The sequence below is a fragment of the Microbacterium sp. CIAB417 genome (genome assembly GCF_022788845.1).
This window is the reverse complement of sequence record NZ_JAHZUT010000005.1, coordinates 1-55,761: the sequence shown is the minus strand read 5'-3', so window position 1 is coordinate 55,761 and position 55,761 is coordinate 1. Positions and strand designations below refer to the sequence as shown.

The following is a 55,761-nucleotide window of genomic DNA, read 5'->3' as shown; positions in this document are numbered from 1 at the left end:
ACCTGCCCGAGGTGTCCGGCGTTGCCCGTGGCACCGGGGATGTACGCGCCGTTCACGACGAACCCTCCGCCGACCCCTGTCGACACGACGATCGAGAGCGACGCCCGCGCGTCGCGGGTCGCTCCGAGCCAGGATTCGGCGAGCGCCAGCGCCCCGCCGTCGTGACCGAACACCGTGGAAACGTCGCGTCCCAGGAGGCGGGATGCCGTGTTCTTCACGGCCGCGGCGAGACCGTAGCCGCGCACCTGCGGCATGTTCACGGGGAGGATCTGCCCGGCGTTGCGGTCGATCGGGCCGGCGCTGCCGATGCCGGCTCCGACGAGCTCCGCGCCGTCGGGGAGGCGGGAGATCGCGTGGGCGATCACCGTTGCGATCGCGTCGTCGAGCGACGCGGGCGTCGCATCGCGGCCCGTCGCGCGGCGGCTGCGGCTTCCCCGCACGAGGGCGCCGTCGTCGGCGACGAGCGCGGCCTCCATCTTCGTGCCGCCGACGTCGACGGCCAGCGCGTACCGGGTCACTGCGGGTCGAGTCCGAGGTCGTCGAGATCGAACGCGGCGCGCCACTCGAGGCCCGCCTCCTCGATCGCGGCCTGCGCACCGGTCTTGCGGTCGACGATCACGGCGACGGCGACGACCTCCGCGCCCTCCCGGCGCAGCGCCTCCACAGCCTTGAGCGCGGACTGTCCGGTGGTGGAGGTGTCCTCCAGGACGACGACGCGCTTGCCCGAGACATCCGCGCCCTCGATCTGACGACCGCGGCCGTGGTCCTTGGGCTCCTTGCGCACGACGAAGGCGTCCAGGGGGCGGTCCGTCGCGACGGACGCGTGCATGACGGAGTTCGCGATCGGGTCGGCGCCGAGCGTCAGTCCGCCCACGGCCGTCACGTCGAGGTCCGCGATGAGGTCCAGCATGATGCGTCCGATGGCGGGAGCGGCACGGTGGTCGAGGGTCAGCTTGCGCATGTCGACGTAGTACGTCGCCTTCTTGCCGCTGGAGAGGGTGAAGTCGCCGTGGAACACCGCCTCATCCGTGATGAGGGCGAGCAGGGACTGGCGGTCTGCATCGAGGGTCACGGCATCCAGTGTAGGGCGCGGCCCCTGGCCGTGACCGCCCGGGTCGCCTATCGTGACGGAGGAAGCGAAGGATGCCGGAGGCCCCATGTTCTCGTTCGATCCCTATGCCGAACTGGCCGAGCTGCGCCCGGTCGCGCCGCTGGAGCTGACCAGCCCCGATTTCACCGCCGGCGGCCCCCTGCCGCTGTTCGCGTGGTCCGCGGCCCGCGGCGGCGAGGACCGCGCTCCCGCGCTGGAGTGGTCGCAGCCGCCGGCCGGCGCGCGCAGCATCGCGATCAGCTGCTTCGATCCGGATGCCCCGACCGGCTCGGGCTTCTGGCACTGGGCGGCGTTCGACCTGCCTGCGGACACGACGTCGCTCCCTGCGGGGGACGGCACCGCCGCCTCCCTCCCCGGCACGGCGCGCGTCCTGCCCAACGAGCAGCGCAGCGAGCGCTACATCGGTGCGGCGCCGCCGCCCGGAACGGGCGTGCACCGCTACTTCTTCGTCGTGGACGCCCTGGATGTGCCGACACTCGACATCGCCGACGGATCGACGCCGGCGGTCCTCGGCTTCAACCGCCACTTCCACACCCTCGCCCGCGGCATCCTGATCGGCACCGCCGACCCCGCCGAGCGCTGAGGGCTACTCCGACAGGGAGTGCCCGAGCACCGAGAGCGTCGCGGCCTGCGCGGCGGTGGCGCTGTCTCCGCGCCTGCGGACGAGGAGGCCGACGACCGACTCCGTGACGAGCATCAGCGCGGCTCGGGAGGTGTGCAGCAGCTCGTCGCGGAACGAGTCGTTGATCGGCGCGACGACGAGGGCGACGTCCGCGATCTCCGCGACCGGCGAACGGGGGAACGACGTGATGGCGAGGACACGAGCCCCGCTCTCCCGTGCGGCCGTCATGACGTCGATCGAGGCGCGGTTCACGCCCGATCCCGACACGACGAGGCAGGCCGAGCCGGGCCCCAGCAGGGAAGCGGTGATCTGCTGTCCGAGCGTGTCCGCGACGTATTCGGCCGGCCGACCCGCCGAGGTCAGGCGCATCGCGAGATCCGCGCCCACCGGAGCCGACAGCCCATTCGCCGCGACGAGCAGCCGCGTCGACGCGTCCAGCTCGTCCACGAACGCCGTCAGGTCCTCCTCGGTGATCGCGGACACGGTCTGCGCGAGCCGCGCCGAGAACCGGTCCACGGCTCCCCGCAGCGCCCCGAGCATCGTGGCGTCCGCTGTGTCGTCCGGCGCCGGCGCGACGGTCGCCCGCTCCCTGGCGAGCGCGACGCGCAGCTGCGGGTATCCGTCGTAGCCGAGCGTCTGCGCCGTCCGGATCACGGTGGCGCGTCCCACCCCGACCGCGTCCGCGATCTCCTGGGCGGTCCGCTCGACCGCGAGGTCGACATCCGTGGCGATCGCCTCCGCGACGCGCCGCTCACTGGGCTGCATCGACGGTGCGAGCATCGCGATGCGCGTCGTCGGGGGTGCGTCAGCGGGTCCCGGCCACATGGATGCGCTCCTGTCTCGTCGCGGTCGCCCTCGCTCGGGGGCCGCGCATGATGCGTCGGCGGATCGCGCCCGAGACCGCATCCATGAGCATCGTCGCGAGAACCACCACGATGAGCAGCATCCCGACCGTATCCCACTCCCGGAAGTTCGTGTAGTTCGCGAGCATGCTGCCGATGCCGCCCGCACCCACGAGGCCGAGGACGGCCGAGGTGCGGATGTTGATCTCGAAGCGGTACAGGGCGAACGACAGCAGGCTGGGCGCGGCCGCGGGCCAGAGCGCCCAGCGGGTCACCTCGGCGGTGCTGCCGCCCGCGGCGCGGACGGCCTCGGACGCCCCCTCCTGGACCGACTCCACCGTCTCGTACACCCACTTGGCCTGGGTGCCGATTCCCGCGATCGCGAGCGCCAGCGCACCGGTGAACGGCGTGAGCCCGGTGACGGTGAGCAGCAGCAGGGCGATGATCACCTCGGGAACCGCGCGGATCACCGCGAAGACCCCGCGCAGCGGCAGGCGCAGCCAGACCGGCCCGACGTTGCGCGCCGCGAGCATGCCGAGCGGAATGGACACGATCACGCATCCGATCGCCCCGATCCACGCCATGGAGATCGAGCGCCAGGTCTCGAACAGCGCCTGCGGAAGCATGTCCCAGTTCGGGTCGGCGAACATGAGCACGAGGTAGTGCCAGATCTGTCCCGGGAGCGCCCCCAGATCTCCCCACGGGATCGGGAGGCCGGCGGCCGCCACCAGCACGACGGCTCCGACGAGGACGGCGACGACCGTGGGGACGAGGCGGGAGGGATGGCGCGGGAGATCGAGTCCGATGCTGCGCGCCGTGGTCGCGATGGTCATACCAGCCGCCTCCGCAGGAAGTTGGAGAAGATCTCGATGAGCACGACGACGACGAGGATCTCCAGGACGATCACAGCGACGTCGTCGTAGGCGTAGAAGGCCCGCCGTTCGTCGAGAAGGCGACCGATGCCACCGGCGCCGACGATGCCGAGGATCGCCGAGATGCGCACGTTGAGCTCGAGCGTGTACAGCCACTGGTTGGCGAAGAGCGGCCAGGTCTGCGGCAGCACGCCTCTGCGGTTGATCTGCGTCTGAGAGCCGCCGGCGGCCCGCCCGGCCTCGATGACGGGCAGGTCCGTCGAATCGATCGCCTCGGAGACGAGTTTGACGATGATGCCGAGGTCGAACAGGAACAGGGTGATGAGACCCGGGAGGGCGCCGACGCCGACCATCGCGACGAGCACCGTGGCGTACACGAGATCCGGAACGGAGCGCACCACGTTGATGATCGTGCGCACCAGCACACGCGTCGGAGTGTTCGGGTTCGTCGGCGAGGCCGCCCACAGCGTCAGCGGAACCGAGATCACCGCGGCCAGGGCGGCGCCGACCACGGCCATCTGCAGCGTCTCGAGCATGGGCCCGATCGTGCGCGGCAGGAACGAGAAGTCCGGCTGGAGGAACTGCGCCAGCAGCCCCGAGCCGTTGCTCCAATTGCGGATGAGCGCGCCGAGGTCCAGGTCGATCCCGCCGATCGCCGGGATGCAGGTGGCGACCGTGAACGCCGCGAAAGCCAGGGCGACGAGCGTCGTCCGCAGCCGGGAGGTGGGCTTCGGGGGAACGGCGAGCGGCCGCGATGCGTTCGTCATGCGCCGAGCACGTCCCGCGGCTGGATGGGGCGGCCGTAGATCTGCTCGAAGTCGTGGTCCGTGGCGGCCGCGGCCGGACCGTCGTAGACGACCTCGCCGGCGCGCAGCCCGATCATGCGGGTCGTGTACTGCCGCGCGAGATCCATCAGGTGGATGTTGACGAGCACCGTGAGATGCTCCTCGACGTTGACGCGCCGGAGATCGTGCATGACCGCATGGGCCGTCGGCGGGTCGAGGCTCGCGACCGGCTCGTCGGCGAGCATGACGCTGGGCTGCTGGGTGAGGGCGCGCGCGATCGCCACGCGCTGCTTCTGCCCGCCGGAGAGCTGCCCGGCGCGGTTCCAGACCTTCTCGAGCATGCCGACCGAGTCGAGGGCGCGCAGCGCGAGCTCACGGTCCTGGATCGTGGTCAGCCCGAGCAGCGTCCGCCAGGTCGGGGTGTGCGCGAACCGCCCGACGAGGACGTTGCGGTACACGTTCGCGCGATCGGCCAGGTTGAACCCCTGGAAGATCATGCCGATGTGACCGCGCATCTCGCGCAGGGTCCGGCCGCGCATGCCCGTGACGGTGTGCGGGCCGACGGTCACGGTGCCCGTGGTCGCCGGCACGAGGCCGTTGATCGTCCGGATGAGCGTCGACTTGCCCGAGCCGGACAGCCCGACGATCGAGACCATCTCGCCTGCGGGGATGTCGAGGGAGACCCCGCTGAGGGCGCGGGTGCCGTTGGGATAGGTGACCGAGACGTCGTCGAGACGGATCGACCACGACGCGGAGGCCGGGAGCAGGGCCCCGGCCTCAGCGCGCTGCGGATCAGTGTGCATGCACCGGATCTCTCAGGTGAGAAGGGTCAGTTGGAGAATTCGGCGAGGATCTCGCCGTAGCGGGTGATCTCGTCCTCGGCGGTCTCGCTCGTCCAGTCGGAGAGGCCCACGAGGTCGAACATGACGGATGCCGCGGCATCCGAGGACTCGGCGTAGCCGTCCAGGAGCTCGGTGAGCTCGGCGACGAGGTCGTCGGGAAGCGTCGAGGTGACCGCGACACCGCCGTTGGGGATCATCTCGGTGTAGGCGAAGGCGACGACCTTGTCCGCGATGTCGGGGGCCTCTTCGGTCACCGTCGTGCGGGCGTCCCAGTACGCGAAGCTGACCTCGGCGTCACCGTTGTAGACGGCGAGGACCGCGTTGTTGTTCCCCTCGACGGGGACCTGCGTGATGCCGGCATCCGTGTCGACGCCCTGATCGCGCATCGCGACGACCGGATACTGGTAGCCGGCCGGGGACGTGGCGGCCTGGAGGGCCACCTTCGTGCCGTCCGAGATCTCCGCGAGCGCCTCGATGCCGGCGGGTCCGGATCCGGTCGCCTCCGCTGCGGCCTCCTCGATGCCGTTGCAGTAGGACAGTTCGATGCCACTGGCGGCGTACGTCGACAGGACGGGTTCGTCCTCGCAGTACTTGTCGGGGTTGTTCGTGTAGGCCACGGAGGCGTAAGAGGTCGCGCCGAAGCGGACGTCGCGCAGGATCAGCTCGGCGTCGTAGCGCTCGGTCGCGTTGTAGAGGGATCCGGCGTCGGTGATGATCACCTGCGCCTGGTCGGTGCCCAGCGCCTCGACCGTCGCCGCGTAGTCGGAGGCGACGACGCCCTTGACCTCGATGCCGAGGTTGTCGGACAGATAGGTGGTGAGCGGATCCAGCGCCTGAGCGAGGTCTTCACCCTCGACCGACGGGACCAGCGACAGGGTGATGGACGACGGCCACTCGGCCGCCTCGTCCGCCGTGCCGTCGGCCGAACTGCTGCTGCAGCCGGCGAGGGTGAGAACGGCGACTGCGGCGATGCCCGTCGTGAGCAGGGACTTACGCATGGGGGTCGTGCCTTTCGGTGTGGGTGGTGCGTGCGGGGGTGGCGGATGCCGCGTGAGCGGCCCAGGCTTCGATGTCGCTGTAGAGGTCGGCGAGAGTGCGCGCGCGGAACGTGACGGCGGCGGGGGAGCGTTCGGCGGTCGCGCCGACGAGAGCCGTCTCGGCACCGAGCGCGGCGGCCGGAGCGAGATCGAACTCGAAGATGTCGCCGACCGACAGGACCGGCCCGTCGGCGATCGCCGCGCGGAGGATGGGGGTGAGGCCTGCGGGCTTGCCGACCGTGAAGTGCAGGTCGTCGAAGAGGTCGGCAACGCCCCAGCCTTCGAGCACCGGTCGGATGCCGGCACCGGGCGCGTTCGTCGCCAGGACGATGCGGGCATGACGGTGGACGCGGGCCAGGAAGTCGGCGAGCCCGGCCGGAGGCGCTATCGCCGCGTGCTCGGAGCCGAGCAGGGCGCGCGAGGACTGATAGGCCGACTCGAGGGTCTCCGCCGTGACGCCCTGGGCGCCGGCGAGCGAGCTGATCACGTCGTATCCGTCGCGGGCGTCGCCCTCGCCGCGCTCGAAGGCGGCCAGCGCGAGCATCGCGCGGTCCGCGAAGGCGTCATCGTCGGCGGCGCTCGCCACGGCGCGGGCGAAGGCCTCGAGCGGACCGGCGCCCAGCGCGATGGTTCCGTCGAAGTCGAGGATGAGGGTGGCAGTCACGGGTCTCCTGATCTGATCGCATCGCCGCTGCGGACGATGCGTCCATACTTGCATCGGTTTGTGGACGATACGACCATCCTGCGTGAACATCGCGTGAACTCCGGCATCGCCGCTCCGTCCGGCGCCGTGTGCTGAGCGCCGCGGGCTGCCGCTACGCTCGTCGACGTGATCGACCGCCTGGATGCCGCAGCCGCCGCGCACGATGCTCCCGCCGTGCTCTCGATGTTCGACTGGCTGGGTCCCGCGATCGATGCGGATGCCGCGGCGGGACGCTTCTCGCGCTGGGGACGCTCGACCGTCGTGGACGAGAACGTCGGCGCACCCGTCCTGCCGCGCGCGTTCTTCGAGGCGCTGCACGAGCGTGCGCGACAGGACGCGCGCTGGCCGGTCGGCAACGCCGGCGTGCTGCATGTCTACGGCTATCTGCTCTCCACCACGCCCACGCCGTACGGACTGAAGCGCGAGCGCTGGCTCGACGGCGCGCTCGCGCGGGCCTGCGGACTGGCTCCGGACGCGTTCGTCCCCTGGGCCGATGACCGCACGCTGCTCGCGCGGGTGACCGACGCGGCCGAGACGCTGTTCACGCAGTCACCCGTGCGGAGTCAGCCGCTCGGCGACGCGGTGGCGGTCGTCGCGATCGCGGATCGGCATCCGATGCCCTCCGCGCTGGCCTACGCGCTGGAGCATCCCGCGGACGGCCGACGCCTCATCACGATGTTCCCCGTCACCGACCCCGCAGCCCTCCTCGTCGAGTTCGACGCTTCCCCTCCCCGCCCCCGCTGGAACGCCGTCCCCTGACCCGCACTCCCGTCCCCGACCCCGCGCAGTCGTCACCGTAGCCCAAGTTGCCCCTCCCTTCCTTCCCCATGTCTTCCCCCTTCCCGCCGCAGTCGTCGGCGTAGCCGACGCTGCCCACCCCGCCCCTTCCCCGTGTCTTCCCCCTTTCCTGGCGCAGCCGTCGGCGAAGCCGACGCTGCCCACGCCCCGTCTCCTCCCCCGGTGCAGTCGTCGGCGTAGCCGACGCTGCCTCTCCTCCCTCTCTTCCCTCGTTGTTGCAGGTGGCCTTCCCTCGTTGTTGCAGGTGGCCTTCCCTCCTCGGGAGGGCGGAGGGATGCTCGGGTCGAGAGCATCGGGAGGGCCCCGGCGAAGCCGGGAGGGACCCTCCGCGAACGACCCGAGCATCCCGCAGCCCGCCGCCACCCCGCGATGCCGCAGGCGAGCCCCTCGCCCCCTCGGCCCGCCCCCAGCACCCCCGCTGTCCGACCCGCCCCGTAGGCTTGACCCATGCGCTTGGCCACCTGGAACATCAACTCCATTCGCACGCGAATCACCCGCGCCGTCGAGTTCGCCGTCCGGGAGGACATCGACGTCCTCGCCCTGCAGGAGATCAAGTGCAAGCCCGAGCAGTTCCCGTACGCGCCGTTCGAGGAGGCGGGCTACCAGGTCGAGGTTCACGGCTTCAATCAGTGGAACGGCGTCGCGATCGCGAGCCGTCTTCCGATGTCCGATGTGCGCACGTCGTTCGCCGGTCAGCCCGGATTCGCGAAGGGGCACGAGGGACCGGATGCCCCGCTGGAGGCTCGCGCGCTGGGCGTGATGGTCGACGGTGTGCGGGTGTGGAGTCTGTACGTGCCGAACGGTCGCAGTCTGAACGACCCCCACTACCTGTACAAGTTGCACTGGCTGGAGCAGCTCAAGAACGCCACCGCCGCAGAGCTCTCCGCGAACCCGGGCCTCCCGCTCGCCCTCGTCGGAGATTTCAACATCATCCCCTTCGACGCCGACAACGGTGACCCCGCGATCGTCGAGGGCGTCTCGACGCACGTGTCTCCCCCGGAGCGTCGGGCGTTCTTCGCCCTGACCGAGGCTGGCGTGACCGACGTCGTGCGCCCCCTCATCCCCGAGGGGTACACCTACTGGGACTACCAGCGCCTGAAGTTCCCGCGCAACGAGGGCATCCGCATCGACTTCGTCCTCGGTTCTCCCGCGCTGGCCGACGCCGTGACCGGAGCGGCGATCCACCGCAACGAGCGCAAGGGCGAGCAGCCCAGTGACCACGTTCCCGTCGTGGTCGACCTCGATTTCGGGTCGGGCGCGGAGGACGACGATCTGCCGATGATCTTCGCGTGAGCGACGTGGCGATCCGGCTCATCGCGACCGATCTCGACGGCACGCTGCTGACCGGGGACGGCGCCGTCTCGGCCCGGACGCGCGCCGCTCTCGATACCGCGCGCGCTGCCGGCATCCGGACCGTCCCTGTGACGGCGCGCCAGCCGATCGGGTTGCGCCAGATCGCGGCCGGGGCGGGTTTCGACGACTGGGCGCTGTGCGGCAACGGCGCCTACGGCGTGCACCTCACGACCGGTGAGCAGCTGTTCGCGCAGGAGATCCCCGCTGCCGTGCAGCAGGAGCTGGCCGAGGCCCTGGGCGCGGTCATCCCCGACCTCGTGTTCGCGAGCGTGCGCGACGGCGGGGAGGGTTTCATCGCGCAGGACGGCTATGCCGCGCTCGCGCAGCTCAGCGACCACAAGCGCGATCCGGCCACGATGGGCGGGGTCCCGCTGGCCGATGTGCTCGCGGCTCCCAGCCTGAAGCTCGTGATCCGGCATCCGTCCGTCCCCATCCCGGAGATCTTCGCGGCGCTGCAGGCCCTCGGGCTGAGCGGGTTCGAGGCGACTCTGTCGGGTGCTCCGTTCGTCGAGGTCATGGCCGAGGGCGTGACGAAGGCGACGGGTGTCGCTCAGCTGTGCGCCCGCCTGGACATCGACAGCTCGGAGGTGATCGCCTTCGGCGACGCGCTCAACGACCTGGAGCTCCTGCGCTGGGCGGGCCGCGGCGTCGCGATGCCTCACGCCGAGCCCGCGGTTCGGGATGCCGCGGACGAGGTCGCCCCGGCATCCAACGACGCCGACGGCGTCGCGCAGGTGATCGACCGGCTGCTCGCCTGAGCCTCACCGCGCGCGTGCTCAGCGCCGGGAGAACACGCTCCGTCGGGTGAGGAATCCGCCGAGGACCAGAAGACCCAGAGCGACCGCGACCAGAATCGTCGGTGCCGCTGCGCCGGTCGCCGCGAGCGCCGCGCCGGCCTCGGCGTCGCCGCTCTCACCGTTCGGTGCCGCGCCGCCCTGGAGGGGAATCACGGTCAGCGCTACGCTCGCCTCGAACGCGGACGAGGCGCCGATCGCGACGACGTGATGCGCTCCCGCAGGGACGTTCGTCGGGATGGTGACAGAGCCGGCGATGCGTCCCGCGGCGTCCGCAGTGAGCTGACCGAGCGGCATCGGGGTCGAGTGCAACTCCAGCCGCACGGTCTCGCCGGGCTGGAAGTTCTCGCCGGTCACGTCGATGACCTCGCCTGGGCGCGCCGAGGTGACGGACACCTGGAGGCGCGGCGTGACAGCCGGCGGTTCGCAGTCCGTCGCGAGCGTGATGTCCACCCCTTCGACGACCTCGCCGGCGGCGAGGTCGATGGTGTCGGCATCCGGTCCTTCTCCGGCCACCGCATTCCGACCGACAGACTCACTGTGCCGATCACGCGGCAACGTGTGAGCTGAATGTAGCGGCGAGCAGTCGGCCGTGGGAAGAGGCAGATCTCGGACTATTCCCCCATCGTCCCGGTGCGCACCTCGCCCGGCACCGGCGCGTAGCGCAGCAGCAGCGTCCCGCCGTCGCCGGACTCGGCGTGCAGCAGTCTCAGGTTCGCCGGCGCTGCTCCGTCGGGGAACACCTTCTTGCCCTGACCGAGCACCACCGGGTACACCCACAGCTGCAGTTCGTCGTACAGCCTCTCGGCGAGCAGGGTCTGCACGAGGTCGACACTGCCGATCACGTGCACGTCCCGATGCCACTCGCGCAGCTCCGCGATCTCGGCGGCGAGGTCGTCCCCGATGCGCGTGCTCCCGGGCCAGTCCAGCCGGATTCCGGCATCCCGCGACGCGACGTACTTCGGCACCCGGTCGAAGAGCTGCCCGATCCATCCCTCCTCGCCCGTGGTGTGCTGCGGCCAGTAGCCGGCGAAGATGTCGTAGGTGCGCCGGCCGAGCAGCAGCGCGTCGAGCGTGCGCATGCCCTCCTCGACACCGCGCCCGACGGCCTCGCTCGGCAGCGGCGCCTGCCAGCCGCCGAACGGGAAGCCGTCGGAGGGGTCCTCCTCCGGCCCGCCGGGTGCCTGGGCGACGCCGTCCAGGGTGGTGAACAGATCGATGATGATGCGTCCGGTCATGATGCGCTCCTCTGCGAATCGGACATGACGAGCGGTGCGATGTGGAAGGTCGCGGCGAACGCGTCCAGAGCGCTCTCGTCGCCGCGCACCACGGCGACGATATCCTGCGCGAGGGCTTCGGCCGGGGTCACGTCTCCGGCGATCAGCCGACGGATGCCCGGCCCGGCCACGATGACGGCCTCCGGATCTCCCTCCGGAAGGCGCCCGCCGACGGGAGGGGCAGGCGGGGCGAGACGACTCACGGACAGCTCGCCGCCGGTGACGACGACCCGCAGGGCGACGTCGCCGACGTGCAGCTCGAAATCGGTGTCGACGGCGGTCTCCGGCTGGAACGACGTGCGCAGCGCCATCGTCAGCGAATCCCCCGTGACGACGTCGCCGGGCTCGGGGTCTCCCATGGCCTGGAAACCCCAGCGCCCGAGGGCGAGCAGGATCGGCTCGAGCGAGCGCCCGTAGGCCGTCAGCTCGTAGACGAGCCCGCAGTTCATCAGCGGCACGCGCCGCACGACGCCGCCCTCCTGCAGCTCTTTGAGCCTCGTGGAGAGGATGTTGGTCGGGATGCGCGGCAGGCCCTGCTTGAGATCGGTGTACCGACGGGGGCCGACGAGCAGATCGCGGACGATGAGCAGAGCCCACCTCTCCCCGATCAGCTCGACGGCCGTCGTCACACCGCAGTACTGGCCGTAGCTTCGTGCCGCCATGTCAGGCCGGCTCGGCGCCCTGTCCCGCCATGTACGCCTCGGGCCCCTGCTCGGCGGCCTCTTCGCTCATGTACAGGAACTCGAGGATGTTGCCGTCCGGGTCCTCGAGATCGCGCGAGTACATGAAGCCGTAGTCCTGGGCCTCGCGCGGCTCGGTCCCCCCGGCAGCGAGACCGGCGGTGAGCACTCCGTCGACGGCCTCGCGGGAGTCGCGGCTGAGTGCGACGAGCGCCTGAGCGGCACTCTTCGGATCGACGACCTGCTTGTCGGTGAACGTGCCGAAGTACTCGCGCGTGAGCACCATGAAGTACACGTCGTCGCTCCACACGATGCAGGCGGCGTTCTCGTCGGTGAACAGCGGATTGATGTCGCATCCGAGGGCCGTGTAGAACGCCTTGCTGCGCTCGAGGTCGGTGGTGGGCAGGTTGACGAAGATCTTCGTGGACATGCTGACTCCCTTGTCTGATGAGGTCGTCCGATGCGGACGAGACCGATACTTGCAAAAAACAACTGAGCTTGTCAATAGCAAGCACGCGCGCATCCGTCCCAGGGCGGATGCCGCGGCATCCGCCCTTGCGTACCGTGGAGGCATGCCCGCTCCCACCCGTCCTCTGACCTCGCAGCAGCGCAGGTCCGACCTCGTCATGGCCGCGGTCGTCTTCGTCGCCGGCATCATCAGCGCCGTGCTGTCGTCGATCTCCGAGATCTACGGCGACGACCAGGCGCCGCTCGGCTACGCGGTCCTGTACCTCTTCGTGATCGCCGCGCCCCTGGCCGTCCGCCGCGTCTGGCCCGCGCCCGTCGCCGTCATCGTGTCGATCGCCTACTTCTTCGCCGTCACGTTCCGCATCCCCGAGCTGTACGCCGGGAACGTCGCGATGTTCATCGCGCTCTACACGGTCGGCGCCTGGATGGCGAACCGCCGAGCGGCGCTCGTCGTACGTGCGGCGATCATCGCCGGCATGTTCCTCTGGCTCCTCATCACGATGTACCGCGACGCGATCGACACGGCACGCGAGGAGGAGGTCATCGCCGGCGCCATGTCGCCGTACGTCGCGTTCATGATGCTGCAGATCCTCCTGAACGTGCTCTACTTCGCCGGCGCGTACTACTTCGGGGAGCGCGCGTGGAACGCGGCCAGGCAGCGCGCGACGCTTGAGCAGCGTACGGCCGACCTCGAACGCGAGCGAGAGGTGACCGCGGCGCAGGCCGTCGCGCTCGACCGGGTGCGCATCGCGCGCGAGCTGCACGACGTCGTCGCCCACCACGTGTCCGTCATGGGTGTGCAGGCGGGAGCGGCGCGCACCGTGATCGATGCCGACCCCGTACAGGCGAAGCTGATGCTCGCCGGCATCGAGGAATCGGCGCGCGAGGCGATCAGCGAGCTGCGCAACCTGCTCGAGACGCTGCGCTCCTCGGACGAGGACGCCGCGGACACCGCCTCCACCGTGGAGCTGTCCGACATCGCCGACCTCGTCGCGGCCACGACGGACGCCGGTGTGCCCGCCGTCTACGAGGTCGTCGGGGATCCGCGGCCGGTGCCGTCCGTCGTGGCGGTCAACCTCTACCGCATCGCTCAGGAGTCGCTGACGAACGTGCGCCGCCACGCCGGCCCCGGCGCGCGCGCCGACGTGCGGCTGCGATACGACGACACCGCGGTCGAGCTGGAGGTCGTCAACACCGGCCATCGCGTGCTGACGATGCGCGGCGGTCTCGGGCAGCTCGGGATGCGCGAACGCGCGGCCGCATCAGGTGGGACCATCGAGTCCGGGCCGCGGGAGCGCGGCGGATGGCGGGTCCGGGTCACCGTTCCGCTCGTCCCGGCGGCGGCCGGAGCGGTCGTATGAGCGCCTCGATCCGCGTCCTCCTCGTCGACGATCACGCCCTGCTGCGCGCCGGCTTCCGGACCATCCTGGACGCGCAGCCCGACATCACGGTCGTGGGCGAAGCGGCGACCGGCACGGAGGCGGTGGCCGCGGCATCCGCCCTGCGTCCGGACGTGATCTGCATGGACGTGCAGATGCCGGACATGGACGGCATCGAGGCGACGCGCCTCATCGTGGCCGACCCGGGCGTGCAGGCCGCCATCGCGATCGTCACGACGTTCGATCGCGACGACTACCTCTTCGCCGCCCTGGATGCCGGAGCCGGCGGGTTCCTTCTGAAGAACGCGGGTCCCGAGGATCTCGTCGCGGCCGTACGGGCCCTCGCCGCCGGCGACGGGATGCTCGCCCCGGAGGTCACCCGCCGCGTGCTGGCGCGATTCGCCGCCGAGTGCACGGATGCCGCGCCTCCGGTCGCGGGCATCACGCCGGCCGAACCGTTCACCGACCGCGAGGCCGAGGTGCTCGCGCTCATGGCCGATGCCCTGAGCAATGCCGAGATCGGCGCGCGCCTGTACATCGGCGAAGCGACGGTGAAGACGCACGTGTCGCGCATCCTGCAGAAGCTCGGCGCGCGCGACCGCGTGCAGGCCGTCGTGCTGGCGCTGCGCGGAGGGCTGGCGTAGAGCGCACGCACGATGGACGCCCGCGATAGCCTCGCATCCATGACCGATCCCGCCGCGCCGATCTCGCGTCCGATCACGGCCGGGATCGTGACGGCTCTCGTCGGCTTCACGAGTTCGTTCGCGGTCGTGCTCACCGGCCTCTCCGCCGTCGGCGCCTCCACCGCCCAGGCGGCGAGCGGACTGCTGGCGCTGAGCATCACGATGGGACTGGCCTGCATCGTCCTGGCATGGCGGTATCGGATGCCGATCACCTCCGCCTGGTCGACCCCGGGTGCCGCGCTGCTGGCCGCCACGGGCGCCGTCGAAGGAGGCTGGCCTGCCGCGGTCGGCGCCTTCCTCGTCGTCGCGGTCCTCATCCTCGTCGCGGGGCTCTGGCCGGGATTCGGGCGGCTGATCGCACGGATCCCGTCATCCATCGCCCAGGCGATGCTGGCCGGCGTCCTGCTGTCCCTGTGCCTGGCGCCGATCACGGGGATCGCCGAGAATCCGTGGGGCGTCCTGCCCGTCGTGCTGACCTGGCTCGTGTGCGCGCGGTGCGCTTCGCGCTGGGCCGTGCCGCTGGCCTTCGCGGCGGCGGCGATCGTCGTCGCGGTCGACCTGTTCCGCACCGGCGCGTCGGTCGATCCGGCGCTGCTGATCCCGAGTCTCGAGCTCACCGCCCCGACCTTCACGGTCGGCGGACTGATCGGGGTCGCGCTTCCGCTGTTCGTCGTGACGATGGCGTCGCAGAACGTGCCCGGCGTCGCGATCATGCGCAGCTACGGCTACGAGGTCCCCTGGCGACCGGCGATGTTCGTCACCGGCATCGGCACCGCGCTCGGTGCTCCCGCCGGCGGCCATGCCATCAACCTCGCGGCGATCAGCGCGGCTCTGGCCGCAGCTCCGGAAGCCGATCCTGACCCTCGCCGACGCTGGGTCGCGGGAGTCTCGACGGGCGGCGCCTACCTCGTCCTGGGCGCGTGCTCGGCCGCCTTCGCCGCGCTGGTGCTGCTGGCCCCGGCGGCCGTGATCCCCGCGGTGGCCGGGCTCGCGCTGTTCGCCGCGTTCGGCTCGGCCGTGCAGCAGGCGGTCGCCGAGCCGGCGGAGCGGATGCCCGCGGTGGTGACGTTCCTCATCGCCGCGTCCGGACTGTCGCTCGCCGGGATCAGCGCGGCGTTCTGGGCGCTGATCGCCGGCCTCGTGGTGCGCCTCGTGCTCACGTACCGCCGTCGCACCTCGGCCTGAGCCGGGATTCCGCCGCGCAGCGGACCGGGGTCCGCCGCAGGGGGGATGCCGTGGCATCCCGACGGTTCGTAACGTGGTCGCATGCGAACCGGAACCCTGCAGCTGACAGGCATCACCAAGAGCTACGGCACCCGCCGCGTGCTCGACGACATCACCTTCCCCGTGGCCGGCGGACATCTCACCGGTTTCGTGGGAGGAAACGGCGCCGGCAAGACCACCACGATGCGGATCATCCTGGGCCTGCTCGCCTCGGACGGCGGCTCGGTCACACTCGGCGGGGCCGAGCTGACTCCCGAGATCCGCCGCAACTTCGGCTACATGCCCGAGGAACGCGGGCTCTACCCGAAGATGAAGGTGCTCGAGCAGGTCGCGTACTTCGCGCGTCTGCACGGCTTCTCCAAGACGGATGCCGTGGACCGCTCCACCGCGCTGCTGGAGGAGCTCGGGCTCGGCGAGCGCCTGGGCGACAACATCGAGGCGCTGTCGCTCGGCAACCAGCAGCGGGCGCAGATCGCGGCATCCCTCGTGCACGACCCGGACGTGCTCATCCTCGACGAGCCCTTCTCGGGGCTGGACCCGCTGGCGGTCGACACGGTGGCCGGCGTGCTGCACGAGCGCGCCGCGCGCGGCGTCTCGGTGCTGTTCTCCTCTCACCAGCTCGACGTCGTCGAGCGCCTCTGCGACGACCTCGTCATCATCGCCGGAGGCGTGATCCGCGCGTCGGGTGCGCGCGACGAGCTTCGCCGTCAGCATTCCGCGCCACGATGGGAACTGGAGACCTCCGGGGACACCGGATGGCTGCGGGGCGAGCCGGGCGTGACGGTCATCGACTTCGACGGCGGCAGCGCGGTGTTCGACGTCGACGATCCGGAGACGGCTCAGCGCGTGCTGCGGCGTGCGCTCGACGGCGGCGCCGTCCACCGCTTCGCGCCCCAGCAGCCCACGCTCGCGCAGATCTTCAAGGAAGTCATCCAGCCGGCGCCTGCCGCCGACGAGCTCGAGGAGGCCGTCCGATGACCACCACCGACATCCGCCGTTCGACGGACGGACACCCCTCCCTGTCGCCCGCGCAGGGCATCTGGCTCGTCGCGGAGCGCGAGCTGTCCACGCGCCTGCGCAGCAAGGCGTTCCTCATCTCCACCGGCATCCTGCTCCTGGTCGCCCTCGCCGGGGTGATCTGGATGGGGATCGCGTCGAACTCGACGAGCTCGACCCCCATCGCCGCGACGAGCGAGGCGGCGGCGATGCTCCCCGACGGCCATACGTTCGAGGTCACCGAGATCGACGGACGCGAGGCCGCGACAGCACTCGTCGAGGACGGCGAGGTGGATGCCGCCGTCATCGCGGACTCGAGTGCGCCGACCGGCGTGGTGATCATCGCGAACCAGTCGCCGCCGGACGCCCTCGTGGCCGCGTTCTCGCTCGCGCCGACCGTCGAGCTGCTGGACCCGGACGCGCCCAGCTTCGGCATGCGCTACGCCCTGGGGATGATCTTCGGGATCGTGTTCATGATGGCCGCGCTGAGCTTCGGCTCGCCCATCGCGACCAGCGTCGTGGAGGAGAAGCAGACCCGCATCATCGAGATCCTGCTGTCGGCGATCCCGGCACGGGTGCTGCTGGCGGGGAAGGTCATCGGCAACACGCTGCTCGCGATCACGCAGATCCTGCTGCTGGTCGTGGCGGCCGCGGTGGGGCTGATCGTGACAGGGCAGACCGAGCTGCTGCAGGGCTTCGGCGCGCCGCTGATCTGGTTCGCGGTGTTCTTCCTGTTCGGCTTCGTGCTGATCGCGACGATGTTCGCGGCGGCGGGATCCCTCGTGTCGCGGCAGGAGGACGTGGGCTCGGTCTACACGCCCATGATGCTGCTGGTGATGGCGCCGTTCTACCTCGTGCTGTTCCTGGGCGAGAACCAGACAGTGATGACGATCCTGTCGTACGTGCCGTTCTCGGCGCCCGTGGCGATGCCGATCCGCCTCTTCTTCGGCGAGGCCGCCTGGTGGGAGCCGCTCGTCGCGCTCGCCCTGCTCGTCGCCACGTGCGCGGTCGTCACCCTGCTGTCGGCGAAGATCTACGAGAACTCGCTGCTGAAGATGGGCGCCAGGGTCAAGCTGGGCGAGGCGCTGCGCGTCTGAGACGTCAACGCCAGCGAAAGGGCGGATGTCGTGCCGGTCGGCAGGGCATCCGCCCTTTCGTCACGGTTGTGTAACAGCGGCTCCCGGGTGTTGCGTCCGCGAATCGTCGCTGTTTCACTCCTATTACAACTTTCAGTGATTACTGAAAGTTCATTGACGCCTGAATCGGAATCCTCCTAGCGTTCTGGGAACAAGACCGCGAACCCCGTGGTCCCACCGCCGCCGCACGCTCAGGGATCTCCCTCTGGTGTGGCTCAAGGAGGAGTTATGCACAGCAAGGCTCGACTGGCCGCCGTGACAGCGGTGGCCGCTCTGACACTCACGGGATGCGCAGCGACGACACCCGACACGACCGAGGAGGACCCGATCCGCTTCGCGGTCGAGGAACCCGATTCGATGGTCCCCGGCAACCAGTTCGGCTCCTACGCGATCCTCGAGGCCCTGTTCGCGCCCCTGACGGCGATCGACGACGACGGTGAGATCTCCTACGTCGCTGCGGAGTCCGTGGAGTCCGCGGACGCGAAGACCTGGACCATCACGCTCCGCGACGGCTGGACCTTCCACGACGGCGAGCCGGTGACCGCGCAGGACTACGTCGACACATGGAACCACGCCGCTTACGGCCCCAATGCGTGGGTGAACGGCGCCCAGTTGGCGAATGTCGTCGGCTACAGCGACCTCAATCCCGCAGACGGCGAACCGACGGCGACCGAGATGAGCGGTCTCACGGTGGTCGATGAGCTCACTTTCACGGTCCAGCTCGTCGCCCCCGACCGCCAGTACCCGCTCCAGCTCACGATCGGTCAGACCGGCCTCTATCCCCTTCCCGCGGACACGTTGACGGATCTCGAAGCATGGGAGGCCGACCCCGTGGGCAACGGTCCGTTCCGCCTCGTCGACGGCTGGTCGGAGACAGAACCCATCGAAGCGGTGGCGTACGACGACTACGCCGGGGCGGATCCGACCATCGACGCGGTCACGTTCGTGCCGTACCTCGACACCGCGACGGCCTACACCGATGCCCTGGCCGGCGAGATCGACATCGTCGCCATCGCCGGTTCGCAGGTGGTTCAGGCGCGCAACGACTTCGGCGATCACGTCCACGAACTCGACGCTCCGGGCGTCGATTTCCTCGGCTTCGACCTGACGGACCCGCGCTTCTCCGACATCCGCGTGCGCCAGGCGATCTCGATGGCGATCGACCGGGAGGCCATCAACGACGCCGTGTTCGGCGGCTCACAGATCCCCGCGACCTCGCTCACGTCGCCCACGATGCCCGGCGACCCCGCCGGTGTCTGCGGCGACTACTGCGAATTCGATCCGGAGGCCGCACAGGAACTGCTCGCCGAAGCGGGCGGTCTCGACGGCGAACTGCAGGTGCACTTCATCGCCAACTGGGGCCAGGAGGACCTGTTCGAGGCGATCGCGAACCAGTTGCGTCAGAACCTCGGGATCGAGAGCGTCGTCGCCACGCCGTCCGCCGATTTCGCCGCCTTCACCGACATGGTCGCGAACGGTCAGGCTGCGGGTCCGTTCCGCGCACGGTGGGGGGCACTGTATCCGAGCCAGCAGAACACGCTGACTGCCGTGTTCACCGCGACGGGTGAGGGCAACTTCGGAGCGGGCGGCTACAGCAGTCCCGACGTCGACGAGCTGCTCCGTGCGGCCAACGCGGCGGAGACGCTCGAGGACTCCTACGCGGGTTACGCGGCCGTGCAGGAGCGCATCCTCGAGGACTTCCCGACCGTTCCGCTGTTCGGCAACCGCTACATCTACGTGACCTCGGACCGCATCGCGGAGCTGCACACCAACGCCGGCGCCGTGGACGTCGCCGAGATCGTCGTCACGCCCTGATCGGAGAACGCCCCGTGCTCGACCCCGCACCCGCCCTCGGCACGGTGGAGGACATCCTCCGCCGTGCCGGTGCGGTCCCCCGCTTCGAACGCATCCCGTCCGTCGATGAGCTCAACCACCGCCTCGAAGACCTGCGCCGCGCACACCCCGACCTCATCGCCGTCGAACGCATCGGCACGACCCGCCTCGGCGAGCCGATCCCGATGTACCACGTGGGCGAGGGCAGCCGCTCCGCGCTGATCGTCGGCGGCGTCCACCCGAACGAGCCGATCGGTTCACTCACGATCCTGCACCTGATGGACGAGCTGATCTCCGATCAGGCGTTCCGGGTGGGCTCCGACACGTGCTGGCACATCGTGCCCTGTGCGGATCCGGACGGGATGCGGCTCAACGAGGGCTGGTTCGCTCAGCCGCACGACCGCGAGCGATACGCCAGGGAGTTCTTCCGTCCGGCACCGGACGAGCAGGTCGAGTGGACCTTCCCGTTCGCATACAAAGCCGCGTACTTCGACGCGATGATGCCGGAGACCCAGGCCCTGGCACGCGCGATAGACGAGACCCGGCCCGACCTGTATGTGCCGCTGCACAACTCGGAAGGCGGCGGCGCGTACTTCTACCTGTCGCGACCTCTTCCGCAGCTGTACCCCCTGTTGCACGAGGTCACCGCGTCGCAGGGCGTGCCGCTGCACACGGGCGAGGCCGAGGGTCCGCATTTCACCGCGCTCGACGTCGCGATCTACGAGATGGGGACGCTCCAGGACGCCTACGACTGGACGGAGGAGCACGGGCTCGACCCCTATCCGCCCGGTTCGGCCGGAGATGCGTCGACGTCCTACGCCCGTCGCTACGGCACGCTCTCCCTCATCGCCGAACTGCCCCAGTTCAGTGATCCTCGGGCCGATGACACCCAGCCCACCGGCACATCCCACCGCGACGCACTGCGCCTGTGCGGCGAGCGGCTGGTCCACGCCGGAAGCACTCTGGTCTCGCTGATCGAGCGGGTCGAGCCGCATCTGCGCATCGACTCCCCGCTCCTGCGAGCCGCCCGCGCTTTCGCCCCGATGGCGCTCTCGAGCGGCCAGAGCGACCTCGCCCGTGCGGAGGTCGAACCCGATCGGCCAGCCACAGTCGCCGAACTCTCCAGCCTCGACGGCGGCGTCGATCTGCACCGCCTGCGGTGGGGAGGCATGCTGCTGCGCGCTCTCCAGGCCGAGGTCGACGCGGGCGTCGCCGCACTCGAGGTGCGACGCACCGCGGACGAACTGCGGGTCCTCTTCGACGAATGGCTCCGCGAGGCGCAGGCGCGCCTGGACGGGCGGACCTTGCCGCTCGGTCGCATCGTCGGGGTCCAGTACGGCGCGATCCTGGCCGCCCATGCTCAGCTGGAGCACCGCTGATGAGACTCGTCTGGGGGATCGCGCAGCGACTGGTCGGCTTCGTGATCGTCTTCCTCGGTGTCACGTTCATCATCTACTTCGCCGTCTTCAGTCTTCCCGGCGACCCGATCCGCGCGCTGGCCGGCGATCGGCAGCTCCCGCAGTCCGTGATCGACGCCATCAACGCCAAGTATCTGCTCGACCAGCCGCTGTGGACCCAGTACACCAACTATCTCGGCAACCTGCTCACCGGTGACCTCGGCCTGGACCTGACCGGGCGCGCCGTGTCGGACAAGCTCGCGGCGCGATGGCCCGTCACCATCACGCTCGCCCTGACCGCGTGGACCCTTCAGGTGATCCTCGGTCTCGCGGTCGGCATGACTTCCGCGCTCAAGCGCGGAACGGTGATCGACAAGGGTCTTCTGGTGCTGACGATCGGGCTCAGCTGCATTCCGGTCTTCGTCCTCGGGATCACCGCTCAGCTGCTGTTCGGTGTGCGCCTGGGATGGCTGCCCGTCGCCGGCATCCGCGACGGCTGGCCGCTGTCGTACCTGCTGCCCTCACTCGTCATCGCCGCGATCGGGCTCGCATCGGTGTCGCGCCTCGTCCGGGGTTCGATGATCGAGAATCTCGAGGCCGACTACGTGCGCACCGCCCGAGCCAAGGGGATCGGCGAGGGAAGGGTGGTCGGGTTGCACGTGATGCGCAATTCGCTCATTCCGACGGCGACGTTCCTAGCCACCGATCTGGGATTCCTGCTCGGAGGAACCGTGGTGATCGAGGGCATCTTCAACCTTCCCGGCGTGGGAAACCTCCTCTTCACCGCCATCCGCGACCATGAGGCGGCGATGGTGGTCGGCATCTCCACGGCACTCATTCTGATCTTCCTGATCACCTCGCTCCTCGTGGACGGCCTCCACGCGGCACTCGACCCGAGGATCCGCCGTGCCTGAGAGCATCCGCCCCCAGACCGCGAAGATCCCCGCCCCGAAGACCGCGAGGATCGCGGTGCCCCCGACCCGCGAGTCGCCGTGGCGGACGCTGCTGCGCCGACCACTCTTCTGGCTCGCCGCGCCGATCCTGCTGATCGTGCTGGCCTTTGCGCTCGCACCTGCTCCGTTCGCGGCGATCTTCGGCAACGGCGATCCTCGCGCCTGCGATCTCGCGGACAGCGCGGTGGCGTGGGCGCCAGGCCACCCGTTCGGCTTCGACCTCCAGGGATGCGACATCTGGGCCGGCGCGGTCTACGGTGCGCAGAGCTCGATCGCCGTCGGATTCCTCGCCACGGCGATCTCCCTGGCGATCGCTCTGGCGTTGGGAACGGTCGCCGGCATGGGAGGGTCGATCGCCGACTGGACGGTGTCCCGGCTCACAGAGGTCTTCCTCGGCTTTCCCTTCCTCCTCGCGGCGATCGTCGTGCTGAACATGCTCGGCACGCGCAACGTGCTGACGGTCGGCATCGTTCTGGGGATCTTCGGCTGGCCGATGATGGCGCGGCTCATGCGCAGTTCCGTGCGCTCCGTGGCCCGCGCCGACCACGTCCTCGCCGCACGGACGATGGGCCTCGGGCCCACGCGGGTGATCACTCGCTATGTGCTCCCGAATGCGGTTCAGCCGGTGCTCCTCATGGCCACCCTCACCGTCGGCGGAGTGATCGTGGCCGAGAGCACCCTGACCTATCTCGGCATCGGGCTGTCATCCCCGGCGATCTCCTGGGGACTGCAGATCGCGGCAGGGTCTCGCGTCTTCCAGACCTCCCCGCATGTCCTGGTGCTTCCCAGCGTCCTGCTGGCGCTCACGGTGCTGGCGATCGTCGCCCTCGGCGAGGAACTGCGCAGCGTCTTCGACCCCCGGGAGCGACGATGAGGACCCGCGGGAGCGACGACCAGGGTGGGATGCTGATCATGAACAGGCCCGAAGGGATGGACGCATGAGCGACGACACCGATCAGTCCGACACCGTGGACGAGCGCGAGCAGTACCGACGCGAGTTCGCCGAGGAGATCAGCCTCATCTGGGAGATGACCGGAACATCTCGTATGGACGGGCGCGTGCTCGGCTATCTCATGATCATGGACCGGCCGTACATCTCCTCCGCGGACCTGGCCAAGGCGCTCAGCGCCAGCACGGGTGCCGTGTCCATGGCGACACGGCGGTTGATCGACACCAATTACATCCGCCGTCACTCGGTTCCCGGCGACCGGAGCCACTACTTCAAGGCCGAGGAGGATCCGTGGGGCTCGTTCCTCGCCAACGAGCGCCGCTACTTCGACCGCCATATCCGATCGATCGACACCGCCCTGCGGTGGCTGGATCCCGCCGAGAAGGATGCCAGGGTCCGGTTGCGCAACGGCCGCGACTACCTGGAATGGGTGCAGGACTACCACCACAAGATGCTGGGCGACTGGGAAGAGCACAAGCGCGCGCGTGACGAGCGCGAACGTGAGGCTGACACATGACCCGGCCCGAAGCAGTCCTGAGCATCCGCGACCTGCGCGTCCGCTTCGGCACGCGCGCACCGGTCGAGGTCGTGCACGGCATCGACCTCGACGTCGCGCCCGGCGAAGTGGTCGCCGTCGTCGGCGAATCCGGCTCCGGCAAGACCGTGACCGCCATGTCCGTCATCGGGCTGCTCCCGGAAGGCGCCGACGCGACCGGATCGGTGATGCTTGACGGGGAGGAGCTGATCGGTCTCCCGGCCTCCGCGATGCGCCGCATCCGAGGTGCCAGGATCGCCCTCGTCTCGCAGGATCCGGTCGCGTCGCTCAATCCGGTCTTCACGATCGGCTTCCAGGTCGTCGAGGCCGTCCGTGCGCACGACCGCACGCTCGGACGACGAGCTGCGCACTCCCGAGCGCTCCAGCTCCTCGAACTGGTGGACATCCCCGATCCTGCGCGTCGGATGAAGCAGTATCCGCACGAGCTGTCCGGTGGGCAGTGTCAGCGCGTCGGCATCGCGATGGCATTGGCTTCCGACCCGCAGCTGCTCATCGCCGACGAACCGACCACGGCGCTGGATGTGACGGTACAGGCCGAGGTCCTGGATGTCCTCGCCCGGGTGGGGCGCCGCGACGGACGAGCCGTCCTGTTCATCACGCACGACATGGGAGTCGTCGCCGAGCTCGCCGACCGCGTGGTCGTGATGCGCGACGGCGCGGTCGTCGAACACGGCGACGCGCGGACGGTGCTTCTCGCTCCCGCGGCGGGATACACCCGCAGGCTCCTGGAATCGGTGCCGCGCATCGGTCGCCGCGGCGCGACGCCGCCGGTGGACGCCGCCGCCCTCGTCTTGGACGTCGCCGACCTGGAGGTGACATACGGGAACCGCCTTCGCGGCGTCTTCCAGGCCGTCGACGGCGTGAGCCTGCACGTGCGGCGCGGCGAGATCGTCGGACTGGTCGGCGAATCGGGCAGCGGCAAGTCGACGATCGGCAGAGCCGTCATCGGCGCTGCCCCGATCTCCGGCGGCGGCATCACCGTGGAAGGAGTCGACATGCGCACCGCCAATCGGTCGGAGCGCCGGCTCGCACTCCGACGCGTCGGCGTGGTGTTCCAGAACCCTGCGATGTCCTTGAATCCGCGATACACAGCGAGACAGAGCATCGCCGAGCCGCTGCACAGCATCCTCGGCCGGCGCGGGCGCGCGCTGACCGATCGTGTCGAGGAGATCCTGGAATCGGTCGGGCTGGCGGAGCAGGCGGACCGCTACCCGCATGAGCTCTCGGGGGGCCAGAAGCAGCGTGTCGCGATCGCGCGAGCCGTCGCATTGGACCCCGCGCTCCTCATCGCCGACGAGCCCACGAGCGCACTCGACGTGTCGGTCCAGTCGCAGGTGCTGGACGTCTTCCGCGAGCTGCAGCAGCGCTTGTCCTTCGCATGCCTGTTCATCAGCCACGACCTGGCTGTCATCGACGAGCTGTGCGATCGCGTCATCGTCCTTCGCGGCGGCAAGGTGATCGAGTCCGGCCCGCGGGAGCAGGTGCTCCAGCGCCCGGACCACGAGTACACCCGGCGACTCCTGGACGCGGCACCGGTCCCCGACCCCGACGTCCAGCGACGCCGCCGGGAGGCCCGGCTGGCGTCGATGTCGAGCTAGCGATCCCCCTCAGGAATATGCGTGTGCATGGAATGGTTCAGAATGGATGGAAGAGCGGACGACGGAGTCGGCAGCAGAACCCGACTTCGAAAGGTCCACCATGTCCACTCCTGTCCTCGATCGCGCCGCGAACACCACCGTCCCGGTTCTCGACATCCTGGCCGAGCGCTGGAGCCCACGCGCCTTCGACAGCACGACCCCGATCGATGAGGCGAAGCTCGCCGCGGCCCTCGAGGCCGCGCGCTGGGCGCCGTCCGCGAACAACACGCAGCCGTGGCGCTTCATCGTCGCCCGCCGCGGCTCCGACCTGCACGCCCGCATCCTCGACGGCCTGCTCGGCTTCAACCAGGCCTGGGCCGGCAATGCCGCCGTCCTCATCGTGGCCCTCGCCGAGGAGACGACGGCCGACGGCGCCCCGCTCAGCCACGCGCAGTACGACCTCGGCCAGGCCGTCGCGCACCTCTCGGTCCAGGCGCACGCCGACGGCCTGGTGGTGCACCAGATGAGCGGATTCGAGCGCGCGACCCTCGAGCAGCTGCCGGGCGTCGAGCCGCGCTTCGCGCCGACGACCGTGATCGCGCTCGGCCAGTTCGGCGACGTCGATTCCCTGCCCGAGGTCCTGCAGGAGCGCGAGGTCGCCCCGCGCGTTCGCCGCAACCTCGACGACACGGTCCTCGCCAGCGCGTAAGGCCCGTCGACGGGTGAGCGCGGCAGGCTATCGCGCCGCGCGGAGCCCGTCGAGCGCGACGCGCAGCACGTCGTCGGCTAGCTCGGCGGCCCCCTCGGCGCCGGTGGGGCGGTACCACTCCACGATCGAGTTGACCATCCCGAACAACAGGCGGGTGGCGAGTCCGGCGTCGACGTCGGCGCGGACCGTCCCCTCCTCCTGTGCGACGCGGACCAGAGCCGTCACGTCGCGGTCGAAGCGGCGACGACGTTCGAGCGCCGCCCGCTCGACCTCGCTGTTGCCGCGCACCCGCAGCAGCAGCGTCACGTAGGGCAGCTTGTCCACGAGCACGGCGACCGCGCCGCGCAGCACGCGTTCGAGCCGGGCGCCGGCGCCGTCCGTCGACGACCCGGCCGAGCGCAGCACGCCCTCAAGTCCGCCGAGCGCCTCCTCGAGAGCGACCTCGAGCAGCTGCTCCTTCGACGCGTAGTGGTGGTACAGCGCGGACTTCGACAGACCGAGGCGCTCGGCCAGCGAGGAGACGGAGGTCGCGTCATAGCCGTGCTCGATGAACACCTGCACCGCGACGTCGAGGACCTGCCCCTGGTCGTAACCGGGTCGGCCTCGGCGCGCTGGAGTGTCGGACACGGCTCCCAGTCTTGCACCCGATTGCCGACCCTCGCTCCGCCTGCCATACTGAATTACCGACCGATCGGTTGGTAATTACCCGGGACGACGACGTCAAGGAGCGCAGATGGCCGAGGCCTACCTCGTCGGCGGTGTGCGCACGCCCATCGGCCGCTACGGCGGTGCGCTCTCCGCGGTCCGCCCCGACGACCTCGCCGCTCTGGTCGTCCGAGCAGCCGTCGAACGCGCCGGCGCCCCGGCATCCGAAATCGACGAGGTCATCCTGGGCGCCGCGAACCAGGCGGGCGAGGACAACCGCAACGTCGCCCGCATGGCGGTGCTCCTGGCGGGACTGCCGGATGCCGTGCCCGCCGTCACCGTCAACCGCCTGTGCGCCTCGGGTATGTCCGCGATCGCGATGGCCGCCCAGGCGATCCGCGCGGGCGACGCCGACCTCATCGTCGCGGGCGGCGTCGAATCGATGACCCGGGCCCCGTGGGTGCAGGCCAAGCCTGCCCGCGCCTGGGCGAAGCCCGGGGAGAGCTTCGACACGTCGATCGGCTGGCGGTTCACGAACCCGCGGCTCGCGGCCCGCGACAAGGCCACGTTCACGATGCCCGAGACGGCGGAGGAGGTCGCACGCCGGGACGGCATCACCCGTGAGGAGGCCGACGCCTTCGCGCTGCGCAGCCACCGTCGCGCGATCGCCGCGATCGACGGCGGCCGGTTCGACGACGAGATCGTCGAGGTCGCGACGGAGCGCGCTCCCGTCCGGATCGACGAGGGACCGCGCCGCGACACCACCGCCGACGCGCTGGCCGGGCTGCATCCGGTCGTCGCCGGAGGCTCGGTCGTCACCGCGGGCAACGCGAGCGGGCTGAACGACGGGGCGTCCGCCGTCCTCGTCGCGAGCGAGGACGCGATCCGCCGCCACGGGCTCACGCCGCGCGCCCGCGTGCTCGCGGCGTCCTCGGCCGGTGTGGCTCCCGAGGTCATGGGGCTCGGTCCGGTCCCGGCGACGCGGAAGGCGCTGACGCGCGCCGGGCTCGCCCTCGACGACATCGAGGCGATCGAGCTCAACGAGGCGTTCGCGGCGCAGTCCATCGCGGTGATGCGGCACCTCGGCATCGAGGACGATCGGGTCAACGCCGACGGAGGAGCCATCGCGCTGGGGCACCCGCTCGGCGCGAGCGGCTGCCGCATCGTCGTGACGCTGCTCGGCCGCATGGAGCGGGAGCGCGCGTCACGAGGACTGGCGACCATGTGCGTCGGCGTCGGGCAGGGCACGGCCATGATCCTGGAGCGGATGTGATGGACGGACCACTGCTCGTCGAGGAACGCGACGACCGCGTCGTCGCATCCCTGCACCGCCCCGACAAGCGCAACGCGATCGATCTGGCGACGATTCAGGCTCTGCACGCGCTGTGCGACGAGCTCGAAGAGCACCCGCGGACGCTGATCCTCACCGGTTCGGGGGGCGTGTTCGCGGCCGGCGCGGACATCGCCGAGCTCCGCGAACGGCGCGCCGAGGATGCCCTCCGGAACATCAACGCCACGGCGTTCGTCCGCATCCGCGAGCTGCCGATGCCCGTGCTCGCCGCGATGGACGGCTACGCCCTGGGCGGTGGCGCGGAGCTCGCGTACGCCGCCGACCTCCGGATCGCCACCCCGGCGCTGCGGATCGGCAACCCCGAGACCGGACTCGGGATCCTCGCCGCGGCCGGAGCGACCTGGCGTCTGCCGGAGATCGTGGGCGAGGCGCTGGCCGCCGAGATGCTCTTCACCGGTCGACGGCTGACCGCCGAGGAGGCGCTGCACGCCGGGCTGATCTCCGCGATCCATCCCGCCGACGAGCTCCTGCACGCCGCGCACGCGCTGGCCGACAAGATCGCGGCGAACGACGCGCTGGCCACGCAGCACACCAAACGCGCGCTGCGCGCGCCGCGGTCGGAGCATCCGCGCATCGACGGCGAACTGCAGGCCGAACTGTTCGAGAGCCCCGAGAAGACGCGCCGGATGACGGCGTTCCTCGAGAGGCGGGCACGATGACCGCCCGGATCGGGGTGCTGGGCGGGGGCCGGATGGGCGCCGGGATCGCCCATGCCTTCCTGATGGCGGGCTGCGATGTCACGGTCGTCGAGCGCGACGCGCCGAGCGCGGATGCCGCGGCCGCACGGGTCGCAGACGCCCTCGCCCGCTCTGCGAGCCGCGGAGCACCGGCACCTGCGTCCGCCGCGCTGAGAACGGCCACCGACCTCACCGTCTTCCGGGACTGCGAACTCGTCGTCGAGGCCGTCCCCGAGGACCGCGACCTCAAGACCGACGCGCTGAAGCGGGTCGAGGCGGTCCTGGGCCCGGAAGCCGTCCTGGCCACGAACACGTCCTCGATCTCGATCGATGCGCTGGCCGTCGCGCTGTCACGGCCCGAGCGCTTCCTCGGACTGCACTTCTTCAACCCCGTGCCGGCCTCCTCGCTGGTGGAGATCGTCGGCGGATCCGCCTCGTCGCCGTCCGCGGTCGCGCGGGCACGGGAGTACGTCGAGAAGATCGGCAAGACGCCGATCCTGGTGCGCGACTCGCCGGGTTTCGCCTCGAGCCGGCTCGGCGTGCTGCTCGGCCTCGAGGCGATCCGGATGCTCGAGGAGGGCGTCGCGGATGCCGCCGACATCGATCGGGCGATGGAGCTCGGGTACCGGCATCCGACGGGACCGCTGCGGACCACCGACATGGTCGGCCTCGATGTGCGCCTCGGGATCGCCGAGGAGCTGCATGCCGCCCTCGGCGACCGCTTCGCACCCCCTGCCCTCCTGCGCCGCATGGTCGAGGAGGGGCGGCTCGGCCGGAAGAGCGGAGAAGGCTTCTACAGATGGGACGCACCATGACCGGCATCCTGCCGAGCTTCATCCGGGACGCGTGGTGGACACCCGCCCCCGACGCCGCCGAGCACGCGACCGTCGTACGCGATGCGTCGACCGGAGAGGAGATCACCCGCGTCAGCACGAGCGGCCTCGACCTCGGCGGCGCCCTCGCGCACGCCCGCACCGTCGGCCAGCGCAGCCTCGGCGCCCTGACCTTCCATCAGCGCGCCCTGCTGCTCAAGCAGTTCGCGCTCGCCCTCACCGCCCGGAAGGAGGAGCTGTACGCACTGTCGGCGCGCACCGGGGCGACGCAGACCGACTCGTGGGTGGACGTCGACGGGGGCATCGGCGTGCTGTTCTCCTACTCCGGGAAGGGACGCCGGGAGCTTCCGAACGCGCACACGTACCTCGACGGCCCCGTGGAGCAGCTGTCGAAGGACGGGTCCTTCCTCGGCCGGCACATCTGCATGCGCCTCACCGGCGTCGCCGTGCAGATCAACGCGTTCAACTTTCCGGTCTGGGGACCTCTGGAGAAGTTCGCTCCCGCCTTTCTCGCCGGGATGCCGACGCTCATCAAGCCCGCCACCCCCACCGCCTACCTCACCGAGGCGATGGTGCGGATCCTCGTCGAATCGGGTCTGCTCCCGGACGGTGCGCTCCAACTGGTCAGCGGCGGCGTCCCGGATCTGTTCGAGCAGCTGCGCCTGGGCGATCTCGTCGCGTTCACGGGCAGCGCCACGACCGCCGAGAAGCTGCGGTCGCATCCCGTGGTGCAGACGGGCGGTGTGCGCTTCACCGCCGAGACCGACTCGATCAACGCCTCGGTCCTCGGCCCGGACGCTGCACCGGGTTCGGCCGAGTTCGATGCGTATGTGCGGCAGCTCGTCACCGAGATGACGGCCAAGGCCGGTCAGAAGTGCACCGCCATCCGACGCGCCGTCGTGCCTGCCGGGGCGGCGGATGCCGTGATCGAGGCCGTGCGTGACCGGCTCGCCGCCAAGACGGTCCTCGGGGATCCCCGTGCCGAAGGCGTCACGATGGGACCGCTCGCCTCGCTCGAGCAGCGCGACGAGGTCGTGCGACAGGTGCGGAGACTCCTCGACGGCGGCGGGCGGATCGTGCTCGGCTCTCTCGACGCTCCCGACGTGGTGGGCGGCGACGGCAGCACATCGCCCTCTCCCGAGGGCGCGTTCCTGACCCCGATCCTCGTGCGCTTCGACGACGCCGAGGCGGACGCTGTGCACACGGTGGAGGCCTTCGGGCCGGTGTCGTCGCTGATCACGTACGGCACGGTCTCCGAGGCCGCAGCGCTCGTCGCCCGGGGCGGCGGATCGCTCGTGACCAGCGTCGCGACCCACGATCCGTCCTTCGCGGCCGACTTCGCAGCGGCAGCGTCCGCCCACAACGGCCGCATCCTGATCCTCGACCGCGACGACGCGCGATCGTCGACGGGACACGGATCCCCGCTCCCCGGGCTCGTGCACGGCGGTCCTGGCCGAGCCGGCGGCGGCGAGGAGCTCGGCGGCATCCGCGCCGTGCTGCACCACATGCAGCGGACCGCGATCCAGGGCTCGCCCGACATGCTCACCGCGATCACCGGCGTCTGGCACGCGGGCGCGTCGGCGCAGGCCGGCGGCATCCACCCGTTCCGCAAGTCGCTGGCCGAGCTCCGGATCGGCGACCGGATCGCCTCGGAATCCCGTGAGGTGACGCTGGCGGACATCGAGACCTTCGCGCACTTCACGGGCGACACGTTCTACGCGCACATGGACGAGGAGGCGGCGGCTGCGAACCCGTTCTTTCCCGGTCGGGTCGCGCACGGCTATCTGCTCGTGTCCTGGGCGGCCGGCCTGTTCGTCGATCCCGATCCGGGTCCGGTGCTGGCGAACTACGGGCTCGAGGATCTCCGCTTCCTCACCCCGGTCTCACCGGGCGACAGCATCCGCGTCGAGCTGACGGCCAAGCAGATCACGCCGCGCGAGACGGACGACTACGGCGAGGTGCGCTGGGACGCCGTGATCCGCAACCAGAACGAGGAGACCGTCGCCACGTACGACGTCCTCACCCTCGTCGCCAAGCAGTAGCTCCCTCCCCGGGCGTTGCCGCCCCCGGCATCCTCGTGCGAGAATAAATGAACGATCGGTCAGTAAAGCGCGACGAAGGAGTCGACATGGAGGAGCGGTCCGCCGAGCAGCGGCGGTTCGACGAGATCATCGCGGCCGACTCCCGGGTCGAGCCGCGGGACTGGATGCCGGACGCGTACCGCCGCACGCTCATCCGCCAGATCAGCCAGCACGCCCACTCGGAGATCATCGGCATGCAGCCGGAGGGCAACTGGATCACCCGCGCTCCGAGCCTCAAGCGCAAGGCGATCCTCATGGCGAAGGTGCAGGACGAGGCCGGGCACGGACTGTACCTGTACTCGGCCGCGCAGACCCTCGGCATCAGTCGCGACGAGATGACCGATCAGCTCATCGACGGCCGCGCACGCTACTCGTCGATCTTCAACTACCCGACGCCCACGTGGGCGGACATGGGAGCGATCGGCTGGCTGGTCGACGGCGCCGCGATCTGCAACCAGGTGCCGCTGTGCCGTGCCTCCTATGGCCCGTACGCACGGGCGATGGTGCGCATCTGCAAGGAGGAGTCCTTCCACCAGCGCCAGGGGTTCGAGATCCTCCTGACCCTCATGCAGGGCTCGGACGCGCAGCGCGAGATGGCGCAGGACGCCGTGAACCGCTGGTACTGGCCGAGCCTGGCGATGTTCGGGCCGCCCGACGACGAGTCGCCGAACTCGGCGCAGTCGATGGCCTGGAACATCAAGCGCTTCTCGAACGACGAACTGCGCCGCCGCTTCGTCGGGATGCTCGTGCCGCAGGCCGAGATCCTGGGTGTCACGCTGCCGGACCCGGACCTGCGCCTGGACGAGGAGACCGGCGAATACGAGATGGGGGAGATCGACTGGGACGAGTTCGCCGCGGTCCTCGCCGGCAACGGCCCGATGAACGCCGAGCGGATCCGTGCCCGGCGCGAAGCGCACGAGGAGGGCGCGTGGGTGCGCGAGGCCGCCGCGGCGTACGCCCGCAAGCAGTCCGCGCCCGCGTACGAGGGGGCGGCATGACCGAGCAGACCTGGCCGCTGTGGGAGGTGTTCGTCCGCGCGAACCGCGGACTCAGCCACGTGCACGTGGGCTCGCTACTCGCCCCGGACGCCGACCTCGCCGTGCGCAACGCCCGCGACCTGTACACGCGTCGCGGCGAGGGTGTGTCGATCTGGGTGGTGCCGGCGGAGGCCATCACCGCGAGCGATCCCGACGCCAAGGGGGCCTATTTCGAGAGCCCCGCGGGCAAGAATTACCGTCACGCCGTGTACTACACGGCATCCGAGGGGGTGCCTCACCTGTGAACGCCGGAACGCACGACGGGGCGCGGCCCCTGCCGCACGGCACGGTCACGGTCGACGAGCTCGAGCTCGCCGCCGAGCTCGCCGGGTCGGATGCCGCGGCCACCCCCGCTGCGGCCGAGTACGCGCTCTGGCTAGGCGACGACGCCCTCATCCTGTCGCAGCAGCTGGGAGGCTGGATCGCGCACGCCCCCGAGCTCGAGGAGGATGTCGCCCTCGCCAACATCGCGCTCGATCTGCTGGGCCATGCCCGTTCCCTGCTGCACTACGCGGGAACGGCCGACGGGCGCACGGAGGACGAGCTCGCCTACTTCCGCGACGAGGCGCAGTTCCGCTCGGCCTGGCTGTTCGAGCAACCCAACGGCGACTTCGCCCGCACGATCGCGCGGCAGCTGCTCGCCTCGACGTACCTGTTCGAGCTGTACACGCAGCTGCGCGGTTCGGCGGATCCCACCCTCTCGGCGGTGGCCGCCAAGGCGGTCAAGGAGGTCGAGTATCACCGCGACCACGCCGAGCAGTGGACGCTGCGGCTCGCCGGAGGGACGGAGGAGTCGCGGCGTCGCATGATCCGCGGCCTCGGCGACGTGTGGCCCTATGTCGAGGAGCTGTTCCGCGACGAGCCGCTGATGGACGAGCTGGACGGGATCGCCGTCCGGCCATCGAGCCTGCGCACGCCGTTCGACGCCCGCCTCGACGGAGTGCTCACAGCCGCCGGCCTGGAGCGGCCGGCCGGTCCCGCTGCGGCGGGCGGTGGACGCCGCGGGAGTCACTTCCCCGAGCTCGGCCGCATCCTCGCCGAGATGCAGGTGCTCGCCCGACAGCATCGGGGTGCGACATGGTGATCCCCATTCGCTCGTTGAGCGAGCGAAGCGAGTCGAAACGCAGTCCCGTCACATCACGCGTTTCGACTCGGTCGCCTGCGGCGCCCTCGCTCAACGAACGAAAAGAGGAACCCGAGCGCGGAGAGAAACCCACCCCCACACGACCGTTGAGCGACGCCACCCCCCATCGCTCGTTGAGCGAGCGAAGCGAGTCGAAACGCAGTCCCGTCACATCACGCGTTTCGACTCGGTCGCCTGCGGCGCCCTCGCTCAACGAACGAGGGGGGAAGTCGCGTGCAGCGCCCTCGCTCAACGAACGAGGGGGGGAGTCGCCTGCGGCGCCCTCGCTCAACGAACGAGGGGGGAAGCCGCGTGCGGCGCTCTCGGTCACGGAACGAGAGAAACGGGCGCACTCGGTCGCGGCGGCCGTCGTCGATCCGGAGATCCCGGTGCTGACGATCGCCGACCTCGGGATCCTGCGCGACGTCACCGTCGACGGCGACCGCGTGACGGCGACCATCACCCCGACCTACAGCGGATGCCCCGCCGTCGACGCGATCCGCGACGATCTGGTCCTCGCCCTCACCGCCGCCGGCTTCGCGGAGGTCGTCGTGCGCACGACGCTCGCCCCCGCCTGGACGACGGACTGGATCACGGACGCCGGAAAGCGGAAGCTCCTCGACTTCGGCATCGCCCCGCCGACCGGGCGGCGCGCGGCGGGCCCCGTCGCCGTGCGCCTGAGCATCCGATGCCCGCGATGCGGATCGCTCGACACCCGCGAGATCACCCGGTTCGGATCCACGGCATGCAAGGCGCTGTACGAGTGTCGGGCCTGCCTCGAGCCGTTCGACCACTTCAAGCCGCTATGAGCGCCGTCACGCGCAGACGCGCGCGCTTCCACGAGCTCGAGGTGGCCGAGGTGCGTCCGCTCACCGCCGACAGCATCGAGGTCACGTTCGCCGTCCCGCCGGAGCTGCTCGGCGAGTACGACTACCTCCCCGGCCAGTACGTCGCCCTGCGCGCGCACATCGACGGTCGCGAGGTGCGGCGCAGCTACTCGATCTGCCGTGCCCCGAAGCCCGGCAGCATTTCGGTCGGGATCAAACGCGACCGGGGCGGGCTGTTCTCGGTCTGGGCGCACGAGCATCTGCGTCCCGGCATCCGGATCGAGGTCATGAGCCCCGAAGGGCGCTTCACCAGCGGCCTGCCGGACCTCGCCGGCGCGCACCTCGTCGGGATCGCAGCCGGGTCGGGGATCACGCCGATGATGGCGCTCGCCTCTTCGGTGCTCTCCTCGTCTCCGACCGCGCGCTTCTCCCTGATCTACACGAACCGCGCGACGCGCGACGTGATGTTCCTCGAGGATCTCGCCGACCTCAAGGACCGCCATCCCGCGCGTCTGGCGCTACACCACGTCCTCTCGCGCGAGCAGCGCGCGGCACCCCTGCTGTCCGGACGCATCGACGCCGCGAAGCTCGACGCGATCCTCGACGGCCTCGTGGAGCCCGACAGCGTGACCGAGTGGTTCCTGTGCGGGCCGTTCGACCTGGTGGTGCTGTGCCGGGACCGACTCGCCGCCCGCGGCATCCCCGCGGACCGCATCCGGTTCGAGCTGTTCACGAACGACGCCGACGAGCCGCGCGCCGACCGGGGCCGACCGATCGCCGTCCGCGAGGAGGACGAGACCTATCGTCTGGAGTTCACCCTCGACGGACTGTCGTCCACGGTAGATTCCCCGGTCGCCGCGGACGAGCCGCTGCTAGACGCCGCGCTGCGCGTACGCGGCGACGTGCCGTTCGCATGCGCCGGCGGCGTGTGCGGGACGTGCCGCGCACGGCTCGTCGAGGGCGAAGTGCGCATGACGCAGAACTTCGCGCTCGAACCCGACGAGCTCGAACGCGGCTACGTACTGACCTGCCAATCCCACCCGACGACGCCCCGCGTGGTCGTCGACTACGACGTGTGAGGAGCATCCATGATCGAGCTGACCATCGAGGCGGGCGTCGCCCACGTGGTGATGAACGCACCCGACCGGCGCAACGCGCTCGACGAACAGGCGCTGCTCGCCCTCGGCGACGCGTACGACCGCGCGGAGGATGCCGGGGTCCGCGCTCTCGTGCTGCGGGGCGAGGGCCCCGGGTTCTGCGCCGGGCGGGACATCTCGGGCGTCGACCCGCGCGAGGACGACGTGATCGGCTATCTCTCGGGCCTCGTGACGCCGCTGCTGCAGCGGATGAGCGCGTTCCCCGCTCCGACCTTCGCGGCCGCGCACGGCGCGTGCCTCGGCGTCGGGCTCGGGCTGCTCATCGCGACCGATGTCGTGTACGTCGCCGACACGGCGAAGATCGGCTCGCCGTTCGCGGCGCTCGGCGCGACGCTGGACTCCGGCGGGCACGCCCTCTTCCTGGAGCGCCTCGGCGCACACAAGACGCTGGATCTCATCTACACCGGGCGGCTCATGTCGGGCACGGAGGCGGTGCAGTCGGGGCTCTTCTCCCAGGTCCTGCCCGCCGACGAGGTGCAACAGGCGACGACGGATGCCGCGGCCACCGCCGCGTCGGGCGCCACCGCCGCGTTCCTCGCGTCGAAGCGCCTGATCGGCCGCATCCGCGACGAGCGTCTGTCGCTGTGGCAGAGCGTGGCTCTGGAGAACATGGCCCAGGCCGAACTGTGCGACACCGCCGACTACCGCGAGGGCTTCGCCGCCTTCCAGCAGAAGCGGAAGCCGCGGTTCGAGGGGCGGTGACCCACCCCGCCCCCGCCGCTCGTTGAGCGAGGACGGCGCAGCCGACTCCCCCGCTCGTTGAGCGAGGAGGGCGCAGCCGACTCCCCGCTCGTTGAGCGAGGGCGGCGAAGCCGACCGAGTCGAAACGCGGTCCCGGGCAAGACGCGTTTCGACTCGCTCCGCTCGCTCAATGAACGAGGAGAGGAACCCGCTCAACGAACGAGGAGAGGAACCCGCTCAACGGACGAGGAAAGGAACCCGCTCAACGAACGAGGAAGGGAATCAGCTCGCGGACGTGAGCACAAGTCCCGAGCCGTCCGCCGCGACATCCACGCGCACCGTGTCCCCGTCCCGGACGCCGCCCGACAGCAGTGCCGTAGCCAGCTTGTTCTGCACCTCGGTCTGGATGAGCCGGCGCAGCGGACGCGCACCGAACAGCGGGTCGTAGCCGCGCTCGGCGAGCCACGACCGGGCGTCCGGCGTCACGGCGAGGCTCAGCCGCCGCTCGTGCAGTCGCGCCTGCAGCTGGTCGACCGAGAGCTCCACGATCTGGGCGAGGTCGTCCTCGCTGAGCGCCTGGAACATCACGATGTCGTCGAGACGGTTGAGGAACTCGGGTCGGAACGCCTGACGCACCAGCGCCATGACCTGCTCGCGCTTGACCTCGGTCGACAGCGTCGGGTCGATGAGGATGGGCGAGCCGAGGTTGCTCGTCAGGATCAGGATGACGTTCGAGAAGTCGACCGTGCGTCCCTGACCGTCCGTGAGCCGGCCGTCGTCGAGCACCTGCAGCAGCACGTCGAACACCTCGGGGTGCGCCTTCTCGACCTCGTCGAGCAGCACGACGCTGTAGGGACGCCGACGGACGGACTCGGTGAGCTGTCCGCCCTGCTCGTACCCGACATACCCGGGAGGGGCGCCGACGAGCCGGGACACCGAGTGCTTCTCGCCGTACTCGGACATGTCGATGCGCACCATGGCGCGTTCGTCGTCGAACAGGAACTCGGCGAGCGCCTTGGCCAGCTCGGTCTTGCCGACGCCGGTGGGGCCGAGGAACAGGAACGAACCCGTGGGGCGGCCGGGGTCGCTGATGCCGGCGCGGGAGCGCCGCACCGCGTCGGACACGGCCTTCACGGCATCCTTCTGCCCGATCAGGCGCTTGCCGAGCTCGGACTCGAGGTGCAGCAGCTTCTCGCTCTCGCCCTGCAGCAGCTTGCCGACCGGGATGCCGGTCCACGCCGCGATCACGGCGGCGATGTCCTCCTCGGTCACCTGTTCGTTGACCATGCGGCCCTCGTCGGAGACCGCGGCCTCGGCGGACTCCGCCTCGGCGATGTCGCGCTCGAGGCGCTTGATCGTCTCGTACTCGAGCTTCGAGGCCTTCGTGTAGTCGGCCTGGCGCATCGCGAGGTCGCGCTGCGTGATCGCGTCGTCCAGCTGCTTCTTCAGGTCACCGACACGGTTGAGTCCCTGGCGCTCGCGGGCCCAGCGCTCCTCGAGACCTGCGAGCTCGCGCTCCATCTCGACGAGGTGCTCGCGCAGTGTGCTCAGACGCTCCTTCGACGCGGCATCCTTCTCCTTCTTCAGGGCGAGCTCCTCGAGCTTCAGCCGATCGACCTGCCGCTTGAGCTGGTCGATCTCGACTGGGGACGAGTCGATCTCCATCTTCAGGCGCGACATCGACTCGTCGACGAGGTCGATCGCCTTGTCCGGCAGCTGGCGCGCCGGGAGATACCGGTTCGACAGGGCCGCCGCCGCGACCAGCGCGCTGTCCGAGATCGTCACCCCGTGGTGCGCCTCGTACCGGCCCTTGAGCCCGCGCAGGATCGCCACGGTGTCTTCGACGCTGGGCTCGCCGACGTACACCTGCTGGAAACGGCGCTCCAGCGCGGCATCCTTCTCGATGAACTCGCGGTACTCGTTGAGCGTGGTCGCACCGATCAGGCGCAGCTCGCCCCGCGCGAGCATGGGCTTGAGCATGTTGGAGGCCGCGACCGACCCTTCACCGCCGCCCGCGCCCATCAGCACGTGCAGCTCGTCGATGAAGGTGATGACCTGACCCTCGGACTCGGTGATCTCCTTGAGGACCTGCTTCAGGCGCTCCTCGAACTGTCCCCGGTACATGGCGCCGGCCACGAGGGCGGAGATGTCGAGCGTGACCAGTTCCTTGTCCTTGAGCGACTCCGCGACGTCGCCCGCCACGATGCGCTGCGCGAGGCCCTCGACGACGGCGGTCTTGCCGACGCCGGGCTCGCCGATGAGGACCGGATTGTTCTTGGTGCGTCGCGTGAGCACCTGGCTGACGCGACGGATCTCGCTGTCCCGGCCGATCACGGGATCGAGCTTTCCCTGACGCGCGCGGTCGGTGAGGTTGATCCCGAACTGCTCGAGCGCGGACTGCTGCTGGTCTTCCTGGGCGGGGTTGGTCATCGTTCCTCCTGAGGACTCCTTCACAAAGTTGAGTGGTGGTGACTCAAGTTTAGCAGGTCGGATGCCGGAGCCGGCGACCCTCAGATGAGGATCGGGAACGTCAGCATGATGATCGCGCCGGTCAGGCCGACGGCGATGGCGAGGACGAGCAGCGTCCACCGCACCCAGCGCGTGAGGTCGCGCTGCGACATCGCGGTGAGGAACAGCACGAGCGCGAACAGGACGGTCAGCAGCGTGTAGTTGTCGCCGCGCTGGTTGCTCTCCAGCGCGTCCGCGAAACGCGTCTCCGCGCGCTCGGACAGCTCCTCGGCCTCCTCTGTGCCGGGCGGAACGTACTCGGGCATGACGAACGGACCGCGCTCGGTGCGGCCCCCGGCATCCCAGGCCTCGAAGGCGACCGCGAACTCGAGACTGAAACGCTCTTCGATGAACGCCGTCAGTGCGGCATCCTGGGCCCGGTCGGCCAGCACCCACTCGGTCCAGATCGTCAGGTCGTACTGCCGGGCGTCGCGCGCCGTGCCGTCGGCCACGCCGGCCTGGATGCGCGCCCCGGACGCCTCGCTGAACGCGATGGACATGTCGCCGCCCCACTTCGACGCCTCGAAGCCGCACCAGGCGGTCAGGACCGCCGTGATCGACAGCACGAACACGGCGATGACGTCGAAGACGTCCCGCCTCTTCTTCGTCTCGTCCGCCCGCATGCCTGTGATTCTGCCGGAACGGGACGGTGCGCAGAAGACCGCGGCACGACTTTCCCGTGCGCGGCCGCGGGCCGCGTCAGCGGAAACCGGCGACCGCGTCCCAGATCGCGTCCGCGACCTGCCGCTTCGTACCGGATGCCGCGCCGACCACCCCCGCCTCGCCGACGATCTGCACCGCGTTCTCACCGGATTCGAATCCGCGCTCCCACCCGACCTCGTTCACCACGAGCAGATCGACGCCCTTGCGTTCGCGCTTGCGTCGCGCTCGGTCGAGGAGCTCGCTCTCGCTCTCGGGTGTCTCGGCCGCGAACGCGACGATCGTCTGACCTGCTCGGCGCCGCGCGGCGAGGCCGGCGACGATGTCCTCGTTCTCCACGAGGTCGATCCGGGTGAGGACGCCCGCCTCCTTGGTGAGCTTGCGCTCGGCGGTCTCGGCGGGACGGTAGTCGGCGACGGCCGCCGCCATCACGACGACGTCCGCGCTGTCCGCGGCGGCGCGCATCGCCTCGCCCAGCTCGGCGGCCGTCCCGGCCCGCCGGACGCGCACGCGCGGATGCCGCGGCAGCACGCCCTCGTCGACGTGCGCGGCCACGAGCTCGACGTCTGCTCCGCGCTCCGCCGCGGCGAGGGCGAGGGCCGCCCCCTGCCGTCCGCTGGAGCGGTTGCCGAGGTAGCGGACCGGGTCGAGGGGCTCACGGGTCCCGCCCGTCGAGACGGTGACGCGGATCCCCGCCAGATCCTGAGCCCGGGTGAGGACGGCATCCAGGATCTCCTCTGGCTCGAGCATCCGACCAGGGCCCGAGTCGCCACCGGTCAGCTCTCCGTCGCCGGGGCCGATGATCTGCACGCCGCGTTCGCGGAGGGTGGCGATGTTCGCCCGGGTGGACGGATGCCGCCACATCTCCGTGTGCATCGCCGGGGCGATCGCGACCGGGGCCGTGGTCGCGAGAAGGGTCGTTCCGAGCAGGTCGTCGGCGAGGCCCGCCGCCATCTTCGCGATCGTGTTGGCCGTGGCCGGCGCGACGATGACCAGCTCAGCGGACTGCCCGAGTGCCACATGACGCACGCGGGCGACGTCCTCGTGGACGCTGGTCGTGACCGGGTGACGGCTGATGGCCTCCCACGTCGGAAGCCCCACGAAGCGCAGGGCGTCCTCAGTGGGTACGACGGTCACGTCGTGGCCGGCCTTGATGAGGAGCCGGACGAGCTGGACCGACTTGTAGGCGGCGATGCCGCCCGTGACCCCGACGACGATGTTCATGCCTCGATTCTGCCCCGTAGGCTGGCACACGTGTGCACGGTCGTGATCGATGTGGCGGATGCCGGCAGCTCGCGCCTGCTCGCGGTGCGCGACGAGGACCCTCAGCGGGAGTGGGATCACGTCGGCGCCTGGTGGCCCGAGGCGTATCCCGGCGTGATCGGGATCCGTGATCGGCGCGCCGGCGGCGCCTGGCTCGCGGTGAACACGGTGGAGCACCGGCTGGCGGTCCTGCTCAATCGCGCCGACGTCCTCGATCTGCCCGACGCGGCGTCGCGCGGGTCGCTCGCTCTGGAGTCGGTCGTCGGACGTTCTCCGGTCGGCTTTCCGCGCATGCACGGGTTCAACCTGCTCGAGGCGACGCCGGAGGCGGCGCGCGTCATCTCCTGGGACGGCGTCGAGCTGCGCGAGACGCCCATCGCCTCCGGTGTGCACATGATCGCCCACGACGACCTCGACGATCCGTCGACCCCGCGCATCGCGGCCTGGCTGCCGCGGTTCCGCACGACGGTACCGGATGCCTGGGTGGACCTGCTCGCCGAGACGGCCGCCCTCCCGGCGGAGGACGACCGGGCGATCATCCGCGACAACCGCCCGCACGGCTATCCGACCCAGTCGCTGCTCTACTGCACGGCCTCGGTGTCGGAGGCCGGGGTGCAGGTGCACGACGAGGCGCTGCCCCGCCCCGGCCACTGGACCTGATCCCGGGTGCGTCAGATTTCGCGACCCCAGCACCCAGCGACCCTGGCGCCCAGGGAGACCGTGCGGGATCAGGCGGCGGACTCGTCCCGCGTGCACGAGAACGTCGCGCGGTAGGCGGTCGGCGTCGTCCCCAGCACGCGCGCGAAGTTCTGCCGCAGCACGGCCGCCGATCCGAACCCGCACTCCGCGGCGATGCGGTCCAGACCGAGATCGGTGCGCTCCAGCATCCGCTGCGCCTGGATGACCCGCTGCCGCGCCAGCCAGGCCGCGGGCGTCGCACCGTGCTCGGCCTTGAATCGGCGCGCGAAGGTCCGCGGGGACATGTGCGCGCGCTGCGCGAGCTGCTCGACGGAGAGCTCCTCGCGCAGGTTCTCCATCGCCCAATCCGTGACGAGGGCGAGGGAATCGCTCTGCACGAGAGGCAGCGGACGGTCGATGAACTGCGCCTGGCCGCCGTCGCGCTGGGGCGGCACGACCATGCGCCGGGCGACGCGGTTCGTCAGCTCGGCACCGATCTCCTGGCGGAGCAGGTGCAGGCAGGCGTCGAGTCCGGCGGCGGTCCCCGCGCTCGTGATGATCCTCCCGTCCTGCACGAACAGCACATCCGGGTCGACGTCGATCCGCGGATACATCTCGGCCATCACGTCGGCGTACATCCAGTGCGTCGTTGCGCGCCTGCCGTCCAGGATCCCGGATGCCGCGAGGATGAACGACCCGCTGCACACGCTCAGCACCCACGCACCGCGGTCATGCGCGGCACGGACGGCGTCGAGGATGAGCGGGTCCACGTCGCCCCAGCGGTCTCGCGGCAGCGGGCAGACGACGACGAGATCCGCCTCGTAGGCGAAGGAGAGGTCGTCCTCCACGTTGACCGAGAAGCCGAGTTTGGACATCACCGCCCCGGGCCGCGGCGCGACGACGCGGAAGTCGAAGTTCGGCACGCCGTCGTCCGACCGGTCCAGCCCGAACGCCTCGCAGGCCACGCCGAACTCGAACGGCGCGAACCCGTCCTGGATGATGCAGGCCACGGTCTTCATGGGGTTCCTCTGCGGATGCCGCGTTGGCAGTTTTCACGCGGATCATGTCCATTCTGCCACTCGTGACGCTAAACGCGCGAGCGTAGCGTTTCTGCCATGTTCCTCGTCATCGTTCTCGTGGCCCTGTCCGTCTGGGGCATCGTGTGGTCGGTGATCGACGTGCGCCGCGACGGATACGGTCAGCGCCCCACGGACTGGTCGCGCGTCGCCGGACGCGACGACGCGATCCAGCGGGCCGAATCCTCCGTCGCCTATCGCTGATTCGCCCGGCACGGCTAGGCTCTGCGGCATGAGCGACCCCCAGCAGCCTCAGGTCCCGCCGTACGCGAGCTCACCCCAGCCGTATCCGTCGCAGCCGGTGCCGCCGGCCGGTCAGCCGGGCTACGGGACCCAGCCGGCCCAGCCGCAGGGCTACGTCCTGAACGGCCACACGCCGCAGGCGGGCCACCCGGCACCGGACTATTCGGCACCGGGAGCACCCGGCTATCCCGCACCGCGCCCGAGCGCCGGCAATGCGCCCGCGCGCATCGGACTCATCATGGGTCTCATCGCGGTCGGCGGGGAGCTGCTGTTCAACGTGATCAGCCGAATCCTGCTGTTCTCGTCCGACTATCGCATCGTCGACATGCTGTACATGGTGGGCACTCCGCTCGCGCTGATCGCCGCCGTCCTCGCGCTCACCTTCGGGATCGTCGGTCTGCGCCGCCCGGGCGCCCCGCACGGCATGGCCGGTATCGCCACCGGCATCGGGCTCGCGGTGACCTGCGGCATCGTGGTGAACTTCTTCATCAACGTGCTCACGCCGCTGGTGTACGACCTTTTCTGATTCCCGCCGCTCAGCGCCACCAGCGCCGACGCCGGCGCCGCACGGGCACCGGCGTCGGTTCGGGTTCCGGCTCCGGCTCCGGCTCCGGCGGCACCGCCGCATGGTCCCCGGACGCCCACCGCAGCAGCAGCGCGTCAGGGTTGCCGTCGAGTACGAGCGCGCGCGTCAGCAGCGTCAGCGGGATCGACAGGATCGCACCCAGCGGGCCGATCACGAAGGTCCAGAAGATCACCGAGAAGAAGCTCAGCGTCAGGCTGAGATCCACCGCGTCGCTGACGAACTTTGGCTGCACGAGCACCTGCAGGACCACGTTGACGACGCTGTAGACCACGATGACGCCGAGCAGCAGCGGCCAGTCGCCCACGAAGAAGGCGAGGATCGCCGGCGGGATGACGCCGAGCACGAAGCCGATGTTCGGGATGAAGTTCGTCACGAACGCCAGCACCGCCCACACCACGGCCCCGGGCACGTTCATCGCCCACAGCGCGAGTCCGTCGATGACCGCGACGATCGCGCCGAACGACGCGTTGACGATGTAGTACCGGCGGATGCCCGCGTTCAGATGCGCGATCCGCGCGATCACCGGGGCGTGCGTGGCCCCGAAGACCACGCTGGCCTGACGGTACCGCGCGGCGTCGATAGCCATGAAGATGATGTACGCGAAAACGAAGAACAGCGCCGTGGCCACCGCGAGCACGGTGCCGCCGATGCTGGACGCGACGCTGAGCAGCGTGGCAGGGTCCAGGGCGGATGCCGCCGCATCCGCCGCCTCCGGACCGAGGCCCAGCGACTCGAGCCAGGCGACGGTCTCGTCGAGACGGTCGGCGAGGCCGCCGTCGGTCGCGAGGTCGACGACGAGGCGGGCGAACTGGGTGCCGGCGAACCAGAGCAGCAGGCCCATCACGCCGAGCACGATGTACGCCACCGCGATGACCGCCGTGGAACCCGCCCACCGCGGCCAGCCGCGCCGTTCCAGAGGCCGGCGCAGCGGCTCGCAGATGACGACGATGACGATCGCCAGCGCGATGGGCCCGACGATCTCGCGCGCGAACGACAGCCCCGCGATGACGACGACGGCGGCCGCGAGCGCGAGCAGCACACGCAGGCTCGGAGAGAGGAGGCGGTCGGACGACGGCGCGGGGCTGGTCACCCGGCCAGAGTACCCGGGCCCGCACCCGCCGCGGCGAGAACCCGCTCGTACACGGCGATCATGGCGGCGGTGCGGGAGGACTGGCGGAACGCCTCGGCGACCTCGGCATCCGGCACCGGAGCCGTCCCCGCAGCGATGTCGGATGCCGCGATCCGCAGCGTCCGCGCGAGGGCCGCGACGCGCTCGGGCTCGGCCGCGTCGGATGCCGGCACCAGCCACTGCCCGCCGCGCAGTTCGGCGCCGATGTCCGGATCGCTCACGATCGTCGGAGTGCCGAGCGCCGCCGCCTCGAACGGCGTCATGCCCTGCGTCTCGAACCCGATCGAGGTCTGCACGACGGCGTCGGCCGCCGCGATCCGCGCGAGGGTCTCGGTGTACGGCAGCCGTCCAGCGAAACGCACGCCGTCGTGCCCTGCGGCGATGCGCTCCGCCGCGCGCATCTGTGCGCCGCCGCCGATCACCTCGATGTCGGCATCCACGCCCGAGGCCACCACCGCTTCAAGGAAGGGCAGCAGCCGCTTCTCCGGACTCATCCGCCCGAGCCACACGAAGCGCGGCCGGCCCGGTTCCCGCTCGGAGCGGGCGGCGAGCACGGTGTCGAGGACCTCGTCGTCGATGCCGTTCCAGACGACGTCGACCGTCTCGAACACGCCGTTCTCCTCGAGACGTCGAGCGAAGTGCCCCGAGGGAGCGGTCACCGCGCCGGACTCCTGGGCGATCCCGCGCAGATACGCCCACCCGTCCGAACCAGGCACCCGCTCGCCGATCCCGCGCATCGCGACGCGGCGCCACGCGTTCAGCACCGCCAGCACCGGGCGATGCAGGGGCGTCACCGCCGCGAGGCCGACGTCGACGCGGTTGTGCATGGTGTGCACGACCGGGATGCCATGGCGGTGCGCGAAGCGGTGGCCGATGAACGCCCCCCAGAAGTCCGCCTGGACGTGCACGAGGTCCACCGGCGGGAGCATCGCGAACGCGCGATCCAGATACCGATCCACTCGGGCACCCGGCCACGTCATCGAATACTCCCGATCGAGCGTGATCGGGACCGAAGGGGTGTCCAGGAGCGACGGGTCGCCGCCGAAGACGGCCCTGGCGTGCATCCGCGGAGCGACGACCGTGACCGCGTGTCCTGCGCGTTCCAGGAACCGCTTCTGCAGCCGCATCGACACCTGCGCACCGCCGAGGGACGCCAGGTGCTGATCCCCGAACAGGACGATGTGCATGGGCCTACTCGGGCAGGGGCTCGTCGCGGTACAGCGCCTCGAACGTGTCGAGCGTCCGGTTGATGTCGTGCACGAGCACGCCGTCCAGCGACGCGCGCTGCATGCGCTCGTACTCGACAGGATCCGCGGTGAGCACGTCGGTGAGGCGCGCGGCGAGCGCGTCGGCGTCACCGGGCTCGAACAGGTACCCGTTCTCCCCGTGGTGGACCAGGTGCGGCAGCGCTACGGCATCCGCGGCGACGACGGGCAGTGCCGAGGCCATCGCCTCCATGGTCGCGATCGACTGCAGTTCGGCGATCGAGGCGATCACGAACAGGCTGGCGCGCGAGAGCAGGGCACGCAGCTCGGCGTCGGTGGTCCGGCCGTGGAACGTCACGCGCTCGCCCAGGCCCAGCTGCGCCGCGAGCTGCTCGAGGCTCTTGCGCTGGTCCCCGCCGCCGACGATGTCGAAGTGCACGTCCAGCGCCGGATCGAGCTTCGTCATGGCCTGCAGCACGACCTCGATCTGCTTCTCGGCCGTGAGGCGCCCGACGAAGATGATGCGGTTCTTCTCCCGCGGGCCGACGACCGGCGTGTACTGCGTGCGGTCGATGCCGCAGCTGACCGGGATGACCTCCTTCAGATCGATCGTGTTCTCGAGGAAGTCCGCCGCCCGGCGCGTGGGTGTGGTGACCGCGCGGGCGAGCTTCAGCGTGCTCTCGGCATCCTTCCACGCCAGGCGGATGATCGGCTTGTTGATCGCATCCGGAAGCGTCGTGTGATCGAGGATGTTCTCGGCCATGACGTGGTTCGTGGCGATCACGGGGATGCCGCGCCGGCGCGCGATGCGCGCGAGACCGCGACCGATCACGATGTGCGACTGGATGTGCACGACGTCGGGACGGACCTCGTCGAGGACCTTTCTGGCGTAGTGCTTGGCGCGCCACGGCCACACGAATCGCAGCCAGTCGTGGGGCAGCCAGCGCACCGACGGCAACCGGTGCAGCATCATCGGCTCGCCCTCGACGACCTCGATGCGCGGTTCGGTGCGCCGGTACGCCTGGTTGGGGGCGACGACGTGCACGTCGTGCCCGCGCTGGACGAGTCCGGCCGCGAGACGCTCGGCGAAGCGGGCGGCGCCGTTGATGTCGGGAGCGAAGGTGTCGCACCCGATCAGGACCTTCATCGGGGCTCGATCGGCGGGGATGCTCGACGGATCGATCGGATCGTCGGGTTCAGTCACGGACATGCTGCCTTACGGTCGGGCGGCCAGGAATAGGGGCCTGTGGGCGCACGTCACTCTACCGGAGGGCCCTGGGCCGTCCCGGGAGGCGGTGCCCTTCGACATTCATGAAGGCAGGTGACTATGTAGTAGCATCATCATCATGACCACGCTCCTCCTCGACCGCCTGCTGCAGATCGCCGACCTGTTCCAGAAGGACATGGCCCGCGCCTTCGACGGCAGCGGTCTCACCCCGGCCCGCGTCCACCTGCTGTGGGTGCTCGTGCACGAGGGCCCGTCGACCCAGCAGGCGCTCGCCCGGGCCTGCGACGTGAGCGCGCGGAACATCACCGGCCTCGTCGACGGGCTCGAGCACTCCGGTCATGTCCGCCGGACGCCGCATCCCACCGACCGCAGAGCCGTCCTCGTCGAACTGACCGAACAGGCCGACGAGATGATGCGCCGGATGCAGCGCGAGCACGTCGAGCTGAACGACACTCTCCTGGCCGCGATCGCGCCGGAGGACAGGGAGGCCGTCGATCGAGGCCTGACCGGGGTCGCCGAGCGGCTGTCCGCGCTCCTCGCCGAAGCGGAGGCCGCGCACGAGAGAACCTCCGGAGTCCGATCATGACGATCGACGTCGCTCCGGCCCCCTCGCGCGGAAGGCGGGCGCTCTCGATGCTCGCGCGCGCTCTGCACGCCGAGCTGCGGGTGTACTCCAGCATCGGTCGCGCGATCGCGCGGCGTCCGGCCGTCGAGCCGGGCGGAACGGGCGTCGGGTACCACCGCCCCGTCCTGACGGTGCTCGTCATGTTCATCGTGCTCTCGGCGATCGAGATCCCGATCCTCGACCTGATCGTGCATCCCTGGCCGGTCGTGCGCATCGCGGTGCTGGTCCTGGGCATCTGGGGACTGACCTGGATGCTGGGACTCCTGTGCGCCATGCTGCTGCGCCCGCATGCGGTCGGACCGAGCGGCATCCGGGTGCGCAACGGGCTGGAGGTCGACGTGGCGATCCCGTGGAGCGCGATCGCCTCGGTCGCGATCGCGCGGCGGGTGGACGAGCCGAAGACCCCGCGCGTCACGGAGGGCCCGTCCGGCCGCGAGTACGCGGAGCGCATGCAGAACGAAACGAACATCCTCATCGAGCTCGAGCGTCCGACCACGGTGCGCCTTCCTGGCATCGCGCCGCGCGGCGGTGAGCACGACGTCGTCGAGGTCCGCCTGTGGGCTGATGACCCGCGCGCCTTCCTCGACGCGGCCCGGCCGTTCCTCGTGGACGGCTGACGAGCGGCCTTCTCACTCCAGCCCGCGCTCGGCGAGCCAGGCGTTCCGTTCCCGTGCGGGTGCTCGCACGAGCCAGGCGTCGCAGACGAGTTCCTCGAGCCGATCCGCCTCGACCGCGTCGAGTCGCAGCAGCAGTGCCGGATATCCGTCGAAGTGCGGGATGGTGAACAGGACATCCGGCTCCGCCGCCAGCAGCGCCTCCTTCTCCTGCAGGTCGGCGACCCGCAATCCGAGCACGACGCCGTCGGGCCACGAGCGATCGAGTTCCGCCAGCGCACGCAAGTCGGACTGCGTGGGCCCGCGCACCCACACGATGGCGCCGCTGCGCACGCGCCATTCCGGCTCGCCGGTGTGCCCGCCGATGCGTTCCAGGACGCCGGGAAGCGACGTCGCGATGCGCCGCACATCCGTCACGGTCGCCATGGCGCCCATGGTTCTCCGTCGCCGCATCCACCGCAATCCCGGGTTGTGCGACACCTTTCGGCAATTGCGGCAGAACCTTCCTGGCACGATTGCCGAGAAGTGGCGCAGAACCCGTGCAGGACGACGCCGGCACGGCGCGAAGTCGCCTAGCGTGGAGACATGCGCCTTTCAGCATCCGCCGATCCAGACCTGTGGATCCCCGTGACCGAATCGCTCGGCTGGAAGGGCCGTCGGCATCGCAAGGCCGCACTGCGGATGCTGCTGGGGCAGGCGAACCAGGCCGTCGGCGCCGCGGAGCGCCCTGGCTCGCGGGTCGGTGCGTGGCTGATGAGCCAGGCCGCGCCGTTCGCGATGCGCAAGGCGGACGGACGGGTGCTCGCCTGGACGTGGAAGGCCGATCCCGAACTCGTCGTCGCCCTCGCGACGACCCAGGAGCTCACCCCGCAGGTGCGCACCGCCCGGGCGATGATGCCGATGGAGTACGACGACACCGAGTCGTTCCCGACCGCACTGGGCGTCGGCGAGAAGCTCGTGATGCCGATCCCGCCGCAGCCCGGGACACCGCCCTTCGCGACGTACACATGGGACACCGGAAGTCATCTCGTGACGTTGAACGTGCTGTGCAGCGACCGGGAGCGGTTCGGAACGCTGCTTCCGGCGCTGGACGACCTCGCCCGCAGCATCCGCATCTCCGACGACCTGACGACCGGCGAGTCCGGCGATGTCCTGCGCCTCCCGCCCGCCTGATACGCCGGTCAGTTCAGTGCGGACGTGAGCCGGAACACGCCGTCCAGGAAGGTCGAGGTCGCCGGCTCGCGTCGCCACTCCTCGAGCGTCAGTTCGCGTCCGGCATCCCGGTAGGCCTGCTCGACCTCGCGCATCTGCGCGACGAACGATGCCCCTCGGACCAGCATCGAGATCTCCATGTTCAGGGTGAACGAGCGGATGTCCATGTTGCTCGAGCCGATCACCGCGATGTCGTCGTCGATCGAGAAGTGCTTCGAGTGCAGGATGAACGGCGCCGGGTACAGGAAGATCCGCACTCCCGCCTCGAGCAGCGCCTCGTAGTACGACCGCTGCGCGTGATACACCATGCCCTGGTCCCCGAGCTCCGACACGAACAGCTGAACCTCGAGGCCGCGCTGCCGGGCGGTGGTGATGGCGTAGACCATGGCCTCGTCCGGAACGAAGTACGGACTCGTGAGGATGACGCGCTCGGTCGCGCCGTGGATGAGCGAGAGGAACAGCCGAAGGTTGTTCTCGGTCTCGTAGCCGGGTCCGCTGGGCACGAGCTGGCAGACCAGGGCATCGGCACCCTCGTCTGCCGGGACCTCGGATGCCGGGACGATCTCGTCCAGCTGCTCTCCGGTCTCGATCAGCCAGTCGGAGAGGAAGACCGCGTCGATCTCGGTGACGGCCGGACCCGACACCCGGGCCACGAGCTCCTGCCATTTCAGGCCGCGGCTGATGTTCTTCGGCGAGTTGTAGGTGCGATCGATGAGATTCTGCGACCCCACGAAGGCGACGCGACCGTCCACCACGACGATCTTGCGGTGATTGCGCAGGTCGGGGCGCTGATACCGGCCCTTCAGCGGCTGCACGGGCAGCATCCACGACCACAGCACTCCGATGCGGTCGAGTTCGGCGAAGGTCCGGTCGGCGTTCGCGACCTTCCGCGAGGCGATGTGGTCGGCGAGCAGTCGCACGGCGACACCGCGGGCGACGGCGTTCTCCATGGCCGTGAAGAAGACCTCGGTGGTCTCGTCCCAGCTGACGATGTAGAACTCGACGTGCACGTAGGACTCGGCTTCGTCGATCGCGGCGGCCATGGCCGCGATGGATGCCTCGTAGTCGTCGATCAGCTCGGCGGTGTTGCCCCCGACGGCCGGGAAGCTGGTGAGGCGCTCGTTCTGGGCGGTGACGCGGGTGAACCAGGTCGGCCAGTCCGACGTGTCGACGGCGAAGTCGCCCGCGGCCACCCGATCGCGGATGATGCCGTCGATGCGCGCCTGCTCCGCGCGCCGCTTCCTGGGCAGCTTGACGTTGCCGATCAGCAGGAACAGCACGAGCCCGACGATCGGCAGGAGGAAGATCAACAGAAGCCAGGCCATCGCGGCGGTGGGCTTGCGGCCGCGCGGGATGACGATGAGCGCGGTGATGTTGATCGCGAGCACCACGAGAGCGCTGGCCACCCATCCCAGGTTGGCGAGAAGAAGCGAGTTCACGTGTGCAGTCTCCCGCATTCCGCGGCACAGCCGGTAGATTCGCGCATGTGACCTCGACGACCTCGGCCTCGCGCCGCCCCGCCTGGCTGCTGCCGAGCCTCGCCGGGTATCGTCGCGCGTGGCTCCGCGCGGACCTCGTCGGCGGTCTCTCCGCCGGAGCCGTCGTCATTCCGCAGGCGATGGCGTACGCGACGATCGCGAACCTGCCCGTGCAGGTCGGCCTGTACACCTGCATCGTCCCGATGCTCGTGTACGCCCTGCTCGGCGGAAGCCGGGCGATGAGCGTCTCGACGACGTCGACGATCGCGACGCTGACGGCCACGACGCTGGTCACCGCCGGTGTCGCGGCGAGCGCAGACGATCCGGACGCCGCGCTCGGGTCGCTGGTGACGCTGACGCTGCTGGTCGGGATCATCCTCGTGCTGGCCCGGGTGCTCCGGCTCGGCTCCCTCGTCGAGAACATCTCGGGCGCCACCGTGCTGGGGCTCAAGATCGGTGTCGGTGCGACCGTCGCCGTCGGGCAGCTGCCGAAGCTGCTGGGCGAGACGGAGAACGTGTCGGGACATGGCTTCCTCCGCTCGCTCCTCGCGGTCGGCCAGGCCCTCGAGAGCGCGAACGGCGCCACCATCGCGCTGTCGGTCGGCTCGATCCTCGTCCTGGTCCTGTTGCAGAGGTTCGCGCCGCGCGTCCCCGCCACGCTCATCGTCGTCGCGGCCGGAATCCTGCTGACCGCGTTCACGGGCGTGGCGAACGCGGGAGTCGCTCTCATCGACCCTGTTCCCTCGGGCTTCCCCGTCCCCCGCCTTCCGGACCTCTCCCAGGTGGTGGACCTGGTCCCGGGAGCGCTCGCGATCGCCGTGATGGCGTTCCTGGAATCCGCTGCCGTGGCGCGCGGCATCCGGAAGGCGACGGACCCCCAGGTCGACAGCAACCAGGAGCTCTTCGCGACCGGAGCGGCCAACGTCGTCGGCTCGTTCTTCACGACCATGCCGGCCGCGGGAGGATTCTCGCAGAGCGCAGTGAATCAGAATGCCGGCGCCAAGACGCAGGTCTCGACGATCGTCACGGTCGCGCTCGCGATCCTGGTCGCGCTCTTCCTCGGTCCCGTCCTGAGTCTTCTGCCCCAAGCGACGCTGGCAGCCATGGTGTTCGTCGCCGTCGCAGGACTCATCAATGTCCCGGAACTGGTCCGCTGGGCTCGGGTGAGCCCGCAGGATTTCTGGATCGCGCTGGTCGTGGCACTGATCGGATTGTCCGCGGGCCTGCTTCCGGCGGTCGCGGTCGGCGTCGTGGTGACCCTGATCATCGTGCTCCGCGAGATCAACATCCCCAAGCTCGACGTCATCGGTCGCCGCGGGAGCGCACTGGGCATCCACCTCGGACGCGGCCTCTACACTGCGAACGCCCTCGAGAACGAGCGCGCGATCATCGCGCTGGCCACGGCGCAGGGGGATCCTGTGTCGGCCGTCGTGCTGGACGTCGAGCGGCTGGAGATCGTCACGGTCACGGTGCTGGATGCGCTCGAGGATCTCGACCGCGAACTGGCGCAACTGGGCATCGTGCTGCACCTCGCGCGGCTGCCTGAGCGCGCCGCCGCGGTCGCTCGGCGCCTGCCCTGGTACGCGGGCCTCGAAGCCACCGGCCGCGCCCACGACTCGGTCGAGGAGGCGCTGGCCTCGGCCTCCGCCTGAGACGACGGGGGCGACGGATGCCGAGTGACACCCGTCGCCCCGTCGCTCCCGCCAGTCAGTCGCGCGCCATCGCCGCCGCGAGATGCGCCTCGAGATCGACGTAGGTGTCGTCCGCGATGTCGAACACGACCTTCGCGATCTCGCCGCCGGTGAAGTCGAACCCATAGCCGTACAGCGATGAGACGGGGTCGGCGCTGTCGCGGCCGATCGTCAGCCCTTCACCGCACAGCGAGAAGTGTCCGAGCACCGTGCGGATCTGCTTCTCGTCGACCTGCTCCTCGTCGATGTACAGCTTCACCGGACCCGTCGGCTCGCGATAGTCGCCCATGCCCTCCTTGACGAACTCGACGCCGATGATGTGCCGGCCCGAGGTCGGAGCAGGTGCCGAGACCCGGTCCTCCGGAGGGATGCCGAGGAAGTTGTACACGTAGTGCACCTGACCGTCCTTGACGACGAGCGCGTGACCGCCGAAGCGGGAGCCGTGGGCGAAGATGACACCCTCGGTCTCGGGTGTGAACTCGATCTCGGCTGCGATCTTGTACGAACCGCCGTGGACGTTCGCCGCCGATCGCTCCGGGATCTCGGTCGTCCCGGGATAGTAGACGAAGCGTCCCGAAGGCGGCGCCGGCTGATGGAATTCCATCTGGATGAAAGTCTCGTAGTCCTTGGGACTGCCGATGATCTGCAGGTCGTTCAGCGGCAGGACCTTGTTGGCTTTCGCCTCCGCCATCCACAGCGCCTTCAGCTCGTCGACTCTCTCCGGGTGTTCGGCGGCGAGATCGCGGGATTCGGACCGATCGACATCGGTGTGGAACAGTTGCCACACGTCCGAGTCGAATCCGCTCATGCCGCTCGTCGGACCGTGCTCGGCCACGGCTTTCCAGCCGTTGTGCCAGATCCCGCGGCTGCCGAGCATCTCGTAGTACTGCGTCGTCTTCGCCGTGGGCCCGTCCGGGGCCGCGTCGAACGAGTACACCATCGACACGCCGGACAAGGGTGTCTGCTCGACCCCGTCGTAGACGTCGGGAAAGGTCACCCCGCATGCCTCGAGGATCGTCGGGACGATGTCGGTCGAGTGGTGATACTGGTGCCGGATCTCGCCTTTGGCCGTGAATCCCGCGGGCCAGTGGATGACGAGCGGATCGCACACCCCGCCCTGATAGGTGTAACGCTTGAACATCTTGTAGGGCGTCGAGAATGCCGCAGCCCAGCCGGTCGGGTAGTGCCCGTAGGTGTCGGCGGTGCCGAGCCTGTCGACCAGACGAAGGTTCTCCTCGAGGCTGTCCGGATACCCGCCGAAGACCTTGCCCTCGTTGACGGATCCGTTCGGACTGCCTTCGGCGGATGCGCCGTTGTCGGCGCAGTAGATGATCAGCGTGTTGTCGAGCTGGCCCGACTCCTCCAGGTAGTCGACGATACGGCCGACCTGCGCATCCGTGTACTCGCTGAAGCCCGCGTACACCTCGGCCATACGACAGAACATCGCCTTCTGCTCGTCCGAGAGCGTGTCCCACGGCAGCACGGCGTCAGCCTGTGTGTAAGTGCCGTCCGACATCGGGTTGAGTGCGGTGAGCTCCGTGCCTTCGGGGAGGATGCCCTTCTCGATCATGCGCGCGAGCACCCATTCGCGGTAGGCCTCGTAGCCGTCGTCGAAGGCCCCCTTGTACCGATCGATGTACTCCTGCGGCGCATGGTGCGGAGCATGGTTGGCGCCGGGGCAGAACCACAGGTACCAGGGCTTGTCCGGTTCGGTCTGCTTGACATCGCGGATCATCTTCAGCGCCTGGTCGGCGAGATCCTTCGACAGGTGGTAGCCGTCCTCGGGCAGATAGGGCTGATCGATGTAGTGGTTGTCCACGGCGAGAGACGGATACCAGTTGTTGGTCTCGCCACCGATGAAGCCGTAGAACCGGTCATAGCCCTGCGCGAGCGGCCAGTTCTTCTTGCTCGCGCCGGCCGTCCACTCGTCGATGGGGACGTTGTGGTTCTTGCCGACCCAGAACGTCGACCAGCCGGCGTCCCGCAGGACGTTGGCCATGGTCGCGTTCGACGGCGGGATGTGCGAGTTGTATCCGGGGAAGCCGGTCGAGGACTCCGAGATGGTCGCGAAGCCGTTGAGATGGTGGTTCCGACCGGTCAAGAACGTGGAGCGCGTCGGCGAGCACAGCGCGGTGGTGTGCCACTGCGTATAGGTCAAGCCGTTCTCGGCGAGGCGGTCCATGGTCGGCATGTTGATCCGCCCGCCGTAGGGCGACCAGGCCGCCATGCCCGTGTCGTCGTACAGCACGACCAGCACGTTCGGCGCGCCCTCGGGCGGCTTGCTCGGCAGGAACGCATCCCAGTCCGCAACCGAATCACGGACATCGAGTTCGATCTTCCCCTGGAATTCTCGCGGCATTGCACACTCCTCCTTTTCGGGCCGCGCACGGCCCTTGGTCCCCCTTGGGAGTGACATTAGGGCTCACCGCCCGGGAATGGTAGGGATCGTCACGGATCGGTTCTCCCGCTAGTCTGTGCGCGTCCGATGCTCCCAGGCCCAAGGAGAGACATGCCCGGCATTCTGCCCTCGTGGCGCGACACCGCGACGCGCACCGCGATCACCGACTTCGTGGCCGCCGTGACCGACGAATCCGGTCCCGACCACGTCGTCCCCGAGGATCGCGTCGCGGTCTTCGACAACGACGGGACCCTGTGGACCGAGAAGCCGATGATCACCCAGCTGCACTATCTGCTCGGCCAGTGGAAGAAGGCTGCGGAGGCGGATCCGTCTCTCGCCGACAAGCAGCCGTACCAGGCCGCGGTGTCCGGGGACCTGGCGTGGCTCGCGGAAGCAGTGGACAAGCACTATGCGGGGGACGACGCCGACCTGGGCGTGCTCATCGCGGCCGTCGCGGGCAGCTCGGCGGGACTCAGCGTCGAGGAGTACGCCGCATCGGTCGAGGAGTTCTTCCGCGACGCCCGCCATCTCACGCTCGGCACGCCGTATGCGCTCACGGTCTACCAGCCGATGGTGGAACTCGTCCGGTACCTCGAGGAGAACGGCTTCACGACGTACATCGTCTCCGGCGGCGAGCGCGACTTCATGCGCCCGATGACGGTCGCGAACTACGGCATCCCCGCCGAGCGGGTCGTCGGGACGGGACTCGGGCTCGCCTACGACGAGGAGGCGAACGTGATCCGCTACGCCCCGAAGCTCGCCTACTTCGACGATGGGCCGGAGAAGCCGGTGCGCATCTGGATGAGGACCGGCCGGCGGCCGATCCTCGCCGCGGGGAACTCGAACGGCGATCTGCCGATGCTGCGGTTCGCGCAGGGGAGCCCCCGGAGCCTGGCGCTGCTCGTGCACCACGACGACGACACGGAACGCGGCGACGCCCCCTACGACAAGGGCGCCGAGCAGGCGCTGGCCGCCGAGGGGCTGACGGTCATCAGCGTGCGCGACGACTGGTCCCAGGTGTTCCCCGCTCCCCCCGCATCCCCCGCTCGTTGAACGAGCGAAGCGAGTCGAAACGCGGTCTCACCGACGAGCCTCAGCATTCAGTCCGTTTCGACTCGGTCGGCTGCGCCGTCCTCGCTCAACGAACGAGAAGATGTCACCCCGCTCGTCCAGCGCACC

At 69.9% G+C, this 55,761-nt stretch carries 56 protein-coding genes and 1 pseudogene (1 of these 57 only partly in view); 34 read left to right on the top strand and 23 right to left on the bottom strand.

Features of this window, described 5'->3' with window-relative positions; genetic code table 11:
- Nucleotides 1-518: the 5' portion of an ROK family protein gene (locus KYX17_RS21130; RefSeq protein WP_243229327.1), read on the bottom strand. 385 nt of this gene lie to the left of the window's left edge; 518 of the gene's 903 nt are visible here — the first part of the coding sequence; the start codon lies at nt 516-518; its stop codon lies off the left edge, out of view.
- Entirely contained in the window at nt 515-1,072 is a 558-nt protein-coding gene (gene pyrE / locus KYX17_RS21125) for an orotate phosphoribosyltransferase (protein ID WP_243229325.1), read from the bottom strand. Before pyrE ends, KYX17_RS21130 begins: the two co-directional genes overlap by 4 nt.
- Before the next feature lie 85 nt (nt 1,073-1,157).
- Between pyrE and KYX17_RS21120 the strand changes: the two genes are divergently transcribed.
- Nucleotides 1,158-1,694: a YbhB/YbcL family Raf kinase inhibitor-like protein gene (locus KYX17_RS21120; protein ID WP_249223983.1), complete on the top strand. Its 537-nt coding sequence runs from the start codon at nt 1,158-1,160 to the stop codon at nt 1,692-1,694.
- A gap of 3 nt (nt 1,695-1,697) precedes the next feature.
- On the opposite strand, the gene KYX17_RS21115 is transcribed toward KYX17_RS21120, so the two are convergent.
- Genes KYX17_RS21115 through KYX17_RS21090 form a run of 6 tightly spaced genes read right to left on the bottom strand, consistent with a single transcriptional unit; the run spans nt 1,698 to nt 6,775 of the window.
- Complete coding sequence (locus tag KYX17_RS21115) at nt 1,698-2,558, bottom strand: MurR/RpiR family transcriptional regulator (RefSeq protein WP_243229320.1); 861 nt, start codon at nt 2,556-2,558, stop codon at nt 1,698-1,700.
- Nucleotides 2,539-3,408, bottom strand: coding sequence for a phosphonate ABC transporter, permease protein PhnE (phnE, locus tag KYX17_RS21110; protein WP_243229319.1), 870 nt, complete (start codon nt 3,406-3,408; stop codon nt 2,539-2,541). The genes KYX17_RS21115 and phnE (KYX17_RS21110) overlap by 20 nt, the downstream gene beginning before the upstream one ends.
- Nucleotides 3,405-4,214: a phosphonate ABC transporter, permease protein PhnE gene (gene phnE / locus KYX17_RS21105; protein ID WP_243229317.1), complete on the bottom strand. Its 810-nt coding sequence runs from the start codon at nt 4,212-4,214 to the stop codon at nt 3,405-3,407. The genes phnE (KYX17_RS21110) and phnE (KYX17_RS21105) overlap by 4 nt, the downstream gene beginning before the upstream one ends.
- Entirely contained in the window at nt 4,211-5,035 is an 825-nt protein-coding gene (gene phnC, locus KYX17_RS21100) for a phosphonate ABC transporter ATP-binding protein (protein WP_243229315.1), read from the bottom strand. Before phnC ends, phnE (KYX17_RS21105) begins: the two co-directional genes overlap by 4 nt.
- A gap of 26 nt (nt 5,036-5,061) precedes the next feature.
- Nucleotides 5,062-6,072: a phosphate/phosphite/phosphonate ABC transporter substrate-binding protein gene (gene phnD, locus KYX17_RS21095; protein ID WP_243229313.1), complete on the bottom strand. Its 1,011-nt coding sequence runs from the start codon at nt 6,070-6,072 to the stop codon at nt 5,062-5,064.
- A complete protein-coding gene (locus tag KYX17_RS21090; protein ID WP_243229311.1) occupies nt 6,065-6,775 on the bottom strand; it encodes an HAD family hydrolase in 711 nt (236 codons plus the stop codon). Before KYX17_RS21090 ends, phnD begins: the two co-directional genes overlap by 8 nt.
- A gap of 165 nt (nt 6,776-6,940) precedes the next feature.
- Between KYX17_RS21090 and KYX17_RS21085 the strand changes: the two genes are divergently transcribed.
- From KYX17_RS21085 to KYX17_RS21075, 3 genes are all read left to right on the top strand, one after another.
- Nucleotides 6,941-7,573 carry an amino acid deaminase gene (locus KYX17_RS21085; RefSeq protein WP_243229309.1) on the top strand — a complete coding sequence of 211 codons (633 nt, stop codon included), beginning with the start codon at nt 6,941-6,943 and terminating at the stop codon, nt 7,571-7,573.
- Nucleotides 7,574-8,059: 486 nt separating this feature from the next.
- Nucleotides 8,060-8,905 carry an exodeoxyribonuclease III gene (locus tag KYX17_RS21080; protein ID WP_243229307.1) on the top strand — a complete coding sequence of 282 codons (846 nt, stop codon included), beginning with the start codon at nt 8,060-8,062 and terminating at the stop codon, nt 8,903-8,905.
- On the top strand, nt 8,902-9,723 hold the full coding sequence (locus tag KYX17_RS21075; RefSeq protein WP_243229306.1) for an HAD family hydrolase: 822 nt from the start codon (nt 8,902-8,904) through the stop codon (nt 9,721-9,723). Before KYX17_RS21080 ends, KYX17_RS21075 begins: the two co-directional genes overlap by 4 nt.
- 18 nt (nt 9,724-9,741) lie before the next feature.
- On the opposite strand, the gene KYX17_RS21070 is transcribed toward KYX17_RS21075, so the two are convergent.
- The 4 genes from KYX17_RS21070 to KYX17_RS21055 form a co-directional block, all read right to left on the bottom strand.
- A complete protein-coding gene (locus KYX17_RS21070) occupies nt 9,742-10,275 on the bottom strand; it encodes a hypothetical protein (RefSeq protein WP_243229304.1) in 534 nt (177 codons plus the stop codon).
- A gap of 98 nt (nt 10,276-10,373) precedes the next feature.
- Nucleotides 10,374-10,997, bottom strand: coding sequence for a dihydrofolate reductase family protein (locus KYX17_RS21065; protein ID WP_243229302.1), 624 nt, complete (start codon nt 10,995-10,997; stop codon nt 10,374-10,376).
- The gene (locus KYX17_RS21060) at nt 10,994-11,698 is read right to left on the bottom strand and encodes a helix-turn-helix domain-containing protein (protein ID WP_243229301.1); all 705 of its coding nucleotides are present in this window, start codon (nt 11,696-11,698) and stop codon (nt 10,994-10,996) included. Before KYX17_RS21060 ends, KYX17_RS21065 begins: the two co-directional genes overlap by 4 nt.
- A gap of 1 nt (nt 11,699) precedes the next feature.
- Nucleotides 11,700-12,146 (bottom strand): VOC family protein, encoded by a 447-nt coding sequence (locus tag KYX17_RS21055; RefSeq protein ID WP_243229299.1) that lies wholly within the window; start codon nt 12,144-12,146, stop codon nt 11,700-11,702.
- Nucleotides 12,147-12,288: 142 nt separating this feature from the next.
- Here KYX17_RS21055 and KYX17_RS21050 point away from each other — a divergent pair, with 142 nt between their 5' ends.
- From KYX17_RS21050 to KYX17_RS20995, 12 genes are all read left to right on the top strand, one after another.
- Nucleotides 12,289-13,545: a sensor histidine kinase gene (locus KYX17_RS21050; protein WP_243229297.1), complete on the top strand. Its 1,257-nt coding sequence runs from the start codon at nt 12,289-12,291 to the stop codon at nt 13,543-13,545.
- Nucleotides 13,542-14,207 carry a response regulator transcription factor gene (locus KYX17_RS21045; RefSeq protein WP_243229295.1) on the top strand — a complete coding sequence of 222 codons (666 nt, stop codon included), beginning with the start codon at nt 13,542-13,544 and terminating at the stop codon, nt 14,205-14,207. Before KYX17_RS21050 ends, KYX17_RS21045 begins: the two co-directional genes overlap by 4 nt.
- Nucleotides 14,208-14,246: 39 nt before the next feature.
- Nucleotides 14,247-15,431: a benzoate/H(+) symporter BenE family transporter gene (locus KYX17_RS21040; protein WP_243229294.1), complete on the top strand. Its 1,185-nt coding sequence runs from the start codon at nt 14,247-14,249 to the stop codon at nt 15,429-15,431.
- A gap of 81 nt (nt 15,432-15,512) precedes the next feature.
- Entirely contained in the window at nt 15,513-16,448 is a 936-nt protein-coding gene (locus KYX17_RS21035; RefSeq protein ID WP_243229292.1) for an ABC transporter ATP-binding protein, read from the top strand.
- The gene (locus KYX17_RS21030; RefSeq protein WP_243229290.1) at nt 16,445-17,563 is read left to right on the top strand and encodes an ABC transporter permease; all 1,119 of its coding nucleotides are present in this window, start codon (nt 16,445-16,447) and stop codon (nt 17,561-17,563) included. Before KYX17_RS21035 ends, KYX17_RS21030 begins: the two co-directional genes overlap by 4 nt.
- Before the next feature lie 267 nt (nt 17,564-17,830).
- Nucleotides 17,831-19,417: an ABC transporter substrate-binding protein gene (locus tag KYX17_RS21025; protein WP_243229288.1), complete on the top strand. Its 1,587-nt coding sequence runs from the start codon at nt 17,831-17,833 to the stop codon at nt 19,415-19,417.
- 14 nt (nt 19,418-19,431) lie between these two features.
- Entirely contained in the window at nt 19,432-20,814 is a 1,383-nt protein-coding gene (locus KYX17_RS21020) for a M14 family zinc carboxypeptidase (protein ID WP_243229286.1), read from the top strand.
- Nucleotides 20,814-21,746, top strand: a complete 933-nt coding sequence (locus KYX17_RS21015; protein WP_243229285.1) for an ABC transporter permease — start codon at nt 20,814-20,816, stop codon at nt 21,744-21,746. The genes KYX17_RS21020 and KYX17_RS21015 overlap by 1 nt, the downstream gene beginning before the upstream one ends.
- A complete protein-coding gene (locus KYX17_RS32350; protein ID WP_243229284.1) occupies nt 21,739-22,659 on the top strand; it encodes an ABC transporter permease in 921 nt (306 codons plus the stop codon). The genes KYX17_RS21015 and KYX17_RS32350 overlap by 8 nt, the downstream gene beginning before the upstream one ends.
- 64 nt (nt 22,660-22,723) lie before the next feature.
- Nucleotides 22,724-23,251: a GbsR/MarR family transcriptional regulator gene (locus KYX17_RS21005; protein ID WP_243229283.1), complete on the top strand. Its 528-nt coding sequence runs from the start codon at nt 22,724-22,726 to the stop codon at nt 23,249-23,251.
- Complete coding sequence (locus KYX17_RS21000; RefSeq protein WP_243229281.1) at nt 23,248-24,888, top strand: ABC transporter ATP-binding protein; 1,641 nt, start codon at nt 23,248-23,250, stop codon at nt 24,886-24,888. Before KYX17_RS21005 ends, KYX17_RS21000 begins: the two co-directional genes overlap by 4 nt.
- A 100-nt stretch (nt 24,889-24,988) precedes the next feature.
- The gene (locus KYX17_RS20995; RefSeq protein WP_243229280.1) at nt 24,989-25,576 is read left to right on the top strand and encodes a nitroreductase family protein; all 588 of its coding nucleotides are present in this window, start codon (nt 24,989-24,991) and stop codon (nt 25,574-25,576) included.
- Nucleotides 25,577-25,603: 27 nt separating this feature from the next.
- Here the strand turns inward: KYX17_RS20995 and KYX17_RS20990 are convergent, their stop codons facing one another.
- Complete coding sequence (locus tag KYX17_RS20990) at nt 25,604-26,203, bottom strand: TetR/AcrR family transcriptional regulator (protein ID WP_243229278.1); 600 nt, start codon at nt 26,201-26,203, stop codon at nt 25,604-25,606.
- 106 nt (nt 26,204-26,309) lie between these two features.
- Between KYX17_RS20990 and KYX17_RS20985 the strand changes: the two genes are divergently transcribed.
- The 10 genes and pseudogenes from KYX17_RS20985 to KYX17_RS20940 all read left to right on the top strand — a co-directional run bounded on the left by KYX17_RS20985 (nt 26,310) and on the right by KYX17_RS20940 (nt 36,009).
- The gene (locus KYX17_RS20985) at nt 26,310-27,494 is read left to right on the top strand and encodes an acetyl-CoA C-acyltransferase (protein ID WP_243229276.1); all 1,185 of its coding nucleotides are present in this window, start codon (nt 26,310-26,312) and stop codon (nt 27,492-27,494) included.
- A complete protein-coding gene (locus KYX17_RS20980; RefSeq protein WP_243229274.1) occupies nt 27,494-28,231 on the top strand; it encodes an enoyl-CoA hydratase/isomerase family protein in 738 nt (245 codons plus the stop codon). Before KYX17_RS20985 ends, KYX17_RS20980 begins: the two co-directional genes overlap by 1 nt.
- A complete protein-coding gene (locus tag KYX17_RS20975; RefSeq protein ID WP_243229273.1) occupies nt 28,228-29,064 on the top strand; it encodes a 3-hydroxyacyl-CoA dehydrogenase family protein in 837 nt (278 codons plus the stop codon). The genes KYX17_RS20980 and KYX17_RS20975 overlap by 4 nt, the downstream gene beginning before the upstream one ends.
- Nucleotides 29,049-31,124 carry a phenylacetic acid degradation bifunctional protein PaaZ gene (gene paaZ / locus KYX17_RS20970; protein WP_374208978.1) on the top strand — a complete coding sequence of 692 codons (2,076 nt, stop codon included), beginning with the start codon at nt 29,049-29,051 and terminating at the stop codon, nt 31,122-31,124. The genes KYX17_RS20975 and paaZ overlap by 16 nt, the downstream gene beginning before the upstream one ends.
- Nucleotides 31,125-31,210: 86 nt before the next feature.
- Nucleotides 31,211-32,161 (top strand): 1,2-phenylacetyl-CoA epoxidase subunit PaaA, encoded by a 951-nt coding sequence (gene paaA / locus KYX17_RS20965; RefSeq protein WP_243229271.1) that lies wholly within the window; start codon nt 31,211-31,213, stop codon nt 32,159-32,161.
- Entirely contained in the window at nt 32,158-32,445 is a 288-nt protein-coding gene (gene paaB, locus KYX17_RS20960) for a 1,2-phenylacetyl-CoA epoxidase subunit PaaB (protein ID WP_243229269.1), read from the top strand. Before paaA ends, paaB begins: the two co-directional genes overlap by 4 nt.
- Nucleotides 32,442-33,284, top strand: coding sequence for a 1,2-phenylacetyl-CoA epoxidase subunit PaaC (paaC, locus tag KYX17_RS20955; protein ID WP_243229267.1), 843 nt, complete (start codon nt 32,442-32,444; stop codon nt 33,282-33,284). Before paaB ends, paaC begins: the two co-directional genes overlap by 4 nt.
- A 383-nt stretch (nt 33,285-33,667) precedes the next feature.
- Nucleotides 33,668-34,132, top strand: a pseudogene (gene paaD, locus KYX17_RS20950) (1,2-phenylacetyl-CoA epoxidase subunit PaaD); the annotation flags it as partial.
- Nucleotides 34,129-35,229 carry a 1,2-phenylacetyl-CoA epoxidase subunit PaaE gene (paaE, locus tag KYX17_RS20945; protein WP_243229265.1) on the top strand — a complete coding sequence of 367 codons (1,101 nt, stop codon included), beginning with the start codon at nt 34,129-34,131 and terminating at the stop codon, nt 35,227-35,229. The pseudogene paaD and the gene paaE, both read left to right, overlap by 4 nt.
- 9 nt (nt 35,230-35,238) lie before the next feature.
- Nucleotides 35,239-36,009 (top strand): enoyl-CoA hydratase/isomerase family protein, encoded by a 771-nt coding sequence (locus tag KYX17_RS20940; protein ID WP_243229263.1) that lies wholly within the window; start codon nt 35,239-35,241, stop codon nt 36,007-36,009.
- Nucleotides 36,010-36,270: 261 nt separating this feature from the next.
- Here KYX17_RS20940 and KYX17_RS20935 read toward each other — a convergent pair whose 3' ends face one another.
- From KYX17_RS20935 to coaBC, 3 genes are all read right to left on the bottom strand, one after another.
- Complete coding sequence (locus tag KYX17_RS20935; protein WP_243229261.1) at nt 36,271-38,418, bottom strand: ATP-dependent Clp protease ATP-binding subunit; 2,148 nt, start codon at nt 38,416-38,418, stop codon at nt 36,271-36,273.
- Nucleotides 38,419-38,498: 80 nt separating this feature from the next.
- Complete coding sequence (locus KYX17_RS20930; protein WP_243229259.1) at nt 38,499-39,119, bottom strand: hypothetical protein; 621 nt, start codon at nt 39,117-39,119, stop codon at nt 38,499-38,501.
- Between the two features lie 76 nt (nt 39,120-39,195).
- Complete coding sequence (gene coaBC, locus KYX17_RS20925) at nt 39,196-40,380, bottom strand: bifunctional phosphopantothenoylcysteine decarboxylase/phosphopantothenate--cysteine ligase CoaBC (RefSeq protein WP_243229258.1); 1,185 nt, start codon at nt 40,378-40,380, stop codon at nt 39,196-39,198.
- Nucleotides 40,381-40,410: 30 nt separating this feature from the next.
- On the opposite strand from coaBC, the gene KYX17_RS20920 reads away from it, so the two are divergent.
- Complete coding sequence (locus KYX17_RS20920) at nt 40,411-41,079, top strand: NRDE family protein (RefSeq protein WP_243229256.1); 669 nt, start codon at nt 40,411-40,413, stop codon at nt 41,077-41,079.
- Between the two features lie 68 nt (nt 41,080-41,147).
- On the opposite strand, the gene KYX17_RS20915 is transcribed toward KYX17_RS20920, so the two are convergent.
- Nucleotides 41,148-42,116 carry a GlxA family transcriptional regulator gene (locus KYX17_RS20915; protein WP_243229254.1) on the bottom strand — a complete coding sequence of 323 codons (969 nt, stop codon included), beginning with the start codon at nt 42,114-42,116 and terminating at the stop codon, nt 41,148-41,150.
- A 96-nt stretch (nt 42,117-42,212) separates the two neighbouring features.
- Between KYX17_RS20915 and KYX17_RS20910 the strand changes: the two genes are divergently transcribed.
- Both KYX17_RS20910 and KYX17_RS20905 read left to right on the top strand, forming a co-directional pair.
- On the top strand, nt 42,213-42,377 hold the full coding sequence (locus tag KYX17_RS20910; protein ID WP_243229253.1) for a hypothetical protein: 165 nt from the start codon (nt 42,213-42,215) through the stop codon (nt 42,375-42,377).
- A gap of 28 nt (nt 42,378-42,405) precedes the next feature.
- The gene (locus KYX17_RS20905) at nt 42,406-42,942 is read left to right on the top strand and encodes a hypothetical protein (RefSeq protein ID WP_243229251.1); all 537 of its coding nucleotides are present in this window, start codon (nt 42,406-42,408) and stop codon (nt 42,940-42,942) included.
- Nucleotides 42,943-42,952: 10 nt separating this feature from the next.
- Here the strand turns inward: KYX17_RS20905 and KYX17_RS20900 are convergent, their stop codons facing one another.
- From KYX17_RS20900 to KYX17_RS20890, 3 genes are read right to left on the bottom strand one after another with little or no spacing between them, the layout of a single operon-like run.
- Nucleotides 42,953-44,092 carry an AI-2E family transporter gene (locus tag KYX17_RS20900; RefSeq protein ID WP_243229249.1) on the bottom strand — a complete coding sequence of 380 codons (1,140 nt, stop codon included), beginning with the start codon at nt 44,090-44,092 and terminating at the stop codon, nt 42,953-42,955.
- Nucleotides 44,089-45,318: a glycosyltransferase family 4 protein gene (locus KYX17_RS20895; RefSeq protein ID WP_243229246.1), complete on the bottom strand. Its 1,230-nt coding sequence runs from the start codon at nt 45,316-45,318 to the stop codon at nt 44,089-44,091. The genes KYX17_RS20900 and KYX17_RS20895 overlap by 4 nt, the downstream gene beginning before the upstream one ends.
- Before the next feature lie 4 nt (nt 45,319-45,322).
- Nucleotides 45,323-46,546 (bottom strand): glycosyltransferase, encoded by a 1,224-nt coding sequence (locus KYX17_RS20890; RefSeq protein ID WP_243229244.1) that lies wholly within the window; start codon nt 46,544-46,546, stop codon nt 45,323-45,325.
- 136 nt (nt 46,547-46,682) lie between these two features.
- Here KYX17_RS20890 and KYX17_RS20885 point away from each other — a divergent pair, with 136 nt between their 5' ends.
- Together KYX17_RS20885 and KYX17_RS20880 are read left to right on the top strand one after the other, a co-directional pair.
- Complete coding sequence (locus KYX17_RS20885) at nt 46,683-47,150, top strand: MarR family winged helix-turn-helix transcriptional regulator (RefSeq protein WP_243229243.1); 468 nt, start codon at nt 46,683-46,685, stop codon at nt 47,148-47,150.
- Nucleotides 47,147-47,806, top strand: a complete 660-nt coding sequence (locus tag KYX17_RS20880; RefSeq protein ID WP_243229241.1) for a hypothetical protein — start codon at nt 47,147-47,149, stop codon at nt 47,804-47,806. Before KYX17_RS20885 ends, KYX17_RS20880 begins: the two co-directional genes overlap by 4 nt.
- Nucleotides 47,807-47,818: 12 nt before the next feature.
- Here KYX17_RS20880 and KYX17_RS20875 read toward each other — a convergent pair whose 3' ends face one another.
- Nucleotides 47,819-48,229, bottom strand: a complete 411-nt coding sequence (locus KYX17_RS20875; protein ID WP_243229240.1) for an MmcQ/YjbR family DNA-binding protein — start codon at nt 48,227-48,229, stop codon at nt 47,819-47,821.
- 159 nt (nt 48,230-48,388) lie between these two features.
- Between KYX17_RS20875 and KYX17_RS20870 the strand changes: the two genes are divergently transcribed.
- Complete coding sequence (locus KYX17_RS20870; protein ID WP_243229238.1) at nt 48,389-48,976, top strand: hypothetical protein; 588 nt, start codon at nt 48,389-48,391, stop codon at nt 48,974-48,976.
- Between the two features lie 8 nt (nt 48,977-48,984).
- Here the strand turns inward: KYX17_RS20870 and cls are convergent, their stop codons facing one another.
- Nucleotides 48,985-50,454 (bottom strand): cardiolipin synthase, encoded by a 1,470-nt coding sequence (gene cls / locus KYX17_RS20865; RefSeq protein ID WP_243229236.1) that lies wholly within the window; start codon nt 50,452-50,454, stop codon nt 48,985-48,987.
- Nucleotides 50,455-50,501: 47 nt separating this feature from the next.
- Here cls and KYX17_RS20860 point away from each other — a divergent pair, with 47 nt between their 5' ends.
- Nucleotides 50,502-52,145: a SulP family inorganic anion transporter gene (locus tag KYX17_RS20860; protein ID WP_243229235.1), complete on the top strand. Its 1,644-nt coding sequence runs from the start codon at nt 50,502-50,504 to the stop codon at nt 52,143-52,145.
- A 55-nt stretch (nt 52,146-52,200) separates the two neighbouring features.
- On the opposite strand, the gene KYX17_RS20855 is transcribed toward KYX17_RS20860, so the two are convergent.
- Nucleotides 52,201-54,543, bottom strand: a complete 2,343-nt coding sequence (locus KYX17_RS20855) for an arylsulfatase (protein ID WP_243229234.1) — start codon at nt 54,541-54,543, stop codon at nt 52,201-52,203.
- A gap of 150 nt (nt 54,544-54,693) precedes the next feature.
- Here KYX17_RS20855 and KYX17_RS20850 point away from each other — a divergent pair, with 150 nt between their 5' ends.
- On the top strand, nt 54,694-55,635 hold the full coding sequence (locus tag KYX17_RS20850) for an HAD family phosphatase (RefSeq protein WP_243229233.1): 942 nt from the start codon (nt 54,694-54,696) through the stop codon (nt 55,633-55,635).
- Nucleotides 55,636-55,761: the final 126 nt, after the last annotated feature.

Bases quoted from the DNA above. Each gene is read 5' to 3' on its own strand.
- KYX17_RS21120 (WP_249223983.1), top strand. From the start codon at position 1,158: ATGTTCTCGTTCGATCCCTATGCCGAACTGGCCGAGCTGCGCCCGGTC.
- KYX17_RS21115 (WP_243229320.1), bottom strand. From the start codon at position 2,558: ATGTGGCCGGGACCCGCTGACGCACCCCCGACGACGCGCATCGCGATG.
- phnE (WP_243229319.1), bottom strand. From the start codon at position 3,408: ATGACCATCGCGACCACGGCGCGCAGCATCGGACTCGATCTCCCGCGC.
- phnE (WP_243229317.1), bottom strand. From the start codon at position 4,214: ATGACGAACGCATCGCGGCCGCTCGCCGTTCCCCCGAAGCCCACCTCC.
- phnC (WP_243229315.1), bottom strand. From the start codon at position 5,035: ATGCACACTGATCCGCAGCGCGCTGAGGCCGGGGCCCTGCTCCCGGCC.
- phnD (WP_243229313.1), bottom strand. From the start codon at position 6,072: ATGCGTAAGTCCCTGCTCACGACGGGCATCGCCGCAGTCGCCGTTCTC.
- KYX17_RS21080 (WP_243229307.1), top strand. From the start codon at position 8,060: ATGCGCTTGGCCACCTGGAACATCAACTCCATTCGCACGCGAATCACC.
- KYX17_RS21065 (WP_243229302.1), bottom strand. From the start codon at position 10,997: ATGACCGGACGCATCATCATCGATCTGTTCACCACCCTGGACGGCGTC.
- KYX17_RS21060 (WP_243229301.1), bottom strand. From the start codon at position 11,698: ATGGCGGCACGAAGCTACGGCCAGTACTGCGGTGTGACGACGGCCGTC.
- KYX17_RS21055 (WP_243229299.1), bottom strand. From the start codon at position 12,146: ATGTCCACGAAGATCTTCGTCAACCTGCCCACCACCGACCTCGAGCGC.
- KYX17_RS21050 (WP_243229297.1), top strand. From the start codon at position 12,289: ATGCCCGCTCCCACCCGTCCTCTGACCTCGCAGCAGCGCAGGTCCGAC.
- KYX17_RS21045 (WP_243229295.1), top strand. From the start codon at position 13,542: ATGAGCGCCTCGATCCGCGTCCTCCTCGTCGACGATCACGCCCTGCTG.
- KYX17_RS21040 (WP_243229294.1), top strand. From the start codon at position 14,247: ATGACCGATCCCGCCGCGCCGATCTCGCGTCCGATCACGGCCGGGATC.
- KYX17_RS21035 (WP_243229292.1), top strand. From the start codon at position 15,513: ATGCGAACCGGAACCCTGCAGCTGACAGGCATCACCAAGAGCTACGGC.
- KYX17_RS21030 (WP_243229290.1), top strand. From the start codon at position 16,445: ATGACCACCACCGACATCCGCCGTTCGACGGACGGACACCCCTCCCTG.
- KYX17_RS21025 (WP_243229288.1), top strand. From the start codon at position 17,831: ATGCACAGCAAGGCTCGACTGGCCGCCGTGACAGCGGTGGCCGCTCTG.
- KYX17_RS21015 (WP_243229285.1), top strand. From the start codon at position 20,814: ATGAGACTCGTCTGGGGGATCGCGCAGCGACTGGTCGGCTTCGTGATC.
- KYX17_RS21005 (WP_243229283.1), top strand. From the start codon at position 22,724: ATGAGCGACGACACCGATCAGTCCGACACCGTGGACGAGCGCGAGCAG.
- KYX17_RS21000 (WP_243229281.1), top strand. From the start codon at position 23,248: ATGACCCGGCCCGAAGCAGTCCTGAGCATCCGCGACCTGCGCGTCCGC.
- KYX17_RS20995 (WP_243229280.1), top strand. From the start codon at position 24,989: ATGTCCACTCCTGTCCTCGATCGCGCCGCGAACACCACCGTCCCGGTT.
- KYX17_RS20985 (WP_243229276.1), top strand. From the start codon at position 26,310: ATGGCCGAGGCCTACCTCGTCGGCGGTGTGCGCACGCCCATCGGCCGC.
- KYX17_RS20980 (WP_243229274.1), top strand. From the start codon at position 27,494: ATGGACGGACCACTGCTCGTCGAGGAACGCGACGACCGCGTCGTCGCA.
- KYX17_RS20975 (WP_243229273.1), top strand. From the start codon at position 28,228: ATGACCGCCCGGATCGGGGTGCTGGGCGGGGGCCGGATGGGCGCCGGG.
- paaZ (WP_374208978.1), top strand. From the start codon at position 29,049: ATGGGACGCACCATGACCGGCATCCTGCCGAGCTTCATCCGGGACGCG.
- paaA (WP_243229271.1), top strand. From the start codon at position 31,211: ATGGAGGAGCGGTCCGCCGAGCAGCGGCGGTTCGACGAGATCATCGCG.
- paaB (WP_243229269.1), top strand. From the start codon at position 32,158: ATGACCGAGCAGACCTGGCCGCTGTGGGAGGTGTTCGTCCGCGCGAAC.
- paaE (WP_243229265.1), top strand. From the start codon at position 34,129: ATGAGCGCCGTCACGCGCAGACGCGCGCGCTTCCACGAGCTCGAGGTG.
- KYX17_RS20940 (WP_243229263.1), top strand. From the start codon at position 35,239: ATGATCGAGCTGACCATCGAGGCGGGCGTCGCCCACGTGGTGATGAAC.
- KYX17_RS20935 (WP_243229261.1), bottom strand. From the start codon at position 38,418: ATGACCAACCCCGCCCAGGAAGACCAGCAGCAGTCCGCGCTCGAGCAG.
- KYX17_RS20930 (WP_243229259.1), bottom strand. From the start codon at position 39,119: ATGCGGGCGGACGAGACGAAGAAGAGGCGGGACGTCTTCGACGTCATC.
- coaBC (WP_243229258.1), bottom strand. From the start codon at position 40,380: ATGAACATCGTCGTCGGGGTCACGGGCGGCATCGCCGCCTACAAGTCG.
- KYX17_RS20915 (WP_243229254.1), bottom strand. From the start codon at position 42,116: ATGAAGACCGTGGCCTGCATCATCCAGGACGGGTTCGCGCCGTTCGAG.
- KYX17_RS20910 (WP_243229253.1), top strand. From the start codon at position 42,213: ATGTTCCTCGTCATCGTTCTCGTGGCCCTGTCCGTCTGGGGCATCGTG.
- KYX17_RS20905 (WP_243229251.1), top strand. From the start codon at position 42,406: ATGAGCGACCCCCAGCAGCCTCAGGTCCCGCCGTACGCGAGCTCACCC.
- KYX17_RS20895 (WP_243229246.1), bottom strand. From the start codon at position 45,318: ATGCACATCGTCCTGTTCGGGGATCAGCACCTGGCGTCCCTCGGCGGT.
- KYX17_RS20890 (WP_243229244.1), bottom strand. From the start codon at position 46,546: ATGTCCGTGACTGAACCCGACGATCCGATCGATCCGTCGAGCATCCCC.
- KYX17_RS20885 (WP_243229243.1), top strand. From the start codon at position 46,683: ATGACCACGCTCCTCCTCGACCGCCTGCTGCAGATCGCCGACCTGTTC.
- KYX17_RS20880 (WP_243229241.1), top strand. From the start codon at position 47,147: ATGACGATCGACGTCGCTCCGGCCCCCTCGCGCGGAAGGCGGGCGCTC.
- KYX17_RS20875 (WP_243229240.1), bottom strand. From the start codon at position 48,229: ATGGCGACCGTGACGGATGTGCGGCGCATCGCGACGTCGCTTCCCGGC.
- KYX17_RS20870 (WP_243229238.1), top strand. From the start codon at position 48,389: ATGCGCCTTTCAGCATCCGCCGATCCAGACCTGTGGATCCCCGTGACC.
- KYX17_RS20855 (WP_243229234.1), bottom strand. From the start codon at position 54,543: ATGCCGCGAGAATTCCAGGGGAAGATCGAACTCGATGTCCGTGATTCG.
- KYX17_RS20850 (WP_243229233.1), top strand. From the start codon at position 54,694: ATGCCCGGCATTCTGCCCTCGTGGCGCGACACCGCGACGCGCACCGCG.